This is a genomic window from Vibrio sp. Vb2960, assembly GCF_033337665.1.
Lineage (GTDB): Bacteria > Pseudomonadota > Gammaproteobacteria > Enterobacterales > Vibrionaceae > Vibrio > Vibrio alginolyticus.
The window spans coordinates 57672-112863 of sequence record NZ_JAWORD010000019.1; the positions used below are offsets into that span (position 1 = coordinate 57672).

Sequence of the window (55192 nt, forward strand, 5' to 3'; positions counted from 1 at the left end):
TGTTCCGTCGGTACTGCGCAACAAGCACTGAACGAAGCCAAGCAATACATGAACGAACGCAAACAGTTCGGCCGTTCACTGGCGCAATTTCAAGCGTTGCAGTTCAAGCTTGCTGATATGGCGACTGAGCTGGTCGCTGCGCGTCAAATGGTGCGACTCGCTGCCGCTAAACTCGATGCCCAGCACGCAGAAAAAAGTGCGTACTGTGCCATGGCAAAACGCTTTGCTACTGATGTGGGCTTTAAAGTCTGCGATCAGGCGCTGCAAATTCACGGTGGCTATGGCTACATCAAAGAATATCCAGTCGAGCGCCATTTCCGAGACGTTCGTGTTCACCAAATCCTTGAAGGTACCAACGAAATCATGCGTCTGATCGTCGCAAGACGATTACTAACGGAAGGCGTTGAGCTGCTTTAGTCAGCGAGACACAGCCTTACCTAAAGAAATTAAAAAGGACTGAAAGATTATGACGGCACAAATCAAACTAGAGCGTGAAGCGCACATTGCCAAGCTCACGATTAGTAACCCGCCAGCAAACACCTGGACGCTTGAATCTTTGAATCAGCTAAAAGAGTTGGCGATTGAACTCAGTAATGATCGCTCCATTTATGCGTTGGTATTAACAGGCGAAGGCGAGAAATTCTTTTCTGCTGGAGCGGATCTCAACAACTTTGCATCCGGCGATAAATCGCAAGCAGCAGATATGGCGTTCGCATTTGGTGAAGCCTTTGAAGCGCTGTCTGCGTTCGATGGGGTTTCCATCGCAGCAATTAATGGTTACGCGATGGGCGGCGGTTTGGAAGTGGCGATGGCGTGTGACATTCGCATCGCAGAAGAACAAGTACAAATGGCACTTCCTGAAGCATCGGTAGGCTTGTTGCCGTGTGCGGGCGGGACGCAAAACCTGACCGCGTTGGTAGGTGAAGGTTGGGCGAAGCGTATGATCCTGTGTGGCGAGCGTGTGACGGCCGAGCGAGCGGAAAAAATTGGGTTAGTCGAAGAGGTGGTGGCGAAAGGTCAAGCACTCGAAGCGGCTATGGAGCTAGCACAGCGTGTTGCAGGTCAATCACCGAAATCTGTGTCTGCGTGCAAAACGCTAATGCAAGGTCGACGCAGCCAAACTCATGCAGCTGGATTGGTTTTGGAGCGTGAACTGTTTTTACAGCTGTTCAATACACAAGATCAGACTGAGGGTGTGAATGCGTTTTTGCAAAAGCGCAAGCCACAATGGACAAACAGCTAGCGGAGGCCAAATGACAGGTACAGTAAATGTTTCAAAACTTGAGTGCGCTGATGGCTCTGTTATTGGTGTGCTAGAGCTTGATAATCCAGCTGCTCTCAACGCGTTGAGTTACGTGATGATTGAGAAGTTGTACAAACAGCTTAATGAATGGCAAACGGACGACAGCGTCGTCGCGGTATTCTTGCATGCTCAAGGTGAAAAAGCGTTTTGTGCTGGCGGAGATATTCAAGCGATCTATCGCGCACTTGAAAACAAAGAGCAAGATTTTGATTCTGCGTTTTCAGCGATGGAAACCTTCTTTGACCTCGAATATCGCTGTGACCACCTTATTCATACTTATCCAAAACCGATCATCGCGTGGGGACATGGTTATTTGATGGGCGGGGGAGTTGGCCTGTTTATGGGTGCCAGCCATCGCGTAGCAGAAACCACCACACGCTTTGCAATGCCAGAGATTAAAATTGGCCTTTACCCAGATGTAGGCGCGACGTACTTCCTGAACCAGTTGCCAAAACATTTGGCACTGTTCTTAAGTTTGACGGCTTGCCAAATTAACGCAACAGATATGAAAGCGTTGGGGTTAAGCCAATGGATTGCACAGCCAGAAAACAAGCAAGTGCTGCTGGATCTGCTTGCATCGGTAAGTTGGAAAGGTGAAGCGAACATCAACGAAAAAATCGCCACTACGCTGCGTTCGGTACACGTGGACGAGCCAACCGAAGGGATGTTGATGCCCTATGCGGAATTGATTGAGCAGTTATGTTCGGGTGACTTAGCGTCAATTGTTGATGCAATCAGCCGTGCTAACGTTGATAACAAGTGGTTCGTCAATGCGCAAAACGCACTGAACTATGGCAGTCCGTTGTCGCTCAGTATCACTTATCAGCAGTTAACGCAGTATCAAAACCTCTCTTTGAAAGCGTGTTTTGATATGGAATTTAACCTAACACTACGTTGTGGCTTAGAAGGTGATTTTAGAGAAGGGGTTCGTGCGCTGATTATTGATAAAACCAATCAACCGACTTGGCAACATCGCACGGTTTCTGACGTAACGCCACAAGTTTTGGAGCGCTTCTTCTCGCCAATTGACTCAGCAGAATACCCACTGACCGCATCGTCGGTAGCTATAGCGGCACTTTAGTACAAGGAAGAAATACGATATGGACAAAATTGCATTTATTGGCCTTGGTAACATGGGTGCGCCTATGGCTAAGAATCTACTCAAAGCGGGCTTGAATGTCGAAGTATTTGATTTGAACCCAAGCGCAGTTGAGGAGTTGACCGCATTGGGCGCTTCAAGTGCCGATTCCGTTCAGCAGGCAGTACAAGGTGTGGAGGTGGTTGTCACTATGCTGCCAGCGAGCCAACACGTTCAAAGCGTTTATCTTGGTCAAGATGGCATCTTAGATAGCGTCGAATCAGGCACCTTGCTGATTGATTCATCCACCATCGATCCGGCGACTGCTCGTTTGGTTGGCGAAAAAGCATCGCAACTTGGTATCAGTTTTGTTGATGCACCAGTATCTGGTGGCGTTGCGGGCGCAGCAGCAGGTACGTTAACTTTCATTGTTGGCGGCTCACAAGAGAACTTTGTTCAAGCCAAAGCGGTGCTTAGCCACATGGGTAAAAACATCTTCCATGCGGGCGATGTTGGAGCTGGTCAGGTCGCGAAGATCTGCAATAACATGATGTTGGGCATTTTGATGAGCGGCACCTGTGAAGCACTCAATTTAGGGATGGAAAACGGACTCGATCCCAAAGTGCTTTCCGACATCATGTTGCAAAGTTCAGGGCGTAACTGGGCGCTAGAGCTTTATAACCCTTGTCCAGGTGTGATGGAAAATACGCCTGCAAGCAATGGTTATCAAGGCGGCTTTATGAGCCAGTTAATGGCTAAAGATCTGGGTCTTGCGATGGAAGCGGCGGTTGCCAGTCAAACATCAACGCCAATGGGCAGCTTGGCTCGTAACCTGTTTAATTTTCACAACGGTCAGGGCAACGGGCAAAAAGATTTCTCAAGCTTGTTTGAGTTCTACCAAAAGCAAAATCAGGCCTAAGGAGCGCTTATGGAGTTAGCAAATAAGGTCATTGCGATCACGGGGGCAGGGCAGGGGCTGGGTAAACAAATGGCACTGTCACTGGCGGAAAATGGCGTTCATCTTGCGCTTATCGACCTCAATTCAGAGCAACTGGCTGAAACGAAAGCGGAATGTGAATCTCTCGGCGTTACCGCTCGTTTTTATGTGACGAACGTGACTGACGAACAACAGGTGTGCACTGCTTTTGAGCAAATTGAGGCAGATTTCAAGCAGCTCAATGGCGTTATCAATAACGCAGGTATTATGCGTGATGGTATGTTCATTAAAGTCAAAGATGGTCAGGTTAACACGATGTCGCTGGAACAATTTCAGTCTGTTCTAGATGTGAATGTAACAGGCACTTTCCTGTGTGGCCGTGAAGCGAGCAAGGTAATGCTGAACACCGATAGCAAAGGGGTTCTGATCAACATATCCAGCGTTGCGCGTGCCGGGAATATTGGTCAAACCAACTATTCAGCATCTAAAGCGGCGGTAGCCACCATGGCAACGGTGTGGGCGAAAGAGTTAGGGCGTTTCGGAATTCGCTCAGTGGCGATTGCTCCGGGTGTCATCAAAACTGCCATGACAGACCAAATAAAACCTGAAGCGATGGAACGTTTAATCGGAATGATTCCGGTTGGACGTTTAGGTTTGGCGGATGAAATTTCATCGACCATAAAATACGTGTTAACCAACGAATTCGTGACCGGAAGAGTGTTCGAAGTCGATGGCGGAATGCGAATGTAACCCCTTCTGCAACATAAAAAAGGGGAGCGAGTTTGATTGTCCGCTTCCTTCCATTTTCTCCTTTCTTTTATTGCTTCTATCTGAAAAATGTATTGGATGCATGGTCGACTGCTATCTCATCGAACGGTATAAAAATTGATTCTATTTCTAATGTGAATGGTTAGTTCTATATTGCTTGTCATGTAAATGTATCAACTCACAACTAAGACGATCTTTTGTCTCACTAACGAGATCGTCATTCTTGGTGTGTAAAAAACATTCTTATTGGTCATATTGTAACCGAAAACTATTTCGGCATCTAAAGATGGTGATTTATTATTCAGCGCAAAATACATGGGAATATGAGGCTGACTGAATAACCTTCAGTTGTCTTAATAATAAATAATCAGAATTCTCAATTACACTGAAGTAACTACCCATTAGGGAAGAGCAATAATGTCACTATTTCATTCGCTTAGGACGATGCCGCTATTATTGGGGTGTCTGTGTTTTTCTGTTCAGGCCTCCACAGAAAAGGTGGAACAGGAAGGTAAGTTTTTACAGTCGTTAGAAGGCATCGAAAATCAAATTTACGCATTACCTCAGAGTTCTTTAGCTTTGATTGAAGCGTTAGAAGAAGAGTCTTTACTACAAAACCAACCAACAGCGCTGTTGGTGCGTTACTGGCTTGCCAAGGCCACGGTTTTAGAGCTGCTAGGGCGCGTAGAAGAGAGTCAGAGTGTCGTTCAAAAAGGATTGGAGCTTGTACGTCCACAGAGCCATGAGTATCTCCTGTTTAAGTTGATTCAGATGCGAACTATGGTTGGAAAGAGCGATATCGATACCGCGCTTTCTGCGTTGGATAGCTTGTTGGAAACATCGCGTGAGAATGGTGATAAGCAACTTGAATCAGAAATCCTGTTGCTAAAAGGACGCTATTACGATGAGCAAGGTGAGTTTAAAAAATCCTATGCTGCACTTATGTCGTCCATGGATGCGGCTGAATCTTCAGGTGTTCACGGGCTGGTCGAACGTGCAGCACTAGAGCTAGGTGACGTACTTGTCAAAATTCAGGGTTACGACCGATCTGAGGCGCTTTTGGAACAAGCATATCGCTATTTTAGGGATAGGCGTATGTCGTTCAATGAGTTGTTGAGCGTTTTGACGATAGCGAAACTTCATAAAGCACAGTTCCAATACGAAGAGGCGATAGCGTCATATCAGCGAGCGTTAAAGCTGGCTCAAATTATCGGTGATGGACGCTTTAGATTTCGAGTTAACCTTGAACTTGCAGCTTTATATCGCGAGACGAATCAAGAAAAGAAGATGGTTAACCACTTGAAGCTGGCGGAGAATTTACAGTACAGAGAAACGTCTAGCGCGTATTTGGCAACATTTAAGTTGTTACAAGCCGAATATATGTTAGAGCAGCAGCAATTTGAAATACTTTTAGCGATGATCGCGCCAATGCTGCCGGAGATTATAGAGAGTCGATACGTCAAGCAACAGCAAATGGAGCTACTAAAAGTCGCCGCTATGGCCTATGCGGGAAGCAATGACTTTAAACTAGCATTCGAAACTTACGGTAACTATCACGATAAATTTATCCAATTTAGCAATCAAAGAGAAGTTGAAAATCTTGAGCGCCAGCAGACGTTGTTTGAGTTGGAACGACTTGAATATGAGAACGAAGATCTCAACTGGAACAATGTGTTGCAGCGTATGGAGCTAGAAAATAACCGTCGTACTTTTTACTTATTGGGTGAAGCGCTACTTGCGCTCATCGGTGTTCTATTTTTGATGGCGGTAGTATTTCTCGTCGTCAATCGCTCGCGTTTGAGAATGCGTCGCCTCGCAAAGACAGACACATTGACAGGGTTGTTCAATCGCCGTTTTTTAGAGGACTGGTTCACTAAGCCAGTAGAAGTGAGGCGTGAGCGAAAAGAGAAACCGGTACCTCAATCTAAGCAAGAAAAGATACAACACTTTGTTTTTGAGCAAGTCGAGCAAGTTAAGTACGGTTATCTAGCTTTAAATAAATGGGTAGATAGCAAACTCGATAAACAGAAAATGGTGCCAAATAAACCACAATCGGGGCCAGTAACTTTAGCGTTAATCGATGTGGATTATTTCAAGCAGGTAAATGATACCTATGGGCATGTGTTTGGAGATACCGTACTAACGGGCGTTGCCAAAGTGTTGGAGGAAACTGTACGTGAGAACGACATTGTTGCTCGCTTTGGTGGTGAAGAGTTTGTTGTTGTTATGCCCAATACAGACCATAAAAACGCCCTTATTACTGCAGAACGTTTACGTAGCGCTTTATCCCTACATGGCTTTGTTACGGAACAGAAAGAAGAAGTGAGAGTGACCTGTAGTTTTGGAGTCGTTACCACTGAAGATAATGAGATGAGTTTTAAATCACTTTGCGATCAGGCCGATAAATTGCTTTATCAAGCGAAAGCGAACGGACGCAACTGCGTGAAAGGTCGCTCGCTAGCGTAACAGAAATCAAAAGTTCAGGCTCATCGCACGATGAATCTGAACTTATCCCTCCCATTTACTTTGATAGCCAAGTGACTTTGAGATCCTTGTTTCGAATATAAAACGCTGAATCTAACATCTTAAAGTCACTTGGCGATATTACTTAAAAATGGCTTAAGGATATCGAATCGCATATTCATGGCGTTCAATATAACCTCTCTTTTTGCCTTCTTCACCTTCAAAGTGCGAATGCCACTTGTGTCTACAAAACTATAACAAACTAGTGTGTCTATTCTTTGTACAAATAAACCGTGTACAGGTGAAATGATTAGTGGTCGATATAAATTTTTTGTGGCACAGATTTTTGTTGTTCAAAAATCAACTCGTTCATCATCGTTTTAAAAATAGATAAATGGTTAAGTATTTGATTTTGTTTTACTTGTTTGTTTGTTCTTAAACTAAAATCTAGTTATCCCGACAAGTTCTTGCTGAGCAGTTTTTCGTACACCCTCAACTTTTCATCCTTTTTTACTAACATTTTTCTTTAAAAATAATTTGAGTTCGAATTAATTTTCAGGCATTTTATATTTAACTAACCGTTCAATTAAAAATAACAGGGACGCAAAATGCCAAAGGTGGGGATGCCTGAAATCAGAAAACCGCAGCTTGTGAAAGCGACAATGTCAGTGATTGATAGAGTCGGTTTACACGCGGCGAGTATTTCGTTAATCAGCAAAGAAGCCGGTGTATCAACGGGGATTATCAACCACTATTTCGGTGGTAAGCACGGATTGCTGGAGGAAACGATGCGAGAAATCTTGCGTCAGCTTTCGTCCACTATCACACAGAAGTTACGTGAGCTGCCAAGTGATGCTCATCACCAAAGAATTAATGCAATCATTGACGGTAACTTTGTCGGCTATCAGGCAGAAAACCAAGTTGCTAAGACTTGGCTGGCGTTTTGGTCGTACTCAATGCATGACGAGCAGCTCAAGCGTTTACAGCGTGTCAACGAACGACGTCTATTGTCCCACCTAAGAAAAGAACTCAAAGCATTATTAAATGCAGAGCAGGCTGAATTGGTTGCTCATGGTATTGCATCACTTATTGATGGAATTTGGCTGCGCGGAACGCTCAACCCGCAAGGCATTGATGCAGAAAGAGCGAGAATCATCATCAACGATTATCTCGAAAAACAACTTACGTTTTATTCTGAAAAAATATAAAAGTTACAGGTCTTCAAAATGGAAATGAAAGCACACTATATCAATGGTGCGATGTACGACGGGTGTTCAGATGAACACTTCACCACTTACAATCCGGCGAATGGTGAGCCATTGGCCAACATTAAACAAGCGAACCAAGACGATCTTCAAGCAGCGATTGAATCGGCAAAAAAAGGTTTTGCTGCATGGTCGGCGATGACTGCGATTGAGCGCAGCCGTATTTTACACAAAGCCGTTGCCATTTTACGTGAGCGTAATGACGAGCTGGCTGCATTGGAAGTGGCAGATACTGGTAAGCCCATTCAAGAAGCTATCGCGGTTGATGTCACAACAGGTGCCGATGTTCTTGAGTACTACGCTGGCCTTGCTCCAAGTCTACAAGGTGAACAGCAGCCACTCAGCGACGATCAGTTTTTCTATACACGTCGTGAGCCATTGGGCATTTGCGCGGGTATTGGCGCTTGGAATTATCCAATTCAAATTGCGATGTGGAAATCGGCGCCAGCACTGGCTGCGGGCAACGCAATGATCTTCAAGCCATCAGAAGAAACACCATTAACGGCGCTTAAGCTCGCCGAAATTTATTCAGAAGCGGGCATGCCAGATGGCGTATTTAATGTCGTGCAAGGGGATTACCGAGTAGGACAGATGCTAACGGCGCATCCTGATATCGCAAAAGTGTCATTCACGGGTGAGTCAGGCACCGGTAAAGTCGTCATGAGTGACAGCGCTAAGACACTAAAACAAGTAACGATGGAGCTTGGTGGTAAGTCTCCACTGATTATTTTTGATGATGCGAAGTTAAACGATGCCGTTTCTGCGGCCATGGTGGCGAACTTCTACACCCAAGGTGAAGTTTGTACGCACGGTACACGTGTATTTGTCCATGAAGGTATTTATGACGACTTTATCGCACAGCTTAAAGCCCGAACCGAGTTGTTAGTCGTCGGCGATCCGCTTGATGAGAACACGCAAATTGGCGCGCTAATCTCTAAAGATCATGAATCGAAAGTTCTAGGAGCGATTGAAGCCGCGAAAGCGAGTGGCGCGACGTTACTCACTGGCGGCTACAAAGTAACAGACAATGGCCTAGCTAATGGTAACTTTGTTGCTCCAACCGTATTTGTCGATTGCGATGATGACATGAACCACGTTCAACAAGAAATCTTTGGCCCGGTAATGTCAGTTCTGAAATTCCGCGATGAGTCGGAAGTGATTGCGCGTGCAAATGGCACCGATTATGGCTTAGCGGCAGGTGTATTTACTCAAAACCTATCTCGTGCGCACCGTGTGATCCATCAAATTCAAGCGGGTATTTGTTGGGTGAACACATGGGGTGACTCACCTGCGGAAATGCCAGTTGGCGGCTATAAGCAATCAGGTGTTGGCCGTGAAAACGGAGTCGAAACCCTTAAACATTACACACAAACGAAGAGTGTTCTGGTTCAGCTAAGCGACTTCGAAAGCCCTTACAAATGATACTACTCATAGTAGATAACTGACCACTTTAGCTTGTTAAAATGCTCGATAACTACGTTGTCAATTTTGATTGTAGGTTAACTACTTATCAAAATTTCCGCCTTGTTCTCAAGCATTTTTCCTACGCTAATTTCGTTCACTTATCTACGGTGATGAGTATTAACTCCTAGGAGAATAAAAATGCAACAACACTACGATTACATCATCGTCGGTGCGGGTTCGGCCGGCTGTGTGTTAGCGGATCGCTTAAGTGAAAGTGGTCAAAATTCGGTCCTATTACTCGAAGCGGGTGGGTCGGATAAAAGTATTTTTATCCAAATGCCAACGGCGCTTTCTTACCCGATGAACACTGAAAAATACGCGTGGCAGTTTGAGACGGTTGAAGAGCAAGGGTTGGATGGTCGCCAACTTCATTGCCCTCGCGGAAAAGTTCTGGGCGGTAGCTCATCTATCAACGGCATGGTTTACGTTCGCGGACACGCTTGTGACTTCGACCAGTGGGAAGAGGAAGGCGCGAAAGGCTGGAACTATCAGTCGTGTTTGCCTTATTTCCGTAAAGCAGAGTCTTGGATTGGTGGTGCTGATGAATATCGGGGCGATCACGGTCCAGTCGGCACATGTAACGGCAACGATATGAAGCTCAACCCGCTGTACCAAGCTTTTATTGATGCAGGCAAAGAAGCGGGCTACCCAGAAACAAAAGATTACAACGGTTATCAGCAAGAGGGCTTTGGTCCAATGCATATGACCGTCGACAAAGGCGTACGCGCTTCAACCTCTAATGCATACTTAAGCCGTGCTAAAAAACGCAAAAACTTCACCCTAATGAAGAGGGTGACGGTTCATCGAGTTTTATTAGAAGAAACGGGTGCAGAAGGAAAGAAAGCGGTAGGCGTTGAATTTGAAAAGTCAGGTTCAATTCAGCAATGTTTTGCGAATAATGAAGTGATTTCGAGTGCGGGTTCGGTTGGCTCCGTTCAGCTGTTGCAGCTTTCAGGCATTGGCCCTAAGGCAGTATTGGAAAAAGCGGGCATTGAGGTGAAACACTCGTTGGAAGGGGTAGGTAAAAACCTGCAAGATCACTTAGAAGTGTACTTCCAATATCACTGTAAGCAACCTATCACGCTCAACAGTAAATTAGGTTTGGTGAGCAAGGGCTTGATTGGCACTGAGTGGATATTAACTCGCAAAGGCCTTGGTGCTACTAACCACTTTGAATCGTGTGCATTTATCCGCTCTCGAGAAGGGCTAAAGTGGCCAAATATTCAATATCACTTCTTGCCAGCGGCAATGCGTTATGACGGGCAAGCTGCTTTTGATGGTCATGGTTTCCAAGTGCACGTTGGACCTAACAAGCCAGAAAGTCGCGGGTCGGTCGAAGTTGTCTCTGCGAATCCGAATGATAAGCCGAAGATTGAGTTTAACTACATTTCCACTGAACAAGATAAGCAGGATTGGCGTGATTGTATTCGCCTTACTCGCGAGATCCTCAATCAGCCAGCCATGGATGAGTTTCGTGGGGATGAGATCCAACCCGGTCTGAACATCACAACGGATGAACAGATTGATGAATGGGTGAAGCAAAACGTCGAGAGTGCTTACCATCCATCTTGTACCTGCAAAATGGGCGCAGATAACGACCCATTAGCCGTCTTAAATGAGCGATGCCAAGTACGCGGTATTCAAGGCTTGCGTGTGGTGGACTCTTCTATTTTCCCAACCATTCCGAACGGTAATTTAAATGCGCCAACGATTATGGTGGCAGAACGCGCCGCGGATATGATTTTGGATAACGCCCTAGAAACGTCGAACAACGTACCAGTTTGGATTGCACCGGACTGGCAAGAGATGCAACGAATGCATCCGCCAAAAAGAGATCTCGATTCGATCTCATAAAATGAAAAAATCAGTAATCATTACAAGGAATTCAACATGTCTAAGATGACAAAAATCTTCTCAACAATTGCACTAAGTACTTTAGCAACAGGCGCTTACGCCAACCAATGTGAAACGGTTCGTTTCGCAGATGTAGGTTGGACTGACATCACTGCGACCACTGCCGTTACATCAGAGTTACTTAAAGGGTTGGGGTACAAAACGAAGACTGATCTTCTGTCTGTGCCTGTAACTTACTCCTCTATGGCTAATGGCGATATCGACATTTTCTTAGGTAACTGGATGCCAACGATGGAAGGTGATATCGCGAAATACCGTGATGCAGGTACCGTTGAAACCGTACGCGCGAACCTCGTTGGCGCAAAATACACGCTAGCGGTTCCAAAATACGTTTATGACGCAGGCGTGACCAACTTCGCTGACCTAGTAAAACATGCCGACAAATTTAAAGACCGCATTTACGGCATTGAACCAGGAAACGATGGCAACCGCTTAATTCAGTCAATGATTGATAGCAACGCATTCGGCCTAAAAGATTTCAGCCTAGTTGAGTCCAGTGAAGCTGGCATGGTGTCTCAAGTATCACGTGCCGCACGCCGCAATCAATGGATTGTGTACCTAGGTTGGGCGCCGCACCCAATGAATAGTAACGTTGAAATGGAATATCTAGCGGGTGGCGATGACTTCTTCGGTTCTAACTACGGCGGCGCGAACGTCTACACAAACGTACGTAAAAATTACCTCGCTGAGTGTCCAAATGTAGGTCAGCTAGTGAAAAATCTAGAGTTTAACCTAGAAATGGAAAATGAACTGATGGAAGCGATTCTTAACCAGAAACAGAAGCCATCAAAAGCAGCGCAAGCATGGTTGAATGCAAACCAAGAGCAAATTGAAGCGTGGCTAGAGGGCGTGAAAACGGTGGATGGCCAAGATGCGCTAACAGCTATTACAAACTACTTAAAAACAAACGCTTAATAAGCAGTATTTGAGCTCGTTTTTTTAAAAGAAAGTGGGCAGTTTTGCCCGCTTCATTAACACAAAGGTTTTATTTTGAATTTTATTACGGACAACAAACTACCGTTGGGCCAATGGATGGAAACTGGCGTCGATTGGTTAACCATCAATGCATCGGGTTTTTTCGATGCAATCTCTATTACACTTGAAACGATCATTCTTTTCGTGGTGGACATTTTTAAATGGATGCCACCTGCAGCGCCAATCATTATGACGGCGGCAATTGCTTGGTTCTTACATCGCAGCATTCCTCTTGTCGTATTTATCGTGTTGGCCTTACTCGCAATTCTCAACCTTGGTTACTGGCAAGAAATGCTGGAAACCTTTGTCCTTGTGTTTGCAGCGACAACGATTTCCGTATTAATTGGCGTGCCGTTGGGCATTATGGCGGCGCACCGTCCTTGGTTATACACCTTGTTGCGGCCAATACTCGATTTAATGCAGACCGTCCCGACATTCGTTTACCTAATTCCAACCTTGGTTCTGTTTGGATTGGGTATTGTCCCAGGTCTAATCTCGACCATCATTTTCGCTATCGCTGCGCCAATTCGATTGACGTACCTCGGCATTATTAAAGTGCCGGAGGAGCTACTTGAAGCGGGTAAAGCATTTGGTGCCAGCCGCATGAAGCTACTGTTTAAGGTGGAGTTACCTGCGGCATTGCCAAGTATTATGGCTGGCGTTACGCAGTGCATTATGTTGTCTCTTTCTATGGTGGTCATTGCGGCGCTTGTTGGTGCTGATGGGCTTGGTAAGCCAGTCGTACGTGCACTGAATACGGTAAACATTTCACAAGGTTTTGAAGCTGGTTTAGCGATTGTACTCGTTGCCATCATTCTTGATCGCTTGTGTAAAGCACCAAACCAGAAGGAGGCATAATCATGGACGCTATTACTATTAAAAATCTTGATGTCGTTTTTGGTCAGCAACAAGCACAGGCGCTAGCACTACTAGATCAAGGGAAGTCTCGACAAGAAATCATTGATGAAACTGGCCAAGTGGTTGGGGTTGATAATGTTTCGCTGAACGTGAAACAGGGTGAGATCTGTGTCTTGATGGGGCTTTCGGGCTCGGGTAAATCAAGTTTGCTGCGAACGGTTAACGGGTTGAACGATATTTCTCGTGGCTCTCTGAAAATTAAAGACGGCGACGACATGGTTGAGCTCTCTAACTGTGACGAACAGAAACTGCGCCACCTTCGTACGCACCGCGTGTCCATGGTGTTTCAGAAGTTTGCATTGATGCCATGGTTAACGGTGTTAGACAATGTAGCGTTTGGTCTAGAGATGCAAGGCATTGGTAAAGCAGAGCGTCGTAAAAAGGCGCGTGAACAGCTCGAAATGGTCGGTTTATCTGAGTGGGAAACCAAATTCCCGCACGAGCTTTCTGGTGGTATGCAGCAGCGTGTTGGCCTAGCGCGAGCGTTTGCGATGGACACTGATATCTTGTTAATGGATGAACCGTTTTCAGCACTTGATCCATTGATTCGTGCTCAGCTTCAAGATGAATTGATTCTGCTTCAAGAAAAGCTAAACAAAACCATTCTTTTTGTGAGTCACGACTTGGATGAAGCACTTAAAATCGGTAACAACATCGCCATTATGGAATCAGGAAAGCTGATTCAACATGGCAAGCCAGAACAGATCATTCTTGCTCCAGAAAACGATTATGTGGCGGACTTTGTTGCTCACACTAATCCATTAAATGTGCTGAAGGGACGTTCCTTAATGCGTGACGATTTGGTTCGCGAAGATACGCGTGTTCTAATTTGCCCTGACAAAGATATTTGGGTGATACAAGAGAGCAAGGGGTTAAGTTTAGCGGATAAAGATAAATCGTTGATTCAATGGAAGAGCGACTCTTCGAACCTTGACGAAGTTAATGAAAACTCTCTGGTTCAGGTTAGTCCAGAAATCAGTATGCGAGAAGCGATTGAACTTAAACAGCGTAGCAATCAGCCTCTGCTTATGGTTGAAGATAATAAGTTGGTTGGTGTGTTAAGCGACAATGAGCTTTACGATGCATTGCTTGGTAATTTTAAGTCAGAGCAAGTTGCGTAAAGTTGACGCAGAACCAAGTAAAAAAGAGCCGCACATTAATGCGGCTCTTTTTAGTTTAAACAATGAGTTAAGTCGCTAAGCTAAGACAATGGTCGACTATAGAGTCGTAATTACGTCATCCATTGCAAGGCGTGCTTTTGGAAGACCATGATTATAATCTTCCCCATCTTTATGGTAGCCAATCGCCAGCGCAACTTCACAAATATGGCCCTCGAGCTCTTCTTTAAACTCTTCTCCAATCAGAGCCGGATCGACACCTTCCATCGGTGTTGAATCAATGCCTAGTCGTGCCAATGTGTGTAGTAGGTTGCCTAGTGCCAAATAGACTTGTGCTTTTGTCCAGTTTCCGTTGAAGCCATTTTCGTCCGTATTTGCATCGGCAAAAGCGTAAGCACCCATAAAGTTGTTGTACATCTCCGCTGGCAAGTGGCCAGATGTTACTTCTGCATCCACACGCTTCGCAAATTTCTCTTTAGTAAATTTAGGATCGTAAGCAAACAGAATCGTATGTGATGCGGCTTTCGCGTGTGGTTGGTTAAACTGATGCATATTTGCAAACGTATTGTGGAAACGTTGCTTCGCTTCATCACTTTCAATAACGATGAATTTCCATGGTTGTGAGTTGATAGAAGACGCCGACAAACGCAGTGCTTCTTTGATTATCGCCATGTCTTCTTGAGAAACGCGCTTGGTTTCATCATATTTTTTTGCAGTGTAACGGCTATTTAGATCGGTAATGATTTGATGGGACACGTTTATATCCTCTTTATGTGATGACAGATGAGGATGCACTAGCATCGACAACCATGCGTACCTCGAATATGGGTTCATGATAATGGATATTTTTTCATTGATAAGAGGGTGTTTATTTAAATCACTTTTTACTTTTTGTTGAAAATCGATGTGAGTTGATCGATTTGAAACTTAAAAGTCCTTATTTGGAAGCTTTTATTTGATATTAAATTAAACTCATATTGAGGCGTAGGGGAAAGCAACATGAACGTGATTGAAGTTTTTAATGATAGCTATGAACGTTGTACTTCAGATCAGGAGTTTTTCGACTTGTTCTACAAAAATTTATGGTCGAAAAGTGCCAACTTTAGACAGAAGTTTGACGGTATAGACATGCACCAACAAGTGAGAATGCTTAGAGGGTCTATTGTATTTTTTATGATGGCAGATACCTCGACCGAAGCGCACAAAATGGTGGAAAAGTATGGGAAAAAGCATGCAAGTGCAGATATTGGTATAGAGCCGCAGGATTTTGATGTTTGGCTTGAGAGTTTGTTAGAAACGGTTCGACAGTGTGATTCCGGGTATGATGCCGATGTTGAAACCGCTTGGCGAACATGCTTTAAAACGGGCTTAGAAGTAATGAAACAAGAATGTGATAAAGAAGATAGGCACATCCTTAAAGCGAGTACCAAATAAGGAAGTAACGTGAGTGGTCGTTACTTCCTAGGGGCAGAATCTTACTTATCTTGTGTCTCTTTATTCTTTTTCACCGCTTCGGCGATATCACTGACAGCTTCGACAAGATTGATCGGCATTGGAAAAATAATAGTGGATGTTTTGTCTGTAGTGATTTCAGTGAGTGTCTGCATGTAACGTAATTGCAGTGCATTCGGTGCTTCGTTGAGCATTTGCGCTGCTTCTTTTAATTTATTTGAAGCCTCTAACTCGCCAGTAGCGTGAATGATCTTCGCCCTACGGTTACGTTCTGCTTCTGCCTGACGGGCTAGGGCTCTGACCATGCTGTCATTTAAATCAACATGTTTGACTTCAACCGTAGCAATCTTGATTCCCCAGTCATCAGTCTGTTGATCGAGAATGGATTGTAAATCCTTATTGAGGCGTTCTCGCTCTGATAGCAATTCATCGAGTTCATGCTGACCCAATACCGAGCGCAGCGTGGTTTGTGCTAGCTGGCTGGTAGCATCGCTGTAGCTTTCAATATTGTTAATCGCCATTTGAGGATCGACTACGCGAAAATAAACGACCGCGTTGACGCGCACAGAAACGTTATCTTTGGTAATTAAATCTTGTGTCGGCACATCCAAAACGACAGTACGTAAATCAACCCTCACCATTTGCTGAATAAATGGGATAAGGATGATCAAACCAGGTCCTTTGACTTCTTGAAATCGACCAAGAAAGAACACAACCCCACGTTCGTATTCTCTCAAAACCTTGAACATTTGGGTCGCTAGTGCGAACAGCAGCACCACGATCACCGCAACGGTATAGAGCATCATAAAGCGCCTCCTATTTATTTTGGCGGTCATCAGGCATCACAGTTAAGGTCAGCCCTTTAACATTAACAATGGTGACGTGATCACCTTGTTTGAATTGTTGATGGTCTTTGGCTTTAGCTCGCCATAACGCACCGTTGAGTTGAACGCGTCCTTCGCCATCGATAAAGTCATCGCTTACCACGGCGACCTTCCCAGGGTAAGTCTCTAAACCCGTCGTTACACGCCGGCGACGAATTTTGAGCAGCAGGCCGACGGTCAGCACGATTAGAGCCACGGAAAATATGGCAATACCAAAAATCAAAGGAAGGGCGATCTGGAATCCTGGTAACTCACTGTCCATGAGAAATATCGAACCGAGTACAAAGGCGACAACGCCGCCTAAGCCCAAAATACCAAAGCTCGGGCTGAATGCTTCCGCTATCATTAGTGCAATACCGAGTAACAGCAGACCAAGACCTGCGTAGTTGACGGGCATCATTTGTAGTGCGTACATGGCAAGAAGCAGACAAATCCCACCTAGCACACCGGGTAAGCCAATTCCTGGGTTGTAAAATTCAAGAAGTAAACCGTAGATGCCGATGAGCATTAGAATGTAGGCAACGTTTGGATTGGTTATAACGGCTAACATTTCTGCTCGCCAATCTGGCGTTCTTTCAACCCATGTTGGATTTTCAAGTGACAATGTCACAGTGCGATTGTTTACTTTAACAGTTTGCCCATCTATGGCTTTGACTAAGTCTTCTGGCGAATTGGCGATGTAATCGATCACGTTTAATTCTAATGCTTCTGTTGCATCCAAGCTCGCCGCCTCGCTTACTGCTTTCTCTGCCCATTCTGCATTTCGTCCATGAAGTTTTGCTAAGCCTTTAATGTAGGCTTTGGCATCGTTAATTACCTTTTTCTCCATTGCGGTTTTAGCGGGAACTTTCTCTGAGCTTTCGTTGGTTCCTTCTGGCGTTTCTTCCGCGTTTTGATCTTTGCCATCATCCGATGAAGGAGGTTGAGGCGCACCACCTAACGCGACGGGCGTTGCAGCTCCGAGGTTTGTCGCTTCAGCCATGGCGGCTACGTGACTAGCGAGCAAGATGTATGTTCCTGCACTGGCAGCTCTAGAACCAGATGGGCCGACCCAAGTTGCAATGGGAGTCGAGGAGGTGGTAATGGCGTGAATAATATCTCGCATTGCGCTATCTAAGCCGCCTGGTGTGTCCATCTCTAAGATCACTAAACTGACACCGTTTAGTTGAGCTTCTTCTATTTCACGAGATAAATAGTCGCTAGTAGCAGGCCCTATAGCGCCTTTGACAGGAACAATCCAAACGGTATTCGCCAGTGCTTGACTGGCCATCAAGAGTAAAGGTAAGAACCATATCCATAGTCGTTTCATGCAGTCCTCCTTGTGTGGTCACAGGGACTTTTTGAAATCCTAATTCAAGTATATCCAAATAACTTAGAGATGCTTGAGTATAGGTTCTAATGAATAAGTTGCCGAGGCTAATTAGGAGACTACTTTTTTATATATAAACGCTGTGTGAGATAGTAAACTAAAGCAAATTATTGGTAATTGTGATGTTTATGTTTATTGTTCAGCGTTTGATTAAGTTGGCCGTTATCTGTGCCGTATTCTTTACTATTTTCGATCTGATCTCCTATGGAGAGGTGACTTGGTTTCAACGGTTTTTGGCTTTTCTACACTAAACTCAGATTTCAATACGTTAGCTACTCATAAGGCGATAGGTTTCTTCCTATTCGCCTTATTACTCCCTCTTCAACCAAAGCCTTAAACAAAGCAATACTTAACTCGTTTTTTCAACTTCCTGTCGGTGGAAAAAACGCCAAAATGCAACTAAATTCATATCAATGACAAGTTTAAGGTATGTAGTTGATGAGGCAATTCAGCGCAATCGCACTAGCTGTTGTAACACTCATTTTGAGCCAAACAACAACCGCAAGAAACGCGAAGATGTTAGGTGATATCTCCCTAGTTCAGCCCATACAGGGTGATCCTAATGTGGATATTAAGCTAGCGAGAATTGGCTGGCATCTCTTCCGCGATCCTCAGTTATCGTCAAATGGTAATGTCAGCTGTGCGACATGCCACAATCTGCAAACCAATGGCGCTGAAAATACACCTGTCTCTACGGGGGTGAAAGGTGATGGAATTAGAAATTCTATAACAGTGTTTAATGCAGCGTTAAATTATCGTTTTTTATGGGATGGTACGGAAAACACCTTGATGGCTCAGATTGATGGTCCAATCCATAATCCAATGGAAATGGACTCAAACTGGCAAACAATAGAGCAATATGTAAAAGAGAGTGAACATTATCAAGCTCTATTTAATCGTGACGGTGAATTGCCGATTAACGTTCATAATATCAAGTCCGCTATTGTGGAGTTTGTTGAAGGGCTGCAGACGCCTGGCGCACCATTCGATGCTTACTTATTGGGTTACACGCATGTACTGAGTGAACAGCAAATCAGAGGTTGGAAAACATTTCAGACTTCAGGTTGTGTGCAGTGTCATCAGGGCAAAAATATCGGCGGAGCGATGATCCAAAGGTTCGCCTATTTCAAGGATAAGCCAGTAGTAGAGGACTCGGGCAGGCAGCTCGTTACGATAGAGGATGAAGAGCGATTCTATTTTAGAGTAGCCAGTTTACGCAATGTCGCGCTAACGAGTCCTTATTTTCATAATGGGCAAGTCGATAAGTTATCCGACGCGATACAAATCATGGCTAAAACCCAGCTCGGTATAACGATGAACGATGAGAATGTCGCGGACATTGAAGCATTCTTGCAGTCGTTGACAGCACCTAGACCCATAATTTTAGAGGTGTTGGAAAATGAATAAATTCAAACTGATCAACTTTTGCTTTTTTATTGGGATACTGACGTGCTGCACACTGGCGTATATGTCGTATATGAACTCAAAAAACGCTCAAGAATTTCATGCAGAGCTAATGAACATCGGACATGAGTTGATTGAAGAGCGTGATGTTATCGTGAACCGATATGCCGTTGAAGATAGGAAAAACTATGAGTTAACAACATCTTTAGTAGAGATAGAAATCGCAGCACAGGCACTGTTGGAATCATCAAAGGCATCAGTTTGGTTTCCCGTGACACCCAATCGTATAAAAGTTAGGGATACGCTTGAACAGTTTAAGGAGCGAGTGCTTCAAACAACGTTGAAGCTTGATATGTTAATTGGTGTTCAGGTAGAAAATCGGTATGCATTACTCATGTTGTTCAATTTATATCAGCAAGATGTTTCTACCGAGAGCGGTCAATCTTTGGGTGGCAGTCGTTATTTTGAATTTCTCAACCAGTTGCTTCTAACACAAACTGAAGTTGAGAGTGAAAAGGAAGCGAACTTCCTTAAACGGCTTCAAACGAGTGATAAAAGAATTGAATTGCTGACGAATGAACTGCTTGATCACACTTATATTGAGTTTGTCGAAAGCTCAGAGCATCGGTTACTCAATATTGCTCAAAGTGAGGCGCGTTTTACGTGGTTGTTTGTATTTATTGCGGTGATGTTTCTAGTTAGCGCGTTTGTTTATCAGTCACATCACCGAATGCATAACTTAAAACAGTTGAATCTTGAAATTGAAGAGGCGAGAAACAAAGCCGAGCGAGCGGCAAAAGCGAAATCAAATTTTCTCGCTGCAATGAGTCACGAACTAAGAACGCCGATGAATGGCGTACTAGGGCTTTCTCAAATGATTGCAGAAGAGACCAAAGAGCCGACGACGAAAGAGCACATTAGGGTTATTCTTGACTCTGGCCAGCATCTGATGACTATCCTCAACGATATTTTGGATTTTTCTAAAGTTGAAGAAAACAAACTGGAATTTGAGCAAGCTAAGTTTAAGCTCGATCAAGTGCTTTCTCCGGTGTGTAGCGCAATAAAACCACTTGTTGATGAAAAAAATATCGAGTTAATCTTGGAAAACGAGATTTCTGAATATACTGAATTTACTGGGGATTGTGCGCGTTTACGACAGATCTTGTTTAATCTCGCCGGTAACGCGGTGAAGTTTACTAATGAAGGGCATGTGCTGGTTAGAACTGAGTTAGATGAATCGAATCAGTTGTTGGTCATGCGCGTGAGCGACACCGGTATTGGTATTGCGCCAGACAAGCACGAGCATATTTTTAACTCGTTTGAGCAAGCAGACTCATCAACGACTCGAAGGTTCGGCGGAACAGGGCTTGGGTTAGCCATCGTCAAAAAACTAACCGATTTGATGGGTGGCCATATTACTCTGAAGAGTATAGAAGGCGTTGGAAGTCAATTTATCGTTGAGTTGCCGATTCCTTGGGTAGAATCTGCTCCGAAAAAGCAGCAAGAAGCACCGAAACCTCGCGCAAAATCACACCATTTAAAGATACTACTTGCTGATGATAACCGTGTGAATGCCATTGTGGCAAAAGGGTTTTGCGAAAAGCTTGGGCATGAAGTGGATGTTGCAGAAAATGGATTAATCGCGGTTAAAAAGGCGAAAGAGAACGAGTACGACCTGATCTTGATGGACAACCATATGCCCGAGATGAATGGCGTTGAGGCGACACGCGTTATCCGACAAGAGTTAGGTATCAAGACATTACTCTTTGCGTACACGGCAGACGTATTTCGTGAAGCCCATGATAGCTTTATTGAAGCAGGAGCAGACCATGTGCTTACAAAACCGCTACAGCATGAGAGCTTTTCAGACGCTCTCAAACAGTTTGCAGCCAGACTCGAACCGAAACAGAATCCGCCACTAACGAGTGACAGCAATGTGCTTCAGTTGCAACGTAAGCCAATCGAGAACTTAAGGTTAACAGAGGAAGAACTCTCCCGCTCAGGCATGTTTGCTTCTTTACGAGATGAGCCAGAAGCGCTCGACGAGCTGCTAAAAAGCATTATTGTCGATTTTGAGACATGTGTTGATGAGCTTATTGAATACTTTATGGCTGAAGACTTTGCTTCATTAGAGCTGACGTTGCACAAAACGAAAGGGATGGCACTGAACCTAAGTTTACCTATTTTGGCGAGCCAAACGGAGGCCCTGGAAACTCAACTTAAAGCCAACCAAAGTCCCGAGATTGAGCAGTTGCAGATGCTGATCAATCGGTTACAGGTCAACATCCATCAGTCTCATAGACTTTTGGATGATATCCAGAAGAACAATGCCGATCCTCAACAGATTTTATAGTCCCTGTGAGTGCGATGCTTTCCTTAACTCATTTTGTTGTGGTTTACTGTGGCGAGGACGGATAGTGTTGATTCGTCGTCGGAAAATCAGGGAGTTAGAATGAGTAAGCATTCCGCTTTAATCAAATGGCATCGTAAAGCTGGCGAAGAGTTTAGTGATAATAAGTATAGTAGGGCACACATTTGGCAATTTGATGGAGGGTTGCAAGTCCCAGCATCTCCATCTCCCCACGTAGTACCATTACCACTATCCGTAGAAGAAAACGTTGATCCAGAAGAAGCGTTTGTCGCGGCACTTTCTAGTTGTCATATGCTCGTTTTCCTGTCTATTGCAGCAAAGCGACGTTACGTTGTGGACAGTTACTTAGATGAAGCGGTAGGGGAGCTTGAAAAAGGCGAAAACGGAAAAGAGTGGGTATCAAAGGTGACGTTAAACCCTAAGATAACATTTTCAGGTGAAAACCAACCGACACTATCTCAATTAGAAAAACTGCACCACATGGCCCATGAGAATTGCTTTATCGCCAACTCCGTTAAAACAGAAGTGACAACGCTTATTGCGAATTAAGTGAAGCTCTTTATCAAAAGCGCGGCCTATTGCGGAGTTATATTAAGCCAGCAGTCATCCTGCTGGCTCGTTTATCTAGACGACACCTTGCTCAATCATCGCATCAGCGACTTTTCTAAAGCCTGCAATGTTGGCGCCTAAAACTAAATTTCCAGGTTGGCCAAACTCTTTACTGGTTTCGTTTGCATTGATGAAAATATTTTTCATGATGGTTTGCAACTGACTATCCACTTGTTCAAACGTCCAGTTTTGCATGCTGGCGTTTTGCGCCATTTCAAGTTGACTGGTTGCAACGCCGCCTGCATTGGCTGCTTTGGCAGGCCCATAAGCTATGTCTGAGTCCACGATAATATTGGCAGCATCACGGGTGGTTGGCATGTTCGCCCCTTCACTAATCAAAATACATCCGTTTTCGATAAGAGCCAGTGCGTCGTCTGACGTTAGTTCATTTTGAGTCGCACAAGGGAAGGCAGCATCAGCCTGATATCGCCAAACAGCATGTCCTTCATTAGGATAGTCGCCCTCTGGTGTGTATTCTGCTTCAGGGTAAGTTTCTAAATATTCTTCTAAGCTTGCTCTTTTCACTTCTTTCAGTTGTTTTAGGAGCTTAAGATCAATACCGTGCTCATGATAGATCGTACCTCGAGAGTCGCTGCATGTAACTGGCGTTGCTCCCATATGGTACAGTTTTTCAATGGCGTAGATAGCCACGTTGCCAGCACCAGAAACGAGACAAGTTTTCCCTTTCAATGAATCGTTGCGGTCGTTGAGCATGCATTCTGCAAAATAGACGGCGCCATATCCTGTCGCTTCTTTTCTGGCGAGTGAGCCACCCCAAAGAAGACTCTTGCCTGTAAGCACACCTTCGTAGCGGCCCGTCAATCGTTTGTATTGACCAAACATATAGCCAATTTCGCGCGCCCCGACACCGATATCGCCTGCGGGCACATCGGTAGTAGGACCGATGTGACGGTACAACTCGTTCATAAATGATTGGCAAAATCGCATGATCTCGCCGTCGGATTTTCCTTTAGGATCGAAGTTTGAACCGCCTTTGCCGCCACCGATAGGAAGGCCAGTCAGTGCGTTTTTAAAGATTTGCTCAAAGCCGAGAAATTTTATGATGCTCGCATTGACTGAGTGATGGAATCTCAATCCTCCTTTGTACGGCCCCAAAGCAGAGTTGAATTCAACTCGATAACCTTTGTTTACTTGTACATTTCCAGCATCATCAACCCAAGGAACTCGAAACATGATTTGACGTTCTGGCTCGACGATCCTCTGGATAATCGCTTGTTCCTTATATTTATTATTGCCTTCTATTACCGGCGCGAGAGAAGTTAATACTTCTTCTACCGCTTGGTAAAATTCTTTTTGCGCAGGGCTACTGTGTTGCAACGCAACAATAGTATCGTGTATGTATGACATAGATTTCTTCCTTGATGTGAATAAGCAATCAGTTTATATGAATGTATTTCCATTAAATAGTGATTTTGACCAAGATTCAATGGTTGTAGTGGTATTTCCTGCGGATGAGAATGTGCAGCTTCTAACCCGGGCAGTGTTGGTTGAGATAGGTAGGGCGAGCTAAGTAAGCGGGTGGTTGAGTGATCAGTTTCACATATAACAAGCAGAAATCACTTTAGTCGATGTTGTTGTGCAGTTACGCAAATTGTTTATGTTAACGTCATGTTAAAGTTTGTGTGTGTGATAACTTGTGAAAAGACAACTATATGGATGAGCTTAAGGTTCTGAACTCGTTTATTCAGCAGAATGGTCTACCAGCGTTTGGCCACCTTGATGGAATTCCAACATCGTTACAGCTAGATAAATTTACCTACCTTGATGAGATGGATAAGCCAGTGTCTAAGTGGCGCCGTTACCGCGATTATAAGCAGTTTCAGTTCGTCAATTTAGTCACACCTGATTACGTCATTGGAGTAGCGATTGCTGATATACGGTATTTAGCATCCGGCTTTTGCTACCTGTTTGATATTAAAAAGAATAAGTTGATTGAGCAACAATGGTTGAAACCTTTTAATATAGGTTATCAAACTCAGCCTTCCAGTTGGTGCAGTCTTGCCCATCTTGCTAACAAAAGAGTTCAGTTTTCTATTAAGGATGGTATTTGGCACGTCCACTTTGTGACAGAGTCAGTCAATGCGGATCTCTATTTACGTCCAGAAAATATGAGTTTGCCATTAATGTTGTGTACGCCAACAGGTTATGCGGGTTGGACATATACTCAGAAGCACAATGCGTTAGCAGTAGACGGTAACTTGTTCATATTAGGAAAAGAGCAAGATCTTTCAGAGGTGGCTGCTGGTTACGATTTTTCCGCTGGGTACATGCGGCGAGAAACAAGTTGGCGCTGGGCGAGTATCAATTGCTTTGAGGATGACAGGCGTCTGGGGTTGAACTTGGCAGCTGGCGTTAATGAAACTGGCTATTGCGAAAATGTATTGTGGATTAATGGTCAGCGTCACTTTTTGCAACCTGTGCAGTTTCAGTTTTCACGAAGTGATGAAGGGCAAAAGTGGCATATTACGTCTGAAGATAAACGAGTGAACTTACAGTTCACGCCTTTGAATCGACGCTCAGAGAAGAAAAATTTTTGGCTTCTCAAAAGTAACTTTCGTCAGTACATCGGTTATTTCTCTGGCTATATTATCGATGGAAATGGCATCAAACATCAGTTAGAAGAAGTTATGGGTCTTACTGAAGATCACTATGCAAAATGGTAGAAACACAATGGATTGGACGCAGTTGATGGACCGCCCAGAATTACTTCTGATGATTCTGGCTCCAGTTTTCTTTTTCTGCATGCTTGCCGAATATTGGTTCGGACAAAGAAGGGGACGCTTGCCTGAAAGCGCGACGTATTACTTCCCTGAAGTAGCGTGTAATTTTGTTCTTGCGGGCTTACACCAAGCGACAGACATACTCACGGGTTTACTGATTGCTCAGTTGTATTTGTGGTGGTTTGATTGGCGTTTGTTTGATATCGAAATGAGCGTCTCAGCTTTTCTTTTACTTGTTGTCCTGCAAGATTTTTTCTATTACTGGTTTCATCGGGCTAGCCATCGTATTCGTTGGATGTGGGCCGCGCACGTTGTTCATCACAGTTCGGAAAGAATGAACTTCAGTACCGCCTTTCGTCAAAGTTTAATGTATCCGCTAGCGGGGATGTGGATTTTTTGGTTGCCCTTGGTGATTATTGGTTTTGAGCCAAAATGGGTTGTCTTCGTTGTGTTGTTTAATCTGGGCTTACAGTTTTTTGTTCACACCCAATCAATTCGTTCGCTCGGGCCACTAGAGTGGGTATTTAACACGCCGTCTCATCATCGCGTTCATCATGGTGTGAACCGTCAGTACATCGACAAAAATTATGCGGGTGTATTAATTATTTGGGATCGAATGTTCGGAACGTTTGAACCAGAGGTGGAAACGGTTCGGTATGGGGTTTCTAAACCTGTAAACAGCTTTAATCCCATCCGCGTGACGTTTGCAGAATGGAAAGACATGTTTTATGACGTAACTCGACCAAACTTATCATGGAAACAACGCTGCCGCCGTTTGTTCGCTCCGCCATCGGATTTTTATGAGTAAATTGAGATAAAGAGATTGGAGCGGGCAGCGGGAATCGAACCCGCATCATCAGCTTGGAAGGCTGAGGTAATAGCCATTATACGATGCCCGCGCATCGATAGGACTCGGTTAATATGCCACACTGGACGAAAAAGAAAAGTCTTTTCTCATCAAATGTTTGTCAGTTGCCTAAAAAAGTAGCGGACTGATGTCAAAGTGTTCATTGTCTCTGGTTTTTTGTGGCACTCGCGATTTCTCTACTAAGCCTAGAGGGTCGTAAACACCGAATTCTTGGGTGTTTAGATGTTGATGATATTCAAGATTTTCTGTGTAAAGGTTAATCTCGTTTATTGAACAGTCACGTTTCATGGTCAAGACTAGATATTGAAATGATTACTTTTTACTGTTGATGCGTATGTATAACACAGGGTAATTCTGCTGAAACAGTCAGCTTAACCAAAGGAGATTTAACATGATGAGAGGTTTGATATTAGGGCTGGTGGTGATGCTGGTATCTGCTTGTACTACCGTTACAACCGATGTGGATAAACAAGCCGACTTTTCAGCTTACAGAACGTTTGACTTTGGTGCTCAGGCGGAAGCACCTACCAGTATTGATGGTCGACGTATTGAGCAAGGGCTTGCTGAACAGCTTGAGGGTAAGGGTTTAATTAAGGTAAATAGTGGCGGTGACCTTTACGTACATCATGATATCGTAGAAGAATCCGAGCTTGTTTCTTCAGGATCGTCGGTGAGCTTTGGCTATGGCTGGAATAGCTTTGGTGTGATCACTTCAAGCCCGGAAAGATATAAAGAACGTAAGTATGGGAAGTTGGTGGTTGAACTGGTTGATGCAAAGGCTAATCAAGTCGTTTGGAAAGGCGTTTCAAGTCGTAAACTGTCTGAGTCAATGAGCTCTGAGAAAAGAGAATCTCTCATCCAAGAAGAAATCGCGAAGATGTTTGAAAGCTACCCTTACGGTGAAAAATAATTAGTATTCTTAACGATTAAGAATACTAATTGCCAATAGTTACGCACAGGGTTAAAAGAACTTATTATTTTGGTTTTGGTTACCTTTGTGCGTACGATTCTGATTGCTTTACTCGGACTACTTTTCTGCTTGTTGGCTCCGAGCATGAGCCTGGCGCACTCACACCCAAATTTTCTTTCCTTTCATAACCAGAATATTGCTGTTGACGCTAAGTCGAAGCACTTTTCAGAACATCCTATCTCTCCAGTACAACAAGACTATCCGAGCTTAAACAGCCGGAATAGATTGAGGGTTAGCCATGCTAAGGAAATGAGCTCGAACGACGATGTAGAACCCGAATGGTTTGAAATGCTTGATGTAGCATGGTGGGCGCATCGTTCGGCAATTTACTCGATGAAGCGGCTAAAACGCATCGGCAATGAGGCTTTAGGTTGTTGTATTGAAAGTATTTTTACTCACTTTAAATACAGAATCGGAGTGAGAAAAGAATCGAATTTCATATACCGCTTTATACATGCTCGCTAACACATTCCATGTTTTTGCAACTTTTGGTTAATTATGCTTAGGAGCGGTTTATGTTTGATTCGATCATTCAGGTCTTGAGTGCTTTTTGGCATCAAGATTTCACGGCGTTAATGGCGCCAGGCAGTGCAGGTTTGGTTTATTTTGTTGTTGCTGTGATTATCTTTTTGGAAAGTGGTTTTATTCCTGCTGCACCTTTCCCATGCGACAGTGTCGTCGTATTATCCGGTACGCTGGCGGCGGTTGGCGTCCTTGACCCAATTATGATCATGTTGGTGATAGCTGTTAGTGCGGGGTTGGGAAGTGGGGCGGCTTATTTACAAGGCAAGTGGCTAAATCGCTTACCTAAGGTCCAAGGCTGGGTGAGTGCGGTTCCTCAAAAGCGTTTGGAACAAGTCGACGTATTACTCAGTAAACATGGATTGATTGCGCTTTTGTGCGCGCGGTTTATTCCGGTTGTTCGTTCCCTATTGCCATTAATGATGGGGTTGCGAGTGAAACGTATTAGTAAATTCCATTACTTTGCGTGGCTGAGTGCGATTTTATGGACGCTGATATTATGCGGTTTTGGTTCATTACTTCCTTTGCTACCGGAAAATATGAGCAAAGCAATCACAATGCTATTAATGGCGGCACCAATAATTACTCTTGTGATTGGAGTGCTTAGTTTCTCGTTTGTTAAAGCACGTCGAGCGTCCTGTAAACCCAAGGATGTGTCAGAGTTTTCCCAATAAGTTTACTTTGATTTGCACTTTTAAGCTTGTATGCAGATTAGACATCTAATCGACAGGTTTTTATCAGTAAAAAGAAAGGCGCATACATTGCGCCTTTCTTTTTGAGTGTCGTTAGGGTTTCGAATTTAATAGCCAATGCTATATAAGTATTCTCCAACTTCTTTGCACTGAGACTTGTAGATGTTCTCTACTTCAGACTCATTCTTATCTGCTGCTTTAAATTCAAGTTCGGCAGACGATAGCTGGTCAAAGCTGTAGTCTCTCTCAGACATTAAGTAGTGTCTGAACATCGCTCTGTGTTCCGGAACTGCAATACGTGCGTTAGAAACGTTGGCACACTCTAACAGAGTGTCGTTACTCATTTCTTCTGGCTTAGTTTCTGTGTTTGCTAAGGTTGAGCCCGCTGCAAATAGTAATGCTAGTGCGATGGTTGTAGCGATTCTTGTCATTATATGGACCTCAAATTGGTTCTAGTAACAATGAGCATATTGGCTCTTATCGTTACATTTTCGTGTTCTCTGTATGTCATAAAAAGTTAAACAACAGAGAAGGCGTTGCGACCATGAGTAAAGACGTACATTAAGTTCGCTTCCTTTCTTCCAGAGAGGCGATAAAGAGAGCGTTGACTCATGAGTCCGCCATAACTGTCTAGAGGTAAGCGAGATGCTTGTTTTGCCAACTCCAGTAGTGGTGGAGAAGAGAAAGCAATAAGTAAAAAATAATCAGGAGTAAAATCTGATGATAAAACGCTATCAGTAGCTGATGTTCGGCGACAGGAGACAAGCCCGAACAACTCGCGCTTTATATGTAGGTAGTAACTTTCTGAACCCCAAGAGCTCAGAGAAGCTGAGGCATGAAAATCAGTGTGTGCTAGCTCAAAATCGTCTTGTTGAGAGAGTTTAAGTAAGCGCTCGGAAGTGTAATGTTTGGTGTGGTGCCACTCATGCGCATATGAAGCTGTGATGAGCCCTGAGAGCAGGGACAAAGAAAGCATCAATAATATACGGTGTAGATAACGCAAGAAGTAACCCTAAACATATAAAGCCACAGTTACCCACCATGATTAAGGAATCTTAGTGGCACTATGATAACGATGAAAGCCAGTGTCTGATCAACTCAGCGTATACTAACGAGATGGAAGGGGGATGAACAGAGTTTTCTGATCGCACTTAGGTATATCAGCGAATAACACAATAATTTTCACTTTCGAGTAAGCGAAAATGGAAAGAGAGTCGTTGCACAGGACGATTAAGCTAACAGGATTATTACTAGGGAAGAAATAGAATCTTCTTTTTCTTCCCCATATGTGTCGCATCGATATTATGCACTTGCGTAAATAACGCTGCCGCCTTTTATGGTGTCAATGATCTCGCGAGACAACTTCTCTGGCAAAGCAGGGCAACCCCAACTGCGTCCGAGGTATCCATTCTTCTTGATGAAGGAAGGGTTTGCGTAATCGGCACCGTGCACGACAATGTAACGCTCGCGAGCTTTGTCGTTTAATCCAGAGCTTAGCCCATCTAATCGAAGTGAATAGCCATTTGAGCCGTAGTAAGTGGTATCAGTCAAAAAAGTGCCCAATGATGTTTTTCGCGAGTTCACGACATTTGAAAACTGTGTCGCTGTTTTCTTTCCGCTGTTCACGCCGTGAGAAACATACGTATTGTAGATTAGCTTCTTTTTATCTAAATCAACCACATAAAAACGCTTTTCAGTTGATGGTTTACTATAGTCGATGATCGTTAGTACCGACTTCTTTCTATCGGGTGTCTTCTGATAAGCGATGTAAGCGTCACTGAACAACTTAAAGTCTACTATGCCATCTAGCTTGGCTTGTTTAAACACATGTTCAACTTGCTTTGGTCGTAAATGATCCCTGGGTTCGTTATCTGATTGTTTTGCAAAAACAAAAGGTGAGACAGACAACAGCGCACATGTAAATAATAAAATTAACTTTTTCATCTTGGCTAAATAAAACTCTATGGTGTTACAAATTTACCGATTGCTTCATGCATTCGTTAAAACAACATGCACATCAATATAATTCTATTCCCAATGTTTCTTATTGCACGCTTAGGTGCTTGATATTGGGTTGACGATAAGTTTTCGAGTTAAAAACTAACTAATTGAAACTTATAAAAAATATGAAGTTTAACGATGGTTTCTATAAACTTCGGCGTAAATAATATCTGATATATGTAATTAATAAAACTGTGTTTAATGATATTTGTGAAGTTGATAATTTATAAAAACGACGTTTTATTTTTCGTACTTTAGAAACTCTTTTTATTTCAATGTGTTTTATTTTTCTACGCTTTATCCAATACCTCAAAAGTTTGTGATTTAACTCGTAACAAATCGTAACGCCGAATCGTTATGTGTATAAGTGCATTTATAATGTATGAATAAACAACAGGGTGGTAAGAAAAGGCAGTAAAACAGCGGTGAATCGGTTGTTTTTAATTCACGATTGACAAAGCTAAGTCTAAGTCGTTCAAAAATTGAACTTGTGAATGTATCGTTTAAGTGAGAGTGATGAGCTCAACAAAAGTGAAGTGACGCGTGCTACTGTTTATTTTCTAATTTATTCGATTACATAAGGAAGGGTACATAGTAAAAATTGAAAAAATAATTCTATCGTGTGGATTAAAATATATAAATAATAAAACTTCGAAATTAAAAGATAAGAACGCCAGATCTTAATTCATTAAATTTTTGAATATGAAAGTAAACTCTATCTATTATGCTTGGTTTGGTTTGGTGTGAAAGCGCTCATCTCATTAAGAAAAGCGCTCAAATTTATTTAAGGACGGTTATGACAGCATTTAATAAAGTGTTTATTGTCACTCCCAATGTTAATGATTTTGCAATGTTGCAAGAGTCGCCATTGGAAATGTCTCTTCAAGTAACGGCAAGCAAACCTATCCCACTCTATGGAGAGTCTGTTAAAGCCAGTTGGAAAAGTATTGATATTGAATGGTTAGACGTTAAGGGTGAAAAGCAATTACCCAGGCCTGATATTGCAGCATGGGGATCTTTTACTCTTGCTGTATCCGCTTCTATTGCGGATAAGCTCGATGTGTTGAGCGAGAATGTCGAATTTTTACCATTAAATCTACAAGGAAAGCCTTGGCGAGCATTAAACATTGTCACTCAAATTGATGCCATTGATACCTCTGCTACCGAGTATAATCTTCGTCATGGTAAGCTAAGTCGTGCTAGACCGTTTAAGAAACTCGTTTTGAATAGAGAAGCCGTTAATGAATCTGACTTGTTCAGAGTAAAAGGTGCTGGGCTCAGAACGTTTTGCACGGACAAAAAAGGTGGCTTGTACGATAGCGTCAAAGCGCTGAATTTGACCGGTTTGGATTTCAAGGAAGTGCTGGTTTAAAAACGAATAAATAGTGATTTACTCAACTAAAGTCATAGATATAGGTATGGGGGAACAAAAGCTGAGCATCTATCAATGAAGCTCATATACAGCTAAATACAGCCGCCACAGTTGTGACTGCTGTACGTCTCCCTTTAACTTATGTTCTTGAAACCCTAATTGAGCTGACCATGGACGCATCAAATCGACTGTCGTCATTTGCCGATTGCCACCACAAGCTCAATTGTTCTTTAGTCATTGGTTTGCCAAATAAATAGCCTTGCATATAGTCGCAGCGGTATGCCGATAGCCATTCATGCATCATATTGTGTTCAATACCTTCTGCTGTAACCGTTTTATTCTGGGCATGGCAAAGCTCAATAATAGGTTTGATCACATGGCCGTTGTTGGTGTTCATCAATGTAACGAGGAACTCTCGATCAAATTTGATTTTTTGAACCGGATACTGAACGAGCTGAGTTAACGATGTGTAACCAGAACCAAAGTCATCAATTGCAAGACGGTAGCCACGCTTTGATAGCTCATCAAGTAGGGCCGTGCCTTGTTGTTCTGCGGCAAAGGTTTCAGTTATCTCTATTTCAATACATTCTGGTTTAACACTGTGCAGTGTCGCTTGTTCATGGATGTAGTTTGCCATTTCTATCGAGTTTAGCTCTGCTGATGAAAGATTGACCGAAAGAACAATATCCTTACCGAAAATATTCCTTAATTGATGGTATTCCGCCGTTGCATTGGCGAAAACCCAGCGGTCAATTTTATCAAATAATCCGGCTTGCTCTGCAATTGGAATAAACTCCTTTGGGGGGATAGGGCCGATACCTTCGGCTTCCCAGCGCAACAAGACTTCTAACCCCTCAATTTCGTTGCTTCGATTGTTCATATAGGGTTGAAAAACAAGGTGGAATTCTTCCTCTACATTGCTTTTTCGGAGCGCACGTTCAAGCTGACTTCGTCTTTGAGACTCAATATTGAGAGCGGCTGAATAATAGGCGTATTGATTTTTCCCTGCCCGTTTTGCTTGATACATAGCCGCATCGGCACTGGAGAGTAACTTCGCGATGTCAGTACCGTCTTGAGGATATTGTGCAATACCTACGCTTGCCGTAACGGGAAATGAATTACTCCAAGATGAACTGAGATTACTAATCGGTTTTAGTAACTCTGATGCAAGCAAATCAGGCAAGCGTTTTACCTCTTGATTTGAGCTCAGCAAAATTGCAAATTCGTCACCAGATAACCTGGCGGCAAAGCAGGGACTGTTGTAATCGTGCGAGAACTTTTGACAGGCATTCTTGATGTGTGATGAGAACACTTTTAATAAGTTATCTCCCAATTCATGCCCGTATTTATCATTCACGTATTTAAAGTTATCAAGATCGACGTAAACAACCCACAAAAACTGCGAAGGGGAGATAAGTTCACGAGTGGCAAGTTCATGAAAACGATGGCGATTGGCAAGTTGCGTCAGGTGATCCGTTTCAGCTAGGCGTTTTGTCTTTTTATAGATGACATTAAGTTCCTCATACATATCAAAAAAGCGTGCAGAGAGACGTCCTATTTCATCGTTTGTTTCTAGCTTTTCAATATTGTCACGTTGATTAGATTCAAGTTCGTTCAGCTGCTTATCAAGGCGAGAAACAGGACGCAATACATAGCGGTACAACACCAAAATGATTAATGTGATAGTGAAAAACGCCGCTACGCCAAAGGAGAAAGCAAGTTCTAGCCACACTTTATCGACTTTGTTCCACATCAAATATTCGGCAGGAGAAAGCACGGCATAAAAGTGCGGCAGCAGCTCAATGGTTTGAGCGAGAGGAATATCAAGATAAATGGGTTTGTCGGCGAAAGTAATCACGCTGTGCGTGTCAAACTCGATGTCATGCTTAATCTCATTAAAGGCTTCAAGTGATACGGAAACTACCACAAAAAATACATTTTTTGAGTCAAAGCTCAAAGGGTGAGTCCCCGTTCTTTTGTCGACGACCTCATATTGAAGAAGAATGCTTTGTCCACTGGAGTTATAAATAAAGCCAGTGTGACTGAAAGCCTCTCTCTCATTGAAACTTCGTGATATGTACTCTAACACCTTTGGGTCGACCACGCCCGATGATTCGTAATATTTGTTTTCTGTGTAGTAGAGAAGGTTTTGTTTGCCGTCGAGGATCGCCATGCTCGCATCGCCTTTATAACCATGGCTCAATACTTCAGCGGTCTCGTCTAATCGGTTAAACAAGACTCGTTCACGATAGGGGTTGTTATGATTTACCAAATAGTCTTGTAATACATCACTTTTACTGAGCGTATAGGCATAACTATTAAGAAAAATATTCGCTTGTCGAAACTGCCCGGCGAGCTTTTCCATTTGCAACTGAATATAGCTGTCTTCCCGCTTGATGAGCGTCACTTTTTGAATGCTATAAATAATATAGCTAGATACTAACGCGCTTAATAAGATCACTGGCGCGACAAGCAAAATGACTCTATTGCTTAACTTCATTATGGTTCTTAGTTTCCGTTTGTGTCCCTACAAACGTCGCGTACCAGGTAAGGTACTGAACGGATGATGTGTTTTGGCAAATTGTAACCAGATTGTAAGGTGAGCGTTCTCCAAAATCAGGCAGCTATCTAAGAATTGTGATGACGTGAAAGGTTTCGAGCTTATTAACTAGAGGTTTTCTCAGTAGTTGGACGTCTCTTTTCCTTCCTCCCTGTATAAAACCTAACCGTAATGACAGGGAAATACCGTCATCGAAACGTTTCGATGGTAAAGTGTGACTCAAGTGCACTTTTCCTATTCAATGACAATTGAATTACAGATCATTCTCACACCTTATCGATCTCACACTGGTCAAATTGCGATGACGAATTATTATTTCATCGAAACGTTTCGATGAGTTTTCTGTTAATAACGAAAACACTTTAAAACAGGCGCTCATGGTTGTATGAACGTGTAACCGAAAGGTCGATGAGATGAAAAAAAGTACCCTAATTAACTCAGATATTTCTTACTTGGTGGCGACGCTAGGCCACACCGACGAGATCACGATATGTGATGCTGGTCTACCAATCCCAGAGCATGTTCAGCGAATCGATTTGGCGCTAACGCATGGGGTACCAAGTTTTCTTGATACTGTTCGCGTAATTCTATCTGAGTCCCAAATCGAAGGGGTCATCATTGCGGAAGAGTTCTCTGATGCAAGCCCAGTTTTGCATGAAGCGTTGCTCAACGAACTGAGCAAAGAGAGTGAAGAAACGGGCAAATCTATTGAGGTGAGCTACGTGTCACATGAAGCGTTTAAAGCACGCACGGCCCAAAGTCGCGCTATCGTAAGAACTGGCGAATGCTCGCCATATGCGAACGTTATTTTCCAAGCGGGCGTGGTTTTTTAAGCCAGAGATATTGAGGACAGATTATGACTCAAGCCATTCTACAACTAAGCGAAATTGAGAAGGCGTTTCCGGGCGTAAAAGCACTCGACAAAGCAAGCCTGAATGTTTATCCAGGCCGTGTTATGGCGCTGATGGGTGAAAATGGAGCAGGCAAGTCAACGTTAATGAAGGTGTTGACAGGCATTTACCACATGGATGCGGGGAGCATTCAATATCAAGGTCAGCCGGCGGCCTTTAAAGGTCCACGCGATTCACAGGAAGCTGGTATTAGCATTATTCACCAAGAGCTGAACCTGATTCCTGAACTGACGATTGCCGAAAATATTTACTTGGGACGAGAGTTCACTGGCTCCTTAGGGCGTATCCAGTGGGGCAAAATGTATGACGAGGCTGACAAGCTTTTAAAACGTCTGAATGTAAAGCATTCATCAAAAACATTGCTTGGCGATTTAAGCCTTGGTGAACAACAAATGGTGGAAATTGCAAAGGCACTTTCGTTTGAGTCGAAAGTCATCATTATGGATGAGCCAACGGACGCATTGACCGATACCGAAACGGAATCACTGTTTAAAGTGATTAATGAGCTTCGTGCTCAAGGATGCGGCATCGTATACATCTCGCATCGTCTTAAAGAAATCTTTGAAATCTGTGATGATATTACGGTGCTTCGTGATGGTAAGTTTATCGGTGAGTGCAAGGTGTCCGACACTGATGAAGATGGCCTAATTGAAATGATGGTTGGCCGAAAATTAGAAGAGCAATATCCACGTATTGATGTCCAACATGGCGAAACTTGTCTTGAAGTCATTGGTTTGACTGGGTCTGGCGTTCAGGATGTGAGCTTTACTCTCAAGCGTGGTGAGATTCTTGGAATTTCTGGCTTGATGGGCGCAGGCCGCACTGAACTCATGAAAGTCATTTACGGCGCATTACCTAGTGAGCATGGTGTTATCAATCTTGATAACAAAACTATTAACCCGGTTAGCCCGCAAGATGGCTTGGCAAATGGTATCGCTTACATCTCTGAAGATCGCAAAGGCGATGGTTTGGTTTTAGGTCTTTCGGTTAAGGAGAACATGTCACTTTGTTCGCTAAACCAGCTGACCAAAGGCTTCCAGATTCAACACAGCGACGAAGTGATTGCTGTGGAAGATTTTATTAAGTTATTCAACATTAAAACCCCAACGCGAGATCAAATCATCGGCAACTTATCTGGTGGTAACCAGCAAAAAGTTGCGATAGCGAAAGGGTTAATGACGAAACCTAAAGTTCTGATTCTGGATGAGCCGACACGTGGTGTTGATGTCGGAGCAAAAAAAGAGATTTATCAGCTCATCAACAAGTTTAAGGCCGAAGGCATGAGCATCATCTTGGTTTCTTCCGAGATGCCTGAAGTGCTCGGCATGAGCGACCGTATTTTAGTGATGCATGAAGGTCGTATCACTGGCGAATTTGATGCGAAAGACGCCGATCAAGAAAAATTACTCGCCTGTGCCGTAGGCAAAGAGATCAATGAGGAAGCAGCATGAGTACGAATACCATGAGCAAACCAACCGAAACTGGCAACAAGAAGTTGTTCACAAAAGAGTGGCTGATTGAGCAAAAATCACTGATAGCTTTGATCTTTCTGATCGTTGTTGTGTCATTTTTGAACCCGAACTTTTTTACGGTCGACAACATTCTCAACATTCTTCGTCAAACCTCCGTGAATGCCATTATCGCAGTGGGTATGACATTAGTTATTTTAACAGCAGGCATCGACTTAAGTGTTGGTTCGGTATTGGCATTGTGTGGTGCCTTTGCGGCAAGCATGATTGCGCTTGAGGTTCCGGTGCTGGTGGCGGTTCCAACTGCTTTAGTCGCAGGTGCAGCGTTAGGTGCGATCAGCGGTATCATTATTGCGAAGGGTAAGGTGCAGGCATTTATCGCTACGCTGGTTACCATGACGTTACTACGCGGTGTGACCATGGTGTACACCGAAGGTCGACCAATCTCGACAGGCTTTACTGACACCGCGGATGCGTTCGCATGGTTTGGTACTGGCTACGCGCTAGGCATTCCGGTTCCTGTTTGGTTAATGGTGGTTGTGTTCGCAGCGGCTTGGTATTTACTTAACCACACGCGCTTTGGTCGCTATGTTTACGCACTAGGCGGCAACGAGTCTGCGACTCGCCTATCAGGTATCAATGTAGACCGAGTGAAGATTGGTGTCTACGCCATCTGCGGTATGCTAGCAGCGCTTGCAGGTATTATCGTAACGTCTCGTCTTTCTTCGGCGCAACCTACAGCGGGTATGGGCTACGAGCTAGACGCTATCGCAGCGGTTGTTCTTGGCGGTACCAGCTTGATGGGCGGTAAAGGCCGTATCATGGGTACCTTGATTGGTGCGCTGATCATCGGTTTCTTGAACAATGCACTTAACCTACTTGATGTTTCTTCCTACTACCAAATGATTGCAAAAGCAGTGGTTATCTTGCTGGCGGTATTGGTAGACAACAAAAACAAGTAATTCATAACAATCTGTATATATAAAACAGTGAATACAAACCGAGTCAGGGGACGTGTACTGGCTCACCCTACACAAAGGACTAGAACGATGAAAAAACTTGCAACTCTTATCTCTGCTGCACTTCTTTCTTCAACCGTATCGGTAGCGGCGCAAGCTCAAGATACCATGGCGATTGTGGTTTCGACGCTAAACAACCCGTTCTTCGTAACGATGAAAGACGGTGCGGAAGCAAAAGCGAAAGAATTGGGGTACGACTTAATTGTACTGGACTCGCAAAATGACCCGAGTAAAGAACTGTCGAACATCGAGGATTTAAGTATTCGCGGCGTAAAAGCAATTCTTATCAACCCAACGGATTCTGATGCAGTGTCTAATGCAATTCGTATGGCGAACCGTTCTAAGATCCCTGTGTTGACATTAGACCGTGGTGCAAGCCGTGGTGAAGTTGTGAGTCACATCGCGTCGGACAACGTAATTGGTGGTGAAATGGCAGGCCACTACATCATGGAAAAAGTCGGCGAAAAAGCAAAAGTCATTCAACTTGAAGGTATTGCGGGCACATCGGCAGCGCGTGAGCGCGGTGAAGGCTTTATGAATGCCGTGAAGGGCAGCGATATGGATCTTCTTGCTAGCCAACCAGCTGACTTTGACCGCACGAAAGGTCTAAACGTAATGGAAAACCTGCTAGCGGCTAACCCGGATGTACAAGCGGTATTTGCACAGAATGATGAAATGGCGCTAGGTGCACTTCGCGCAGTTCAAGCTTCTGGCAAAGATGTCGTTATCGTTGGTTTTGATGGTACGGAAGACGGCATTGCAGCAGTTAACCGTGGCAAACTAGCGGCAACTATTGCTCAGCAACCAGACCTTATCGGTGCTTTAGGTGTTGAAACGGCTGACAAAGTTTTGAAAGGTGAAGAAGTAGAAGAGTACATCCCGGTACCACTAAAAGTAGTCACTAAGTAAGTTTTTAGTTCAATAAATCATCCTAATTTTTGCTCTCTCCTCCGTTTATATCTGTCGTTTAGGAGGTGAGGGCAAACTTACCCAAAATACTGCAAAGTGTGGGGTATAGATGCCTTTGGCTTTTTGTCGAGACTCCTTTATCAGGAAGAGAAGTTAAAGTCATCTAATGTATTTTCCTAAACAGTTTTTAAAAAGGGTTCATTCAGAACCGAGGATAACCGTATGAATAAGTTAGTGGTGTTAGGTAGTGTAAACGCTGACCATGTTCTTCAAGTGCCTTCTTTCCCTCGCCCAGGCGAGACGCTGCATGGTCGCAACTATCAAGTTATCCCAGGTGGCAAAGGTGCCAACCAAGCCGTCGCGGCGGCGCGATTAAATGCAGACATAGGTTTTATCGCTTGTGTGGGCGACGACTCATTCGGCATTAACATTCGCGAAAACTTCAAAATGGACGGCATCGATATCACTGGTGTGAAGATGCAGCCAAATTGCCCGACAGGTATCGCGATGATTCAAGTGTCGGACAGTGGTGAGAACAGCATTTGCATTTCAGCTGAAGCAAACGCCAAACTGACAGCAGAAGCGATTGAGCCAGATTTAGAGCGTATTCGCCAAGCAGATTACTTGCTAATGCAATTGGAAACGCCGATGTGCGGCATTGAGAAAGCTGCGCGTGTAGCGAAAGATGCCAAAACCAATGTCATTCTGAACCCAGCGCCAGCTCGCGAACTGTCAGATGAATTACTGTCTTGCATTGACGTGATTACACCAAATGAAACGGAAGCTGAAGTTCTGACAGGTATTACTGTAACAGACAACGAAAGCGCGCAAGAAGCGGCGAATGTGCTACATGGTAAAGGTATAGAAATCGTCATGATCACACTCGGTGCAAAAGGCGTTTGGTTAAGCCAAAACGGTCGAGGCGAAATCATCTCGGGTTTCCGCGTTGAAGCGACGGATACTACCGCTGCGGGCGATACATTTAATGGGGCATTCGTCACTGGTCTCCTAGAAGATTTACCTTTAGAATCAGCGATTAAGTTTGCACATGCGGCGGCTGCAATTTCTGTGACCCGCTTTGGCGCGCAAACGTCGATTCCAACCCGCGAAGAGGTGGACGCGTTTCTCGCTGAACAATAAGGCGCACAACGCCTCATTAAAATAGGAGTAGTAACATGGCGACGATGAAAGACATCGCAAAACTGGCAGGGGTTTCCACTTCAACAGTGAGCCATGTTATTAACAAGACGCGTTTTGTGAGCGAAGAGATCTCTGAACGCGTTAACAATGCCGCAAAAGAGCTTAACTACTACGCGCCCTCTGCGTTGGCGCGTAGCCTCAAAGTCAATCGTACCAAAACCATTGGTATGCTCGTGACAACCTCAACCAACCCATTCTTTGGCGAAGTCGTAAAAGGCGTAGAGCGCAGCTGCTACCAAAAAGGCTACAGCCTCATTTTATGTAACACCGAGGGTGATAACGAACGTATGCGTCAATCCATTAATACGCTATTGCAAAAGCGTGTCGATGGTTTGATCTTGATGTGCTCGTCGCTAGAAGGAGAGCGTATCGATGTATTTGAGCGTTACCCAGATATCCCAGTTGTGGTAATGGACTGGGGGCCGATGCTATTTACAAGCGATAAAATCCAAGACAACTCACTTCGTGGCGGTTACTTAGCGGCGAAATACTTAATTGATTGCGGCCATACCGAAATTGGGTGCATCACTGGCCCTTTGATTAAACACCAAGCGCAAATGCGATACGAAGGTTATAAGCGAGCAATGAACGAAGCTGGCTTGGAATTTAATGCCAATTGGATCATTGAATCGGACTTCGAGTGTGAGGGTGGGTATCAAGCGTTCAAAAAAATGGCTCAGCGTGGCGCATTACCTAGCTCGATTTTCGTCTCTAACGATATGATGGCGATGGGGGTGATTAACGCCGCAAATGAGCTCGATATTAAAGTGCCGGACGACCTGTCCATTATTGGTTACGATGACATCCATATCGCGAAATTTATGTCGCCATCGCTAACTACCATTCATCAGCCTAAGTACCGTTTGGGGCAGGCTGCCGTTGAGACTCTTGTCCGAAAGTTGGATGAAAAGTCAACAGAGGCACAGGTCGTACAATTAGAACCGACTCTAGTGGAACGAAAAAGCGTCAAGAGGTTAAAGTCAAACGTCACTGAATGACGTGTGATGTTGAGCTAAAAAATTAAAAAAGTCGTTTCTCTTTATACGATAAAGCCTTACTATCGTCGTTGATTATAAATAAAACTATTAATTGTTGTCTGGCGGATTAGTTAAATGTTATCAAAAGGTTACGCTAAGTTATCTGTAAAACACCCTTGGTTTCACCGAGTTAATGTTATTACAGTTGTATTGATTTTTTTTGTGAGCTGCTATCAGCTACTGGTTAATGAAGCATTTGAGTACGCAATTGGCTTTATTATTACACTTTTGGCGTCAGCTTTATTTGCATCAGCTTCTGCATTCAAAAAACGTTATCTAGGCTTGGATTCATAGGCACGTCTATTTCCAACATCGTTCAATAGCATCATTTATTGCTTTCAAGTAAACATTGAACTGAATTATGATCGAGTGCATCAAGAGGAGGACAAATGTCCTCCTTTTTGTTGGGGATCACGCTCTAATATAAGCGTATTCCAAACAAAATAATAAAGGACATGTTATGGACCTCTTTGCCTTACTCGATATTAATAATACTCTCGTTAACATTCCGATCGGCGACGGCTACGCAATGAGTTGGATCGAAGCTTTCGGTACCGTTTTTGGACTGCTTTGCATTTGGTTTGCCAGCCAAGAAAAAACCATCAACTACTTATTCGGTTTGCTGAATGTCACGCTTTTTGCCGTTATCTTTTTTCAAATTCAGTTATACGGATTATTGCTTCTTCAATTGTTTTTCTTCTGTGCGAACATTTACGGCTGGTATGCGTGGACCCGTCCAAACGCACAAGGTGAAACGCTGGAAGTTCGCTGGTTAAATAAACAGAAACTTATTACTACTGCCTCTATTAGCGTTGCATGTATCGCATTATTAACGATCTATATCGACCCATTTTTCTTTGCGCTAGCAAACATTGCTGTTGATAGCTTGAATCTCTTTGGTGCTGGTTTGGCTGAACCGGTGCTTGAACCTGACGCGTTTCCGTTCTGGGATGCAACCATGACAGTACTTTCTGTTGTTGCACAAATTCTGATGACACGTAAATACGTCGAAAACTGGATTCTATGGGTCGTGATTAACATTATCAGTGTGGGTATCTACGCGACGCAAGGTGTTTACGCAATGTCTGTTCAGTACGCGATTCTTATGTTCATCGCTGCCAATGGCACGCGTGAATGGGCTCGTAGCGCTAAGCGCAATGGCGATAAAACCTTAGCGCACGCTGCTGCTTAAGGAACGAAGAATGGCCAAACAACCTCATATCGGAGTGGATGAAACACAAATCGCTCCCTTCGTTATTGTATGCGGCGAGCCAGATCGAGCGAATCGTATCGCGGCATTATTTGATGATGCAGAAATGGTGTCGGAAAACCGCGAGTACCGTGTGTTTACCGGCAACTACAAAGGCAAGCCTGTTTCAGTGTGTAGTACAGGTATAGGTGCGCCATCGATGATCATCGCAGTGGAAGAGCTAAAACAGTGCGGTGTGACTCATGTGGTACGCGTTGGATCGGCGGGGGCAATGCAATCAGGCATTCACCTTGGCGAGTTGATCATTGCCGAAGGCGCGGTAAGAGATGAGGGCGGCTCTAAAGCGTATGTCGATTCGTCTTATCCAGCCTACGCAAGCTTTTCACTGTTAAAGGAAGTTGAGCGTTACTTGTCGATGCAAAAAGTGCATTATCATTTTGGTGTGGTGCGTTCTCACGACAGTTTCTATACCGATGACGAAGATGCAATATGCCAACATTGGAACAAGAAAGGCATCTTAGGTGCCGATATGGAAACCTCTGCGCTGTTTACGGTCGGTCGACTACGAGGCCTTCATGTGGCTTCGATATTAAACAACGTGGTGCTGTATCAACAAGATGTGAAAGAAGGTGTTGGTCAGTACGTTGATGAAGCCAAAGTAATGATGCAAGGTGAGAAGAGTGCCGCGATTACGGCATTAGAAGCCTTGGTTGCTCAGCGTTAGCCAGTCTCTATCTCAGTAAGTCACATAAACAGAATAGATGTAAAGCGACAGGTCACTGTCGCTTTTTTATTTGGAGTTACGGCGTACAATCCACCTTAAATAGTTGTCCGTAACTTTTTCTGAGAGAGCAGAAAATGAAAATCAGCCCTTATCCGACTGGTCGCTTCAAAACATACCTTGAAGAAAAGAGTGCCACCTTTCGCGATTTGATTTATCAATGCCAAATAAATTCACGTTACTTTGATGCTGGGGAAGCAATTCTCCGCCAAGGTGAGCAACTTCAGTACTTGTATGTTGTGCCAGTAGGTCGAGTCTCGATGAACATATTGGCCGCAAATGGACGACGTTTTCAATTAGGGGAAGCTAACTGCGACTATCATATTTATGGTGAAATGGAGTTCTTCACTCAGACTCCTTGTCAATGGAATGTGATAGCAGATGAACATATGCAGGTTGATGTTATCTGTATCCAAAAACTAACCGAAGCACTGCAAAATCATCCCCAAATGATGGTGTTCTTCGCTTCAGCATTGGCTGAGGATTATCAAGACTCCATGGATATCTACACTAATCGTTTGTTGCATCCCATTACTTACAACATTGCCTATGATCTTCTCGTCCGTAATCAGACGGATAAGCTGCTTGGTGGTTTTGATAAAGTGAACCAAGAGGCTGAGCGGTTTGGTACCTCAGGCCGAGTCTATCGACGTGCAGTTAAGGACTTGATTGAAAAGGGATTGATTACCAAAACAGACAACGGTTTGGAGATTATTGATGAGCTGGCACTCAAAGCGTTTATTGATGCGCATGAATGATACGCCCAGGTATTGAAATTGATGAGTTTTATAAGTCTTTGATATATCTAAGTCTTGAGTAAACGTAACTAATGTAAAGTACCTTAAATTTTGTTGAATGCATTAAAGAGTAGCGTTATATTGCGAACGCGTATGATAATAGATCTCATTAAGGCTTAACAAAATGAAAAAATTCGTCGGTGCGGCTATGCTGTCGTTATTTACTGTTTCTCCTTCTTTCGCTGCTAAAGTTGTGATTGACCACTACATGGGTCAAACAGAGCTAGAACAATCCCCAGAGCGTGTGGTTGTGATTGGCTTTGGCCCGCTAGATGCGCTGGACAACTTTGGTATCGATCCTGTTGCAGTATCTAACTCTTCTAATCTTCCTAGTTACCTTTCAAAATACAGCAAAGATAACTACACCTCTGCGGGTAGTTTGTTTGAACCTGATTTTGAAACCATCTACATGCAAAAACCGGATTTGATTTTGGTTGGTCCGCGAGCGTCTGCGAAATATGAAGAGCTGAGTGAAATTGCCCCTACAGTTGTTTTTGCGGCGAAAGAGAACCAAGGCTATTGGGAAGGCACGCAAGCGCAATGGCGCAATATTGGTAAGATCTTCAATATCGAAGAAAAAGTAGAGCAGAAAATTGAAGCGCTAGATGCTCAATTCAAAGCAATCCGTGACTACAACCAATCGAACAAAAATGATGCATTAACGATTTTGAGCATGGGTGACAACATCAGCGCGTTTGGTGCCCAGTCGCGATTTGGCGTCATTTATAACGACTTTGGCTTCTTGGAAACGGTTGAGCACGTGAAAACGGGCACTCACGGAGATGTCATTTCTTATGAGTTTATTCGTGAAGCTAACCCGAAAAATATTCTCGTGGTTGACCGTAATTCTCTGACAGGTACGCCGGATAACGATATTCGTAAATCCATGGATAACGACTTAGTCAAAGCGACCGCAGCATATAAAAATCATAAAATCACTTATTTAGATGTGGACGCGTGGTACTTGTCGATGTCTGGTGTGACAGCAACAGAAAAAATGGTCAGTGAGATAAAGCAAACCGTTGAACTGTAATCCAAGATAGCAGAGGTTAACTTTGAAGAAGTTATTGCTAACCCTTGTGGTTTTAAGCACGGTTTCGTTATTTGTTGGGGTGGCAAACATGACGCCCCAACAACTCTTTTCGGGTGATGAGAAAGCATTAGAGCTTTTCTTTACCAGCCGTATACCACGTTTATTTGCCATACTGCTTGCTGGTGCTGGCTTGAGTATTGCGGGTCTTGTCATGCAGCAAATCAGCCAGAACCGATTTGCGGCACCTTCTACAACTGGTACGATCGAATGTGCCATGCTGGGCTACGTACTGAGCGTGGTTTTCTTTGGTAATGATAATCACCTTTGGCTCGTATTCGGCATCTCGGTATTTGGGACGCTAGCGTTTGTTTTCTTTATTCAGCGCATTCAATTTAAGAGCGTGGTTTTTGTGCCTCTTGTCGGGATTATTTTCGGCAATGTCATCCAATCCATGACTACGTTTATCGCTTACAAATATGATGCACTTCAAAGTCTGAATGCTTGGACAGTCGCAAACTTCGCCAACATCTTGCGTGGTGATTTTGAACTGCTGTACATCGCGGTACCAATGGTTATCCTCAGCTATCTTTTTGCCGCAAGGATCTCCGCCGTAGGTATCGGAAAAGATTTCGCGATTAACTTGGGTTTGAATTATCAGCAGGTTGTGACGATTGGCGTGCTATTGGTGTCCATCATGTCAGCAAGTGTCGTGATGATTGTTGGCCAGTTGCCATTCTTAGGGCTGATTGTACCGAATCTCGTGAGTCACTTTTATGGCGATAACCTCAAAAAGAACATTCCGCTTACGGCCATGTATGGGGCCATTTTAGTGTTGTGTTGCGACTTGGTGAGTCGTTTAATTATTTTCCCTCATGAAATGCCAATCTCTATCGTGATCAGCATATTGGGTGGAGTGGTATTCATCGCTATGTTGTTGCGAGGTAAGCAACATGCGTGATTCAACGAAAATCCTGCTGCTAGGTGGCATTGCGATTCTTTTCGCGTGTCTGTTTATTGGTATTGGGCTAACGGCTGACAACTACCAATATTTTTTGTCTCGTAGAGTTCCTAAAGTATTGGCGATAGTGCTAGCGGGTGTGGCCATTGCTCAGTCTTCACTGGTATTTCAAACCATTACGCACAACCGAATTTTAACGCCAAGTATCATGGGTTTTGATGCGCTGTATGTGTTAACCCAAATTTTGATCGTGTTGATTTTTGGTGGGTTGAGTACCTTAGTTCTTAACTTGTACGTCAATTTCGCGATTGCAGTAATTGTAATGGTGTCGTTTTCGCTACTGCTGTTTGGGTTTTACTTTTCAAAAGGCAGCAAGAACTTGATTACGTTGCTATTGGTCGGCTTGATCTTTGGTCAGCTATTTTCCAATGCGGCGTCATTCTTTTCTTTGCTGATGGACCCAAACACATATGCAATTGTTCAGTCGAAACTGTACGCCAGTTTCAATAATGTCAAAGTGAACTTGGTTTACTTTAGTGCTCCGGCTTTAATGTTTGCATGTTGGTTGTTGTTTAGGATGCATCGCACTTTAGATGTGTTTTGGCTCGACCAAGACAATGCGAAAAGCTTGGGTGTTGATGTACCTAAAGTGACGAGAAATGTGTTTATTATCTCGGCGGTTTTGATTGCTATTTCTACGGCTTTGGTAGGGCCAATCATGTTCTTTGGTTTACTAGTGACCAACTTAAGCCGGGAAATGTTCCGAAGTTACCAACATAAAACGCTATTGGTCGGATGTTCGTTTCTATCCATCAGTTCATTACTTGCGGGGCAATGGATAATCGAAAACGTGTTCAGTTTTGAGACGACGTTGAGTGTCGTAATTAACTTTATCGGCGGTGCGTATTTCTTATACCTGCTGCTGAAAAACAAAGTTGTATAAATATGATAGTAATAGACAAATTAACGAAGGCTTTCGGTTCAAACAAAGTCGTAGACGAGGCCAATACTCAGTTTAAAAAGGGCAAGGTAACATCGATTATCGGTCCAAATGGCGCGGGAAAGAGCACGCTGTTATCTATGGCCTCGCGCTTAACGGAGCGAGATGGCGGTAGTGTTATCATTGATTGCAAGGAAATCGCGGAATGGGACACAAAAGAGCTAGCGAAAAAACTGGCAGTACTTCGCCAAGCTAACTCGATTACAATGCGGTTTACCGTAAAAGAGTTAGTCTCTTTTGGTCGTTTCCCATACTCTAAAGGAAATCTGACTAAAGAAGATCATGAGGTCATAGAACAAGCGATCGACTACTTAGATTTGCAAGATATTCAAGACAAATACTTGGATGAATTAAGTGGTGGTCAGCGACAGCTTGCATTTATTGCTATGGTGATTGCACAAGATACAGATTATGTCTTTCTTGATGAACCTCTTAATAACTTAGATATCAAACACTCTCTTCAGATCATGAAAGTTGTGCAGCAGTTAGCCCATGACATGAATAAAGCCATGGTGGTCGTGATTCATGATATTAATTTCGCGGCGTGTTACTCAGATGTCATATTGGCGCTTAAGAAAGGTAAAGTTGTGGCGAGTGGTGCGGTTGAAGATGTTATTCAAGCGTCTACGCTAGAGGACATCTACGAAACGCCATTTAACATCATAGAGTTAAACGGTAAGCGCATGTGTACTTATCATTAAGCGAGCTAGTTCGTTTTTAACGAGATCAATAGATAGGCGGGCTTACTTGGTGAGCTCGTCTATGATTGGGCATCGGCTCTCTGCATCTCCAGGACAAGAAGAAACCCAACCTTCAAGTTGCGTTTTGATCTCCATGAGGTGTGCAATTTTTTCTTCAACCTCTCTCAGTTTGTCCATGGTTCTTGCTTTTACTTCGCTACTTTTGCGGTTGGGGTTATGAGCAAGTTGTACGAACTCTTTGCATTCTTGCAATGAAAAGCCTGCGCTTTTTGCGCGTGATACCAAGTTAAGCTCTTGAATATGATTATCTGAATATTCGCGATAGCCAGAGTCGCTACGCGCTGGTGGAGATATGATCCCTTTGTCTTCATATAATCGAATCGACTTAGATGAAAGCCCTGTGAGCTTCGCGACAGCACCAATATTCATGTTTAACCTCCATAACGTTTAAGGCGAGTATATACCGATGTTGTGGATAAGACACTCCTAAATAACAGTCAGTTACCTAGAGTCCCCTTACTCTTTAATCACTTCATGTGGTGGCACACCAAATGCCTTTTTGAAGGCATAAGTGAAGTTAGAAGGGTGGTGGTATCCGGCTTCATAGGCGGCTTCTGTTATCGTCACTAGGCCACGTTCCAAATGTTGCCTAGCAATCTCAAGACGTCGAAAACGAATGTAGCCGTTTATGGTCATATTAAGTGATTGTTTAAATCGGCGCTGCAGGTTTGAAACACTCATTGAGAATTGGCTCGCCAACTTTTCCAAGCGTAGTTCTTGATCAAGGTGAGTTTCAATATAGCTGACAATATCCTCAATCCGACCATCAATGTGTCGTTCAATACTGCTGTTTTTAGCACTGAAATTCTTAGGAATTTGCTTGGTGGCTTGATGTAATATTTGATAGATCAAGCTTTCGACTTCTAGCTTCTCTTGGAACTCTTGCGGTGTTTCTCTATTTGTTAACGTTTCAGCCAGTTCGCATAGCGTCTGGTTAAGCTCCAACTGTTGAAACGCCTGATGAGAGTTAAAAAAGGCTCGATGGCTACAATTTTGCTCAAGGCGGGCCTCTAGCCATTGGGGCTTAACCAATATGTTGATCTTATTAATGAGGTTATCTTTGAGCAGTGAACGACGAAAATTTGCAGGTTTGAGTAAGTTCACCACTACACCCTTAGGGCCGTCGCTCGCGTCTAAATCAAATTGCAAATCGTCGTAGCCAAACGAGAGTCTACCTTCTAAAAGAATAGTGACCAGCAGTGAGGCGTGTGCAGTAGAAACAATATTCGAATCAATAAGTTCTAGACAACGCCCGCCATGAACAAAAATTTGATCATTGTACTGATATGATAGGAACTTACCTTCGGCCAGTTGAGTTTGACAAGGTTGGCCTTGCGTGACAATCCATTGTTTCTCTGTCGCCTTTAGTCTTTGGGTTAAAGCTATCTTGGCAATTTTAGTTCGTTTTGTTGTAACTTCCTGCATTTGACACTTCCTCATAACACTTGTGCGATTTCGCATAACCAAATCGCCTTTGTATTTATAAAACTCATGCTTATTATACCTGAGAATTATTATCATTAATATTTAGGAATGAAGTTATGGAAAGCCCTGCTTGTTCACCTATCAAGCTTTCAAGCCTTTGCCTTGCAGTGGGAATGGCGCTATCAACCCCTGTTTTAGCTCAAGATACTGAGTCACATTTTGAAGAGGTCGTTGTATGGGGAACGAAAGTTTCCAGCAACACTGAGTCGATGTTTGCGGACGACATGTCACTGAAGCAAGCGGATCATATGTCTGATTTACTGCGCGATATTCCCGGTGTAGATGTTGGTGGAACACACTCTGTGAATCAACGTATTACGATTCGTGGTTTGAGCGAAACCGATTTGGACATTCGTCTTGACGGTGCTTCTCAGCATGCGAGCATGTTCCATCATATTGGTAACTTGACGTTGAACCCTGACATTCTCAAATCTGCGGACATTCAGGTAGGTAATAACTCTGTGACTCAAAACGGGTTAGGCGGTTCGGTCTACTTTGAAACGAAAGACGCTCGTGACTTACTTCGTTACGATGAAAAGTTTGGTGCGCGTGTTTATGGCGGCTATGCATCCAACGACAACCAACAAGGTTCGTTGACACTGTACGGACTTTTGTCCGAAAACATTGATGCGATGGTCTATGGCCATTACGTTACGCGTGATGATTTTGAAGATGGTGATGGCAATAAAACCTACGGTGCTGCAGGTGATGTTTACAACATTCTGGCTAAGCTGGGGTATGAACTAAATGACATCCATCGTTTTGAGCTCTCTTATGACATGTACCGAGACAGTGGAGATTACAGTCCGCGTCCTGATATGTCGGGTAGTGCAAATAATAGCCTTTCGAGCAAGTTACTTATCCCTACGGATTATGACCGCGATACCGTTACTTTGAGTTACGAGTTGCGAGGCGAACAACACCAAGGAAACGTCACTCTTTATAATACCGAGACAGAAATTAAACGTGACGAAACGGTGATGGCCCCTCGTTGGCCCTCGAACCGTTTATCAAAGAACACCGCCAAAAACCAAAACTTTGGTTTGAATGGCAAATTCCAGTCAGATGTTATGTTAGGTGAGTTTGATAATCGAGTCACTTATGGCTTCGACTACATGGATAAAACGTCTTCGAGTTACTACGGTAGTCGTAAGTTTATGGACGAATCGGCGATTTCAACCGCACTGTTTGTAGAAGATCAGTTCTTCTTCTCTGATGCCTTCTTTATTACCGCAGGTATGCGCTTTGATGATTACAAACGCAAAGCTGAGACAGGAACCAGTAATTATGATGATGTGACTTGGGCTCTAGCAGCAGAGTGGGCGGTGACTCAAGATTGGACGTTGTTTGCGAGTGCACGTTCTCTATTTAAAGGTCCAGAGCTAATGGAAACCTTTATTGCTTACCAAGACGTTGCATTTTTAGAGGATGGGTTGAAGCCAGAAACGGGATTGAACACGCAGGGTGGTGTTCGTTTTGATAAAACCTTTGATAAGCATTTCTTTGGGGCGAATATTACGGTATTCCAAACGGAAATTGATGATTACATTGCAGACCAGTACCAAAACGCGACTCAAACTTACCTGATTTACAACTTAGGTGATGTTGAGATTAAAGGCTTTGAGGCAAGTGCTTCTTATGGTTACGACAAGTTTAACAGCAAACTTTCTTACTCTAAGTCGGACACCAAAAACAAGAATACTGGTGGTCCTGTTGCTGGGGGCAATGGGCGTAGCATTGATATGGGTGATAGCATTGCTCTAACTTTGGATTACCAGTCAGACGCTTTAGAAACGATCTTCGGGTGGAACTCAATGTTTGTTCTAGAGGAAGACAACGTCTTTGATGGTCAGCCAAAGAAAGCAAGTTATGATGTGCATAATCTATACGCTCAATGGGTGCCGTCTGATATTGATGGACTGTCGGTGACCTTTGGTATTGATAATGTATTTGACGAGTTGTACAGCTCTCATGCGTCTCGTTCGGGTACTGCACGTGGCTTCACGCTTGATGACTACGAGCCGGGTCGCAACTTCAAGCTCTCTGCAGCTTATCAATTCTAACAAGGTTCTTCATAGGACGTTTCAAAGTAACGAGTAAGTTCATGATTAAAGAAAGCACCCGAATAGATAGCGAACACGCTGACAAATACTTAGTGACGCTTTGTCGGCATTTTGGACGAAAAGTTCCTGCTACTTGGAATGAAAATAGCGGTTTGGTGACATTTCCGACGGGAAAAGCGGAGTTTAACCTTTGTGCATCTAGCTTAACTATAACCTGTGAGGCGGATTCAGAAGAGAAACTGAATACGGTTAAGGCGATCATTTCATCGCATGTGGACATGTTTTCTCGTCGAGAAACATTAGCACTTAGCTGGGTTCGTTAGCGCTCGTTTAGGGATGCTGTGATAGAAATGGAATATTAAAAGCAAAAGCCCGCAATCTTATGATTTGCGGGCTTTTATTGTTTGAATGCTATTGCGCTTTCTCAGGCTCTAGGCTTTTTTTTTCCTGCTGCATTTTTGCTAGGAAGTAGATGTTAACGCAAGCAATAAAACCGTTAGTTAATACTACAGGCCAAGAATCAATCATTAGTCCGTAAGCAGTAAATAGCGCACAACCAATAAAGTTAAGGATACGAAGCTTAACAATATCTTTCATAGTTAGCGAAATAGCGACCATGATTGAAGCTGCATAACCTAAAATCTCAACCATATTCATGTCCATTTTTTGACCCTCTTAAAATCTGCCGAATTTTGTCGGTACCAATTCTTCTCATCTTGAGATTAATGAGGAAGCTCCATGCCTCGAATGGTCTTTTTTTGTTGTATGGACGCACTATATCAATGGAAAAACCGTGATAAAAGCCTCAAATCAAGGTTAAGAGAAGGTTAGCGATTACGCAAACGTTTAGGACTGGAATTACTGATAATTTTACTTATTGTGTTGATTGATAATAACGATGACATTAATAGCTCAAACACCATTGAAAGTAAGGGAATATTTACATATGATTGAAAATGATAATTATTTTCAAGTGCTGTGTTTATGTATTTTATTATTAGCTTGGTCGTGTTTTTTTTGCTGTATATCAGAACAAAACCGAACTCGTGGTGTGCGGGGATTCATATCGTAAGCCACTTTTGTATCGTTGCATTTTGTCCTGCAATTTATGTTGTTCAATATTTAATCGTTACGTTTTTTTCGTCACCGATATTGATTAAGATGTCATCACGCTCCGGTGTATACAACATTCTCATTGCTTTTCTTCCATTATTGATCGCAACCGGCAGTCTGGCGTTTAGCTGAATGATTTCATCTCTCTTCTTTTCTTAAAACAACTACACTTAATTAGAATAAGGTATCAATTTCATATAATTATTCGATATCTACGCGTCAGCACATGTGTCACATTTCTGTGACTACGAGTAAGTTTTACTTATGTTGCTCGGTAGTAGGGTATTTATCGATTGTTTAATGATTCAATACTTAGTTTAATCGCATAAAGGTGTGCAGTATGCCGCACTAAATTAATAAGAAATTATTTAAAAAGGTTAATGGGAAACGTAAGCCATTAGCGGAGGTCAGATGAGTACGCACACGGTACCGCAGAGCGCGATTGTAAATGCTGTCAAAGGTGAAGTTTTGGTTTTGGGCCTGGACGGAAACGTTAAGGTCATAAAATCAGGGGATGAGTTAAGACCTGGCGAGATTATTATCACAGAAAATAATGCCTCTCTCGACGTACAGATAAATAATGAGCTTTATCTGGTCGACGCAAATTGTGTTGCTTGTCTTCCTGTGCCTTCTTCTGAACCGTTAGAACCAGTATTGGTACAATCTCCAGTTAATGGCTTGGTGACTTTTGACCCAACGGCTATTGGAAGTGCTGACTTCGACGCCAACGATATTGCCGCTATCCAGCAAGCTATTTTAGACGGAGCTGACCCTACCGCTATCTTAGAAGCAACAGCTGCTGGCGCAGGTGCTGAAGGCTCGGCTAATGCTGGCTACGTGACGGTTGAATATAATAACCCGGAAGTACTCGCTTCTACTTTTTTTGAAACGTCTGCGACTCGCAGCGGAGAAGATGATCGCGACGAAGATGACGGTTTGAATGTCACGATTTTTGCTGATGGTGGGCAGTCACTGCAATCTAGCGTAACAGAAGGCTCAATTTCTCTATCTAGCTACCCGCAAACCATTTCTTCTAGTGTGCTGGTTGAAGCAGGGGATCTCGCACTTGATACTGCTTCATTTGTACCTGAAACGTCCTCATTAGAGTCTTTGTTAACCGAGTTAAATAGTGACATTACCTCTGGTGGTCAGCCAGTGGCGTTCGTTTACGACGAAGCGCAAAATGCCATTATCGGCACTCAAGGTGGTAACGAAGTGCTTCGTATCGAGATCGAAGCGACATCTTTAGGCCGTGATTTAGAGTTAGAGGTCGTTACCACGATTAGCCAGGGTATTGACCATGTGGCGTCCATCGCTGATGGCCAAGTATCTATCGTCGGTGATCAAGTCAATATCGCTTTTGACATTACAGGCGCAGATATTGGTGGTAATAGCATTCAAGCGCCTATCGATTTTACGACAACCGTTATTGATGGCGATGATCCTGCGCCGCAAAACGTTACTTTTGAAAACGTTGAATCTTCTTCTACACCAATCACTGGCACCTTTGTTGATATTGGTAGTGATCAATTGGCAACAGTCACGTTTAATCAAGAAGGACTTAGTCAGTTCGATGGCCTACTGAGTGATAATCAGGCGACAGAAGCGGTACTCTCTGAAGACGGCAGTACTATCACCTTGTCCATTGCTGGCTCGAATGAAACCGTCTTAACCATCAGTCTGAATACTGATGGTACCTACCAATTTGAGCAATTTAAGCCGTTAGAACAAACAAACGGTGAAGATACGATTGAGCTCTCTTTACCAACCACAATCGTCGACTATGACCAAGATACGGCAAGCAACACCTTTACGATGACCATCCTTGATGGCGATAATCCAGTGATTGAAAACGTGACGGGCTTGTCTTTAGACGAGGCGGGGGTTGACCAAGGTTCACAGGAAGGCGCGGCAGTAACAAGTGGTACTGGGTCGATCACGACAGCGGTCGGAAGTGACATCATTGATCACTATGAGTTGGAACCTACAGAGTTCAATGATGGTGGAGAACTCCAATCTCAAGGGCAGGTTGTTCAACTAGAACTAGCGTCCGAGAGTAACGGCGTACGTACTTACGAAGGCTTCATCGAGCTGGATGGTGTGCGTATTACCGTATTTGATGTGGCGATTGATGCACCTGCATTGGGCGAATACCAATTCAACTTGTATGAACAACTTGACCATACGGGTGCTAACGATGACTCGCTCACTTTCTCACTGCCAGTTTACGCGGTAGATGCGGATGGTGACCGCTCCTCTATTACCGAAGGTTCGAACACACCAGAAGCTGCGCAAATTGTCATTCAAGTTCAAGATGACGTTCCTTCGATTGATGGCGTTGATGCGCTAGCCGTCGATGAAGACGATTTATCAAGCATTGGCTCCGATCAAAGCGACTCTGTGTTCGCGCAAGGTAGCTTCACGACGACTCAGGGCTCAGACCGTGTTGTAAGTTATCAATTAGAGAGCGGCACTGATCCACTCAATGGGTTGGAATCGCAGGGGAGATCTATCTCTCTGACGGAAACAACCAATTCAGATGGCAGCTTTACCTATTCTGCAACGGCAGAAGGGGACGCTATCTTCACCTTACAAGTTAACCCTGACGGTACTTATTCGTTTACCCTTGAAGGTCCAATCGATCATGCTGCGGGTAGCGATAGCTTAACTCTAGACTTCACTATTGTCGCAACGGACTTTGACGGTGACACCAGTTCACTTGTTCTACCGGTAACCATTGCCGATGATGTGCCAACCATTAATGACGTTGTCGCTCTTACCGTCGATGAAGATGACTTAAGTTCGGTAGGCTCTGACCAATCACAGCCGACGTCGGTTGAAGGTCAGTTCACGACGACTCAGGGTTCTGATGGCGTCGTACAGTATCAGTTGGATGTCAACGCTTATCCATTAAATGGCCTGCAATCTCAAGGTCAAACCGTTTCCATTGCCGAAACGCAAAATGCAGATGGCAGTTACACCTACAGCGCAACGGCAAATGGCAGTGCAGTTTTCACATTAATTTTGAATACCGACGGCTCGTACAGTTTTGAGCTGCAAGGTCCAATTGACCATGCGGCAAATAGCGACAGCTTAACCCTTGATTTTAGCGTTATTGCTACAGACTTCGATGGTGACACAAGCCAAATCGTATTGCCTGTCACCATCGTGGACGATAAGCCAACTATTACCGATGTTGATGCGATTACCGTTGATGAGGATGATTTAGGTACGATTGGCTCAGACCAAACTGACCCGATTTCAATCGATGGCAACTTCACCACCACACAAGGCTCGGACCGAGTGGTGAGCTATCAGCTCGATGCTTCTGCAACACCAGTAGCTGGACTCACATCACAAGGCGTGGCAGTCACGCTGACTGAAACCGAAAACGCTGATGGTAGCTTTACTTACGAGGCGACGGCGGG

At 43.7% G+C, this 55192-nt stretch carries 49 protein-coding genes and 1 tRNA gene (1 of these 50 running past the window's edge); 38 read left to right on the top strand and 12 right to left on the bottom strand.

Going from position 1 to position 55192, the window contains the following annotated elements:
- From R7O03_RS16700 to choV, 12 genes are all read left to right on the top strand, one after another.
- Nucleotides 1–417: the end of an acyl-CoA dehydrogenase family protein gene (locus tag R7O03_RS16700; RefSeq protein WP_318131887.1), read on the top strand. Its footprint begins 738 nt before the window's first position; 417 of the gene's 1155 nt are visible here — the last part of the coding sequence; its start codon lies beyond the left edge, outside the window; its stop codon occupies nucleotides 415–417.
- A 49-nt stretch (nucleotides 418–466) separates the two neighbouring features.
- A complete protein-coding gene (locus R7O03_RS16705) occupies nucleotides 467–1243 on the top strand; it encodes an enoyl-CoA hydratase (RefSeq protein ID WP_318131888.1) in 777 nt (258 codons plus the stop codon).
- Nucleotides 1244–1253: 10 nt separating this feature from the next.
- Nucleotides 1254–2384 carry an enoyl-CoA hydratase/isomerase family protein gene (locus tag R7O03_RS16710; protein ID WP_318131889.1) on the top strand — a complete coding sequence of 377 codons (1131 nt, stop codon included), beginning with the start codon at nucleotides 1254–1256 and terminating at the stop codon, nucleotides 2382–2384.
- A gap of 19 nt (nucleotides 2385–2403) precedes the next feature.
- On the top strand, nucleotides 2404–3300 hold the full coding sequence (mmsB, locus tag R7O03_RS16715; RefSeq protein ID WP_053349198.1) for a 3-hydroxyisobutyrate dehydrogenase: 897 nt from the start codon (nucleotides 2404–2406) through the stop codon (nucleotides 3298–3300).
- Nucleotides 3301–3309: 9 nt separating this feature from the next.
- The gene (locus R7O03_RS16720) at nucleotides 3310–4068 is read left to right on the top strand and encodes an SDR family oxidoreductase (RefSeq protein WP_033906450.1); all 759 of its coding nucleotides are present in this window, start codon (nucleotides 3310–3312) and stop codon (nucleotides 4066–4068) included.
- 462 nt (nucleotides 4069–4530) lie between these two features.
- On the top strand, nucleotides 4531–6552 hold the full coding sequence (locus R7O03_RS16725; protein ID WP_081008327.1) for a tetratricopeptide repeat-containing diguanylate cyclase: 2022 nt from the start codon (nucleotides 4531–4533) through the stop codon (nucleotides 6550–6552).
- 605 nt (nucleotides 6553–7157) lie between these two features.
- Nucleotides 7158–7757: a transcriptional regulator BetI gene (gene betI, locus R7O03_RS16730; protein ID WP_017820329.1), complete on the top strand. Its 600-nt coding sequence runs from the start codon at nucleotides 7158–7160 to the stop codon at nucleotides 7755–7757.
- A gap of 18 nt (nucleotides 7758–7775) precedes the next feature.
- On the top strand, nucleotides 7776–9236 hold the full coding sequence (betB, locus tag R7O03_RS16735) for a betaine-aldehyde dehydrogenase (RefSeq protein ID WP_237306928.1): 1461 nt from the start codon (nucleotides 7776–7778) through the stop codon (nucleotides 9234–9236).
- Between the two features lie 180 nt (nucleotides 9237–9416).
- Entirely contained in the window at nucleotides 9417–11132 is a 1716-nt protein-coding gene (gene betA / locus R7O03_RS16740) for a choline dehydrogenase (protein WP_005373209.1), read from the top strand.
- Nucleotides 11133–11168: 36 nt separating this feature from the next.
- Nucleotides 11169–12107: a choline ABC transporter substrate-binding protein gene (locus R7O03_RS16745; protein ID WP_318131890.1), complete on the top strand. Its 939-nt coding sequence runs from the start codon at nucleotides 11169–11171 to the stop codon at nucleotides 12105–12107.
- Between the two features lie 75 nt (nucleotides 12108–12182).
- Complete coding sequence (choW, locus tag R7O03_RS16750; protein WP_005392552.1) at nucleotides 12183–13025, top strand: choline ABC transporter permease subunit; 843 nt, start codon at nucleotides 12183–12185, stop codon at nucleotides 13023–13025.
- A 2-nt stretch (nucleotides 13026–13027) separates the two neighbouring features.
- Nucleotides 13028–14206: a choline ABC transporter ATP-binding protein gene (gene choV, locus R7O03_RS16755; protein ID WP_042523602.1), complete on the top strand. Its 1179-nt coding sequence runs from the start codon at nucleotides 13028–13030 to the stop codon at nucleotides 14204–14206.
- Nucleotides 14207–14302: 96 nt separating this feature from the next.
- Here the strand turns inward: choV and R7O03_RS16760 are convergent, their stop codons facing one another.
- Complete coding sequence (locus R7O03_RS16760) at nucleotides 14303–14959, bottom strand: NAD(P)H-dependent oxidoreductase (protein WP_064354707.1); 657 nt, start codon at nucleotides 14957–14959, stop codon at nucleotides 14303–14305.
- Between the two features lie 243 nt (nucleotides 14960–15202).
- Between R7O03_RS16760 and R7O03_RS16765 the strand changes: the two genes are divergently transcribed.
- A complete protein-coding gene (locus tag R7O03_RS16765; RefSeq protein WP_149192078.1) occupies nucleotides 15203–15637 on the top strand; it encodes a globin in 435 nt (144 codons plus the stop codon).
- Nucleotides 15638–15678: 41 nt separating this feature from the next.
- Here R7O03_RS16765 and R7O03_RS16770 read toward each other — a convergent pair whose 3' ends face one another.
- Complete coding sequence (locus R7O03_RS16770) at nucleotides 15679–16461, bottom strand: slipin family protein (protein ID WP_005373196.1); 783 nt, start codon at nucleotides 16459–16461, stop codon at nucleotides 15679–15681.
- Between the two features lie 10 nt (nucleotides 16462–16471).
- Nucleotides 16472–17848, bottom strand: a complete 1377-nt coding sequence (locus R7O03_RS16775) for an NfeD family protein (protein ID WP_047101372.1) — start codon at nucleotides 17846–17848, stop codon at nucleotides 16472–16474.
- A 498-nt stretch (nucleotides 17849–18346) separates the two neighbouring features.
- On the opposite strand from R7O03_RS16775, the gene R7O03_RS16780 reads away from it, so the two are divergent.
- The 3 genes from R7O03_RS16780 to R7O03_RS16790 all read left to right on the top strand — a co-directional run bounded on the left by R7O03_RS16780 (nucleotide 18347) and on the right by R7O03_RS16790 (nucleotide 22232).
- Nucleotides 18347–19315, top strand: a complete 969-nt coding sequence (locus R7O03_RS16780) for a cytochrome-c peroxidase (protein ID WP_017820324.1) — start codon at nucleotides 18347–18349, stop codon at nucleotides 19313–19315.
- Nucleotides 19308–21665, top strand: a complete 2358-nt coding sequence (locus R7O03_RS16785) for an ATP-binding protein (protein ID WP_318131891.1) — start codon at nucleotides 19308–19310, stop codon at nucleotides 21663–21665. The genes R7O03_RS16780 and R7O03_RS16785 overlap by 8 nt, the downstream gene beginning before the upstream one ends.
- 99 nt (nucleotides 21666–21764) lie before the next feature.
- Nucleotides 21765–22232: an OsmC family protein gene (locus R7O03_RS16790; RefSeq protein WP_213893474.1), complete on the top strand. Its 468-nt coding sequence runs from the start codon at nucleotides 21765–21767 to the stop codon at nucleotides 22230–22232.
- 75 nt (nucleotides 22233–22307) lie between these two features.
- On the opposite strand, the gene gdhA is transcribed toward R7O03_RS16790, so the two are convergent.
- A complete protein-coding gene (gdhA, locus tag R7O03_RS16795) occupies nucleotides 22308–23660 on the bottom strand; it encodes an NADP-specific glutamate dehydrogenase (RefSeq protein WP_005373174.1) in 1353 nt (450 codons plus the stop codon).
- Nucleotides 23661–23965: 305 nt separating this feature from the next.
- Here gdhA and R7O03_RS16800 point away from each other — a divergent pair, with 305 nt between their 5' ends.
- Nucleotides 23966–24976, top strand: a complete 1011-nt coding sequence (locus R7O03_RS16800; RefSeq protein WP_017633657.1) for a DUF2804 domain-containing protein — start codon at nucleotides 23966–23968, stop codon at nucleotides 24974–24976.
- A 7-nt stretch (nucleotides 24977–24983) separates the two neighbouring features.
- A complete protein-coding gene (locus R7O03_RS16805; protein WP_005373167.1) occupies nucleotides 24984–25841 on the top strand; it encodes a sterol desaturase family protein in 858 nt (285 codons plus the stop codon).
- A 16-nt stretch (nucleotides 25842–25857) separates the two neighbouring features.
- On the opposite strand, the gene R7O03_RS16810 is transcribed toward R7O03_RS16805, so the two are convergent.
- Nucleotides 25858–25932 (bottom strand) — tRNA-Gly (locus tag R7O03_RS16810).
- Between the two features lie 360 nt (nucleotides 25933–26292).
- On the opposite strand from R7O03_RS16810, the gene R7O03_RS16815 reads away from it, so the two are divergent.
- From R7O03_RS16815 to R7O03_RS16825, 3 genes are all read left to right on the top strand, one after another.
- A complete protein-coding gene (locus R7O03_RS16815; RefSeq protein WP_005382627.1) occupies nucleotides 26293–26811 on the top strand; it encodes a DUF4136 domain-containing protein in 519 nt (172 codons plus the stop codon).
- An 87-nt stretch (nucleotides 26812–26898) separates the two neighbouring features.
- Nucleotides 26899–27336, top strand: coding sequence for a hypothetical protein (locus R7O03_RS16820; protein WP_318131892.1), 438 nt, complete (start codon nucleotides 26899–26901; stop codon nucleotides 27334–27336).
- Between the two features lie 50 nt (nucleotides 27337–27386).
- On the top strand, nucleotides 27387–28067 hold the full coding sequence (locus tag R7O03_RS16825; protein ID WP_318131893.1) for a DedA family protein: 681 nt from the start codon (nucleotides 27387–27389) through the stop codon (nucleotides 28065–28067).
- Between the two features lie 125 nt (nucleotides 28068–28192).
- On the opposite strand, the gene R7O03_RS16830 is transcribed toward R7O03_RS16825, so the two are convergent.
- The 3 genes from R7O03_RS16830 to R7O03_RS16840 all read right to left on the bottom strand — a co-directional run bounded on the left by R7O03_RS16830 (nucleotide 28193) and on the right by R7O03_RS16840 (nucleotide 30029).
- Entirely contained in the window at nucleotides 28193–28516 is a 324-nt protein-coding gene (locus tag R7O03_RS16830; protein WP_005373158.1) for a hypothetical protein, read from the bottom strand.
- 86 nt (nucleotides 28517–28602) lie between these two features.
- The gene (locus tag R7O03_RS16835; protein ID WP_318131897.1) at nucleotides 28603–29061 is read right to left on the bottom strand and encodes a hypothetical protein; all 459 of its coding nucleotides are present in this window, start codon (nucleotides 29059–29061) and stop codon (nucleotides 28603–28605) included.
- Nucleotides 29062–29387: 326 nt separating this feature from the next.
- Nucleotides 29388–30029, bottom strand: a complete 642-nt coding sequence (locus tag R7O03_RS16840; protein ID WP_318131894.1) for a murein L,D-transpeptidase catalytic domain family protein — start codon at nucleotides 30027–30029, stop codon at nucleotides 29388–29390.
- A gap of 853 nt (nucleotides 30030–30882) precedes the next feature.
- On the opposite strand from R7O03_RS16840, the gene R7O03_RS16845 reads away from it, so the two are divergent.
- On the top strand, nucleotides 30883–31458 hold the full coding sequence (locus R7O03_RS16845) for an imm11 family protein (RefSeq protein WP_318131895.1): 576 nt from the start codon (nucleotides 30883–30885) through the stop codon (nucleotides 31456–31458).
- 139 nt (nucleotides 31459–31597) lie between these two features.
- Here R7O03_RS16845 and R7O03_RS16850 read toward each other — a convergent pair whose 3' ends face one another.
- Nucleotides 31598–33958: an EAL domain-containing protein gene (locus tag R7O03_RS16850; RefSeq protein ID WP_054574642.1), complete on the bottom strand. Its 2361-nt coding sequence runs from the start codon at nucleotides 33956–33958 to the stop codon at nucleotides 31598–31600.
- Nucleotides 33959–34431: 473 nt separating this feature from the next.
- Here R7O03_RS16850 and rbsD point away from each other — a divergent pair, with 473 nt between their 5' ends.
- From rbsD to vctC, 13 genes are all read left to right on the top strand, one after another.
- A complete protein-coding gene (rbsD, locus tag R7O03_RS16855) occupies nucleotides 34432–34851 on the top strand; it encodes a D-ribose pyranase (RefSeq protein ID WP_005382620.1) in 420 nt (139 codons plus the stop codon).
- 23 nt (nucleotides 34852–34874) lie between these two features.
- A complete protein-coding gene (gene rbsA, locus R7O03_RS16860; RefSeq protein ID WP_025767874.1) occupies nucleotides 34875–36380 on the top strand; it encodes a ribose ABC transporter ATP-binding protein RbsA in 1506 nt (501 codons plus the stop codon).
- Entirely contained in the window at nucleotides 36377–37360 is a 984-nt protein-coding gene (gene rbsC / locus R7O03_RS16865) for a ribose ABC transporter permease (protein WP_005382618.1), read from the top strand. The genes rbsA and rbsC overlap by 4 nt, the downstream gene beginning before the upstream one ends.
- A gap of 87 nt (nucleotides 37361–37447) precedes the next feature.
- Nucleotides 37448–38326: a ribose ABC transporter substrate-binding protein RbsB gene (rbsB, locus tag R7O03_RS16870; protein WP_005373143.1), complete on the top strand. Its 879-nt coding sequence runs from the start codon at nucleotides 37448–37450 to the stop codon at nucleotides 38324–38326.
- A 222-nt stretch (nucleotides 38327–38548) separates the two neighbouring features.
- The gene (gene rbsK / locus R7O03_RS16875; protein WP_047101385.1) at nucleotides 38549–39466 is read left to right on the top strand and encodes a ribokinase; all 918 of its coding nucleotides are present in this window, start codon (nucleotides 38549–38551) and stop codon (nucleotides 39464–39466) included.
- A gap of 35 nt (nucleotides 39467–39501) precedes the next feature.
- Complete coding sequence (locus R7O03_RS16880) at nucleotides 39502–40524, top strand: substrate-binding domain-containing protein (RefSeq protein WP_025767871.1); 1023 nt, start codon at nucleotides 39502–39504, stop codon at nucleotides 40522–40524.
- A 499-nt stretch (nucleotides 40525–41023) separates the two neighbouring features.
- Nucleotides 41024–41755, top strand: a complete 732-nt coding sequence (gene pnuC / locus R7O03_RS16885) for a nicotinamide riboside transporter PnuC (protein ID WP_025767870.1) — start codon at nucleotides 41024–41026, stop codon at nucleotides 41753–41755.
- Nucleotides 41756–41765: 10 nt separating this feature from the next.
- Nucleotides 41766–42497: a nucleoside phosphorylase gene (locus R7O03_RS16890; protein WP_137282702.1), complete on the top strand. Its 732-nt coding sequence runs from the start codon at nucleotides 41766–41768 to the stop codon at nucleotides 42495–42497.
- 134 nt (nucleotides 42498–42631) lie between these two features.
- Complete coding sequence (locus R7O03_RS16895) at nucleotides 42632–43312, top strand: Crp/Fnr family transcriptional regulator (protein WP_186585383.1); 681 nt, start codon at nucleotides 42632–42634, stop codon at nucleotides 43310–43312.
- A 163-nt stretch (nucleotides 43313–43475) separates the two neighbouring features.
- Entirely contained in the window at nucleotides 43476–44384 is a 909-nt protein-coding gene (locus R7O03_RS16900) for a siderophore ABC transporter substrate-binding protein (protein WP_005376635.1), read from the top strand.
- 22 nt (nucleotides 44385–44406) lie between these two features.
- Complete coding sequence (gene vctD, locus R7O03_RS16905) at nucleotides 44407–45342, top strand: iron chelate uptake ABC transporter permease subunit VctD (protein WP_017820306.1); 936 nt, start codon at nucleotides 44407–44409, stop codon at nucleotides 45340–45342.
- The gene (vctG, locus tag R7O03_RS16910) at nucleotides 45335–46285 is read left to right on the top strand and encodes an iron chelate uptake ABC transporter permease subunit VctG (RefSeq protein WP_005376631.1); all 951 of its coding nucleotides are present in this window, start codon (nucleotides 45335–45337) and stop codon (nucleotides 46283–46285) included. Before vctD ends, vctG begins: the two co-directional genes overlap by 8 nt.
- A gap of 2 nt (nucleotides 46286–46287) precedes the next feature.
- A complete protein-coding gene (gene vctC, locus R7O03_RS16915) occupies nucleotides 46288–47043 on the top strand; it encodes an iron chelate ABC transporter ATP-binding protein VctC (RefSeq protein WP_213970144.1) in 756 nt (251 codons plus the stop codon).
- A gap of 42 nt (nucleotides 47044–47085) precedes the next feature.
- Here vctC and cueR read toward each other — a convergent pair whose 3' ends face one another.
- Together cueR and R7O03_RS16925 are read right to left on the bottom strand one after the other, a co-directional pair.
- Nucleotides 47086–47472, bottom strand: a complete 387-nt coding sequence (gene cueR, locus R7O03_RS16920; protein ID WP_005376627.1) for a Cu(I)-responsive transcriptional regulator — start codon at nucleotides 47470–47472, stop codon at nucleotides 47086–47088.
- Between the two features lie 87 nt (nucleotides 47473–47559).
- Nucleotides 47560–48528, bottom strand: coding sequence for a helix-turn-helix domain-containing protein (locus tag R7O03_RS16925; RefSeq protein ID WP_064354719.1), 969 nt, complete (start codon nucleotides 48526–48528; stop codon nucleotides 47560–47562).
- A 116-nt stretch (nucleotides 48529–48644) separates the two neighbouring features.
- Here R7O03_RS16925 and R7O03_RS16930 point away from each other — a divergent pair, with 116 nt between their 5' ends.
- Entirely contained in the window at nucleotides 48645–50651 is a 2007-nt protein-coding gene (locus tag R7O03_RS16930; protein WP_005382608.1) for a TonB-dependent siderophore receptor, read from the top strand.
- 41 nt (nucleotides 50652–50692) lie between these two features.
- Nucleotides 50693–50974 carry a DUF2218 domain-containing protein gene (locus tag R7O03_RS16935; RefSeq protein WP_005376622.1) on the top strand — a complete coding sequence of 94 codons (282 nt, stop codon included), beginning with the start codon at nucleotides 50693–50695 and terminating at the stop codon, nucleotides 50972–50974.
- 88 nt (nucleotides 50975–51062) lie between these two features.
- Here R7O03_RS16935 and R7O03_RS16940 read toward each other — a convergent pair whose 3' ends face one another.
- Nucleotides 51063–51314, bottom strand: a complete 252-nt coding sequence (locus R7O03_RS16940; protein ID WP_005376619.1) for a YgjV family protein — start codon at nucleotides 51312–51314, stop codon at nucleotides 51063–51065.
- An 861-nt stretch (nucleotides 51315–52175) separates the two neighbouring features.
- Between R7O03_RS16940 and R7O03_RS16945 the strand changes: the two genes are divergently transcribed.
- On the top strand, nucleotides 52176–55192 hold a 3017-nt coding region (locus R7O03_RS16945; protein ID WP_318131896.1), incomplete at its 3' end, for a retention module-containing protein.

What these genes read in the sequence shown, in the direction of transcription:
- R7O03_RS16705 (WP_318131888.1), top strand. Translation starts at nt 467, where the DNA reads ATGACGGCACAAATCAAACTAGAGCGTGAAGCGCACATTGCCAAGCTC.
- R7O03_RS16710 (WP_318131889.1), top strand. Translation starts at nt 1,254, where the DNA reads ATGACAGGTACAGTAAATGTTTCAAAACTTGAGTGCGCTGATGGCTCT.
- mmsB (WP_053349198.1), top strand. Translation starts at nt 2,404, where the DNA reads ATGGACAAAATTGCATTTATTGGCCTTGGTAACATGGGTGCGCCTATG.
- R7O03_RS16720 (WP_033906450.1), top strand. Translation starts at nt 3,310, where the DNA reads ATGGAGTTAGCAAATAAGGTCATTGCGATCACGGGGGCAGGGCAGGGG.
- R7O03_RS16725 (WP_081008327.1), top strand. Translation starts at nt 4,531, where the DNA reads ATGCCGCTATTATTGGGGTGTCTGTGTTTTTCTGTTCAGGCCTCCACA.
- betI (WP_017820329.1), top strand. Translation starts at nt 7,158, where the DNA reads ATGCCAAAGGTGGGGATGCCTGAAATCAGAAAACCGCAGCTTGTGAAA.
- betB (WP_237306928.1), top strand. Translation starts at nt 7,776, where the DNA reads ATGGAAATGAAAGCACACTATATCAATGGTGCGATGTACGACGGGTGT.
- betA (WP_005373209.1), top strand. Translation starts at nt 9,417, where the DNA reads ATGCAACAACACTACGATTACATCATCGTCGGTGCGGGTTCGGCCGGC.
- R7O03_RS16745 (WP_318131890.1), top strand. Translation starts at nt 11,169, where the DNA reads ATGTCTAAGATGACAAAAATCTTCTCAACAATTGCACTAAGTACTTTA.
- choV (WP_042523602.1), top strand. Translation starts at nt 13,028, where the DNA reads ATGGACGCTATTACTATTAAAAATCTTGATGTCGTTTTTGGTCAGCAA.
- R7O03_RS16765 (WP_149192078.1), top strand. Translation starts at nt 15,203, where the DNA reads ATGAACGTGATTGAAGTTTTTAATGATAGCTATGAACGTTGTACTTCA.
- R7O03_RS16770 (WP_005373196.1), bottom strand. Translation starts at nt 16,461, where the DNA reads ATGATGCTCTATACCGTTGCGGTGATCGTGGTGCTGCTGTTCGCACTA.
- R7O03_RS16775 (WP_047101372.1), bottom strand. Translation starts at nt 17,848, where the DNA reads ATGAAACGACTATGGATATGGTTCTTACCTTTACTCTTGATGGCCAGT.
- R7O03_RS16780 (WP_017820324.1), top strand. Translation starts at nt 18,347, where the DNA reads ATGAGGCAATTCAGCGCAATCGCACTAGCTGTTGTAACACTCATTTTG.
- R7O03_RS16785 (WP_318131891.1), top strand. Translation starts at nt 19,308, where the DNA reads ATGAATAAATTCAAACTGATCAACTTTTGCTTTTTTATTGGGATACTG.
- R7O03_RS16790 (WP_213893474.1), top strand. Translation starts at nt 21,765, where the DNA reads ATGAGTAAGCATTCCGCTTTAATCAAATGGCATCGTAAAGCTGGCGAA.
- gdhA (WP_005373174.1), bottom strand. Translation starts at nt 23,660, where the DNA reads ATGTCATACATACACGATACTATTGTTGCGTTGCAACACAGTAGCCCT.
- R7O03_RS16800 (WP_017633657.1), top strand. Translation starts at nt 23,966, where the DNA reads ATGGATGAGCTTAAGGTTCTGAACTCGTTTATTCAGCAGAATGGTCTA.
- R7O03_RS16805 (WP_005373167.1), top strand. Translation starts at nt 24,984, where the DNA reads ATGGATTGGACGCAGTTGATGGACCGCCCAGAATTACTTCTGATGATT.
- R7O03_RS16815 (WP_005382627.1), top strand. Translation starts at nt 26,293, where the DNA reads ATGATGAGAGGTTTGATATTAGGGCTGGTGGTGATGCTGGTATCTGCT.
- R7O03_RS16825 (WP_318131893.1), top strand. Translation starts at nt 27,387, where the DNA reads ATGTTTGATTCGATCATTCAGGTCTTGAGTGCTTTTTGGCATCAAGAT.
- R7O03_RS16830 (WP_005373158.1), bottom strand. Translation starts at nt 28,516, where the DNA reads ATGACAAGAATCGCTACAACCATCGCACTAGCATTACTATTTGCAGCG.
- R7O03_RS16835 (WP_318131897.1), bottom strand. Translation starts at nt 29,061, where the DNA reads ATGCTTTCTTTGTCCCTGCTCTCAGGGCTCATCACAGCTTCATATGCG.
- R7O03_RS16840 (WP_318131894.1), bottom strand. Translation starts at nt 30,029, where the DNA reads ATGAAAAAGTTAATTTTATTATTTACATGTGCGCTGTTGTCTGTCTCA.
- R7O03_RS16845 (WP_318131895.1), top strand. Translation starts at nt 30,883, where the DNA reads ATGACAGCATTTAATAAAGTGTTTATTGTCACTCCCAATGTTAATGAT.
- R7O03_RS16850 (WP_054574642.1), bottom strand. Translation starts at nt 33,958, where the DNA reads ATGAAGTTAAGCAATAGAGTCATTTTGCTTGTCGCGCCAGTGATCTTA.
- rbsD (WP_005382620.1), top strand. Translation starts at nt 34,432, where the DNA reads ATGAAAAAAAGTACCCTAATTAACTCAGATATTTCTTACTTGGTGGCG.
- rbsA (WP_025767874.1), top strand. Translation starts at nt 34,875, where the DNA reads ATGACTCAAGCCATTCTACAACTAAGCGAAATTGAGAAGGCGTTTCCG.
- rbsC (WP_005382618.1), top strand. Translation starts at nt 36,377, where the DNA reads ATGAGTACGAATACCATGAGCAAACCAACCGAAACTGGCAACAAGAAG.
- rbsB (WP_005373143.1), top strand. Translation starts at nt 37,448, where the DNA reads ATGAAAAAACTTGCAACTCTTATCTCTGCTGCACTTCTTTCTTCAACC.
- rbsK (WP_047101385.1), top strand. Translation starts at nt 38,549, where the DNA reads ATGAATAAGTTAGTGGTGTTAGGTAGTGTAAACGCTGACCATGTTCTT.
- R7O03_RS16880 (WP_025767871.1), top strand. Translation starts at nt 39,502, where the DNA reads ATGGCGACGATGAAAGACATCGCAAAACTGGCAGGGGTTTCCACTTCA.
- pnuC (WP_025767870.1), top strand. Translation starts at nt 41,024, where the DNA reads ATGGACCTCTTTGCCTTACTCGATATTAATAATACTCTCGTTAACATT.
- R7O03_RS16890 (WP_137282702.1), top strand. Translation starts at nt 41,766, where the DNA reads ATGGCCAAACAACCTCATATCGGAGTGGATGAAACACAAATCGCTCCC.
- R7O03_RS16895 (WP_186585383.1), top strand. Translation starts at nt 42,632, where the DNA reads ATGAAAATCAGCCCTTATCCGACTGGTCGCTTCAAAACATACCTTGAA.
- R7O03_RS16900 (WP_005376635.1), top strand. Translation starts at nt 43,476, where the DNA reads ATGAAAAAATTCGTCGGTGCGGCTATGCTGTCGTTATTTACTGTTTCT.
- vctG (WP_005376631.1), top strand. Translation starts at nt 45,335, where the DNA reads ATGCGTGATTCAACGAAAATCCTGCTGCTAGGTGGCATTGCGATTCTT.
- vctC (WP_213970144.1), top strand. Translation starts at nt 46,288, where the DNA reads ATGATAGTAATAGACAAATTAACGAAGGCTTTCGGTTCAAACAAAGTC.
- cueR (WP_005376627.1), bottom strand. Translation starts at nt 47,472, where the DNA reads ATGAATATTGGTGCTGTCGCGAAGCTCACAGGGCTTTCATCTAAGTCG.
- R7O03_RS16925 (WP_064354719.1), bottom strand. Translation starts at nt 48,528, where the DNA reads ATGCAGGAAGTTACAACAAAACGAACTAAAATTGCCAAGATAGCTTTA.
- R7O03_RS16930 (WP_005382608.1), top strand. Translation starts at nt 48,645, where the DNA reads ATGGAAAGCCCTGCTTGTTCACCTATCAAGCTTTCAAGCCTTTGCCTT.
- R7O03_RS16935 (WP_005376622.1), top strand. Translation starts at nt 50,693, where the DNA reads ATGATTAAAGAAAGCACCCGAATAGATAGCGAACACGCTGACAAATAC.
- R7O03_RS16940 (WP_005376619.1), bottom strand. Translation starts at nt 51,314, where the DNA reads ATGGACATGAATATGGTTGAGATTTTAGGTTATGCAGCTTCAATCATG.